The following is a 57,671-nucleotide window of genomic DNA, read 5'->3' on the forward strand; positions in this document are numbered from 1 at the left end:
CCAGAACCGTTACCGCCAGAACCACTGCCACCAGAGTCATTGCCACCAGAACCGTTACCGCCAGAACCACTGCCACCAGAGTCATTGCCACCAGAACCGTTACCGCCAGAACCACTGCCACCGGAACCATTACCGCCGGAACCACTGCCGCTAGAACCGTTGCCACCAGAACCGTTATCGCCGGAACCGTTGCCGCCATCGCCACCAGAACCGTTACCGCCGGAACCGTTGCCGCCATCGCCACCAGAACCGTTTTCACCAGAACCGTTTTCACCAGAGCCGCTGCCACCGGAACCACTATCGTCCTGAGAACCGTTATTTCCTGGAGGTTTATTATTATCCTTTGAGTTTCCTTCTGCAAAATGATCGCTATTTTGTACAATAGCGTTTGTTAATGGTTGGAAGTTTTCAGTTGCAGCATTACCGATATTTAAACCGCTAAAAAAAGATAGAGAGAGTGTTGATGCTAAAATGAAGATTTTCGTCATGGTTTTCCTCCTAAGAAATGAATGTTCCATCTAAAATACATCCCTTTGTAATATTTCTTAGGAAAAAGAGTTTTATGCAAAAAAAACTATATATAGAAAAAGGTGGTATATTTGTCAAAGCAGAAAAGAGTTAATGTAGATTTCCTACAAATAATAGAGGTGGAGAATTTACATTCATAACGGTAGAGGAAGTGGCAGTAGATGAAAGAGTATATAGCGTTTGATATTGGCGGTACGCAAATTAAGTATGGCATTATTTCAGAAGCAGGGAGAGTATTAAAGCGTAAAACAGTTGCAACAGAAATTCACTTAGGCGGAGAACAAATTATTCAAAAACTCATTCTTTTATCAAAAAAATTAATGAATGAACATACTATTGCCGGAATTGGTATTAGCACTGCGGGAATTGTTGATATTAATAAGGGAATTGTGACGGGAGGCGCGGATCATATTCCGGGATATAGTACTATTCCTATTATTGATAGATTGCAAGAGATATTAAAAGTTCCAGTATCGATTGACAATGATGTGAATTGTGCAGCGTTTGGAGAAAAGTGGAATGGTAGTGTAAGAGAGAAAGAGAACTTTATTATGCTCACCATTGGAACAGGAGTTGGGGGAGCAATTTTTATAGATGGAGAATTGTACCGAGGACATTCATTTAGTGCTGGTGAATGGGGGAATATGCTAATAGAAGGAAAAACGTTTGAAGAGGTTGCTTCGATTTCAGGATTAATTCGGCTTGTAAGAAAATATAAAGGCAAAGGCGAGTGGAATGGGAGAACAATTTTTGAGTTGTATGATAAAGGAGATAGAGAAGTTGCTCAAGCAGTTGGAATTTTCTTTAAACATTTGGCAATCGGAATTAGTAATCTTGCTTATATTTTTAATCCAGAAACAATTATTATTGGGGGAGGAATTACCGATAGAGGAAATGAGTTTTTAAAAGAAGTAAAAGAAGAGGTCAGTAAATACTTAAATCAAGAGATTTATAATAATTGTGAGATTGAACTTGCACAAAACGGTAATTGTGCAGGAATGATTGGTGCTATTTACCACTTATTACATCATCATAAGTAAATTATATGAATGTTTTCATATAACTGAGAATTTATCCTTTTTATCAATAGGTAAATAATGCTACAATATAAGAGAAGAATACAATATTTTCCGATATGGAAAATGCTTTGTAGAAAGGGAGAAACTTCATGCCTATTATTTTAGAAAAAGGTCAAAAGATCGATTTAACGAAAGGACAACCAAAAGTAGCAAAACTACAGGTTGGCTTAGGCTGGGATCCAATTGGGCAATCAGGTGGATTTCTGTCTTCATTATTTGGAAGTAAACCAAATATAGATTGTGATGCATCTGTTGTTATGTTAGAAGGAGATCGTTTTTTAAACAAAAATGATTTAGTTTACTTCGGAAACAAACTTTCTACTTGTGGTAGTATTATTCATTCAGGAGATAATTTAACAGGTGAAGGCGAAGGTGACGATGAAACAATCTTTGTAGAATTACATAAAGTCCCAAGTCGTATTAACCGTTTAGTATTCGTTGTAAATATTTATGACTGTGTAAACAGACGTCAAGACTTTGGTATGATTCGTAACGCTTATATTCGTATTCAAAATCCTCATACAGGTGAGGAATTAGCACGTTATAATTTATCAGAAAACTATGCTAGTAAAACAACTTTAATTGCAGGAGAAATGTATCGCTACGAAAATGAGTGGAAGTTTTCAGCAGTTGGAGAAGGCACGCAAGATAAAAACTTAAGTGAGATTGTATCACGTTATCAATAGGATAAACTAAGGAGGAATTTTTAAATGGCATCTATTTCTTTAAAAAAGGGACAAAAGGTAGATTTAACAAAAACAAATCCAGGTTTATCAAAGGTACTTGTAGGGCTTGGCTGGGATACAAATCGTTATGATGGACAAGCTGATTTCGATTTAGATGTTAGTATCTTTTTAGTAGGTGCGAACGGTAAAGTTTCAGGAGCAGAAGATTTCGTTTTCTATAATAATCCCAAAGGTGCGAATGGTGCTGTAGAGCATTTAGGAGATAACCGAACTGGTGAAGGCGAAGGCGATGATGAAGCGATTAAAATCGATTTAAAAAATGTTCCTGCTCACATCGAACGTATTTGTTTCACAATTACAATTTATGATGGAGAAGGCCGCAGCCAAAACTTTGGTCAAGTTTCTAACTCATTCGTACGTATTCTCGATGAAGAAAAGAATGCAGAGTTAATTCGTTACGATTTAGGAGAAGATTTCTCTATTGAAACAGCGGTAGTAGTAGGTGAATTATACCGCCATGCAGGTGATTGGAAGTTCAATGCAATCGGAAGTGGATTCCAAGGTGGATTAGCGTCTCTATGTAATAACTTTGGTTTAGATGTAGAGTAATAGATTCAATTTATATATCCATTGGTGAAATGCATGTTTACTGATGGGTATATTTTTAAAGATAAAAATATAGAGGTGAATATAAATGGCTATTCAGTTACAAAAAGGACAGAAGATTGATTTAGGTAAGACGAGTCCTGGTTTAACAAAAGCAGTAATTGGTCTTGGATGGGATATTAAATCTTATGATGGCGGAGACGATTTCGATTTAGATGCATCTGCTTTTTTATTAGATGCGAACGGGAAATGTACGAAGGAAACTGATTTTATCTTCTATAATAATTTAAAGTCTCCTTGTGGATCAGTTTTACATACTGGCGATAACAGAACAGGTGAAGGCGAAGGCGACGATGAGCAACTTGTTGTAGATTTGAAAAAGGTTCCAGCAGACGTTCATAAAATTGCTATTACAGTTACAATTTATGATGCGGAAGGCCGTAATCAAAACTTTGGACAAGTAGGAAACGCATTCGTTCGTTTAGCGAATGAAGAGACGAACGAAGAAGTTCTTCGTTTTGATTTAGGGGAAGACTTCTCTATCGAAACAGCAGTTGTCTTTTGTGAATTATACCGTCATAATGGACAGTGGAAGTTTAATGCAGTAGGAAGTGGATTCCAAGGTGGTTTAGGTGCGCTTGTAAGAGCGTATGGCTTGGATGCATAGAAAGGAAACGATATTCGTTTCCTTTTTTTGACCTTTCTATAAATCTAGCAAAGAATAGGGGATAAAGGTAAGATGAGTATTTTGCAAGGAATCCTTGATACGTATGCTCAGTTTTTCGACTTGGACATGTGGATTAAAGTGTTGCAAGATCCAGTATCTTGGGGATTAATTGGTACACTTGTTGTACTTGAAGGGTTGTTATCTGCTGATAACGCACTTGTGTTAGCGGTAATGGTAAAACACCTTCCTGAAGAGAAACGTAAAAAAGCATTATTCTATGGACTTATTGGAGCTTATATATTCCGCTTTATTGCAATTGGAATCGGAATGTTCTTGATTAAATTATGGTGGGTAAAACTTCTTGGTGCACTTTACCTTGCTTGGTTATCAGTAAAATACTTTATTGATAAGCGTAAAGGTGCAGGTGAAGAAGAGGAAGCTCATGGTATGAACCAAAACAGTATTTTCTTCAGAATGTTCGGTGTCTTCTGGGGAACAGTTGCAATGGTCGAATTAATGGATATCGCATTCTCTGTAGATAGTGTACTTGCTGCATTTGGTGTATCTAATGAAGTTTGGATTTTATTATTAGGCGGAATGCTAGGTATTTTAATGATGCGTGGTATTGCCGGTGTATTCTTGAAATTATTAGAGCGTATTCCAGAGCTTGAAACGACAGCATACATTTTAATCTTAATTATTGCATCGAAAATGTTACTGTCTTTAATCGAGATTGAGATTAGTCATACACTATTCTTTATTATTTTAGTTGTAGCATTTGGAGCAACATTTATAATTCACTACATGAAGAATTCTGGACAAGCTAAAGAAGAAGTTGCAGCTACTAAAGAAGATAATAAATAATTGAAATGGGTTTGCTCGTTTTGCGAGCGCCCATTTTTTATAACAAAAAATAGTTTATAATAGAAGAAGGACTTAGAAAAAACGTAACTGTTTTTGGAGGTGAACTGTTGTGTTTTCACGTTTTACACTTCAACCATATGCATTAAAAGATGAATCAGATTTAAAGCAATTTGAAACGCTTTTAGAAAAACGTCCACAATATGAACTGACAGAGAATGAGATGAAATTTAGTTATATAGCATGTCGAATCCTTGGCGTTCCTAATGATGTAGATGAATATTTTAATGAACTGTTTGATTATAGTGAAGCGAAAGGAATCGAAGTTTTACACGAACAAAATTTAAACAAAGTGATTGATTCGGAAAAGCTTCGTCATATTCAAGAAGTGTTCGGATTACATCAAGAAGCACCAAATGGTCTGACAGTAAATAGGTTAGTTGCACACTTATCTGGGAAACAACTTTTACCGAAAGTAGACAATCCTGATTTACAGCATTACATACATACGACGTTTATTTCACTATTGAAATTATATGAGAAACAACATAATCAGTCGTTAAAGACAGAAGGCTTCCGTCGTTTCTTAATCGACATAATTAAACTAAGCGAAAATTATGTAGCGAAGTGGTTTTCTACGATTAATTATAAGAAACAGATGCCGCGTATCGTTTGGTATGGTGATGCACAGGAAAGCCGTATATATTTCTTATACTTTCTTATTATGCTCGGTTGTGATGTGCTTTATTATCACCCAGAAGGAAAAGATGGATTTGAGAATGTTGATGAAGAGGGAAGGACCTTTATTGTGTCTCATCCAGGCCGTATTTCTCTTGAACCATTTCCAGATCGCCGCCGCGAGCGTGTGGCAACAGTAGCGTATCAAGCTTCAAAAGAAATTGAGCAAGTACTTCACCACGATAATTCACTGCTGTACAAGCCGTGGCAATTCCGTTCCTATACGCCTGTAGCTCGTACACTAAAAACAACATATGATGAGCTCTTTTTAATTACGAAAGAAAAGGCGTTTGTACGCCCGACATTCTTTGTTGAAAATAAACATATTTATATCCCTTCTTTATTTGCGAAAATATCAGGCGTTTCAAAGAATGATAAAGAGTATTTTCAACGATTAAAGGCTGTTACATCATTTGATAACAGTATACTAGTTAATACATTCCCATTTACGAAAGAGCAAAAAGCAAACTTCCAATATCATTATCGAGATGCATTAGACCGTGGGGGGAAATTACATCCTGATCTAATTATGAATAGCCATTGGTGGCCGCATAAGCGTTTACCGGAAGGTTTACAACATGGGATTGCAGAAGCGATTATCCATACGTGTGAAAGTGAAATGTGCAAACCAATTGCGAAAGAGACAAAACAAGATGTAGCGCTATATGTTTTCGCGCAACTTTCTCAAATACCACCGAATATTTTAGAACAGCTTGAGAAATTTGATTATTCACAAGATGTGCCGAAAATTGTTATATTTAATAATGAGAAGAGTGGAGAGTTAACTCGTTCTGATGCTGTTTTATTACTATTTTTAAATCAAATTGGAGTAGATGTATTCCATTTCAATCCAACGGGAAGAAACGATATTGAACCGTATATTGAAGCGGGGGCATTTGATTCCCATTGGCTTGAAGAGGTTAATTTCGATCTTGAGTTTCATGGTTCATCAGCCTATAAAAATTTATCACAAACAATAAAAGGACTATTTCGTCCATTTTTATAAGGAAAGGGAGAATACCATATGAATAACCCAGTCGTACTAGATCCGAAAACAGAATTAAATGAGCAAACAGCACAAGATGTTCGCTTGCAACTTAGACAAGATGCGGATGTACAACGTATTTATAATGCGGTAGATATTAAAGATCAATTAGAATTAATTGAACTTGGAAAAGAACCTTCTATGGAAATTTCACGTTTTGCTGATCAAATTTTACATACAATGTCATTATCAAAGATAGAAGATTCTGGTGAATTATTAAAACAGCTTGGTAAAATTATGGACAGATTTGATAGCAAAGACTTTGCGGAAGAGAAAAGTGGTTTCTTCTCACGTATGTTCAAAAAAGCGGATAAAATGATTGAACAAATCTTTAGCAAGTATCAAACGATGGGCCGTGAAATTGATAAAGTGTATGTGGAAATTACGAAGTACCAAGATGAGATGAAAAAATCAATTGGTACGTTAGATGGCTTGTATGAGCAAAACTTAAAATATTATTTAGACTTAGAGAAGTACGTAGTAGCAGGAGAAATGCTATTAGAGCGTTTAAATACAGAATTAGTTCCGATGTATGAAGAGCGTGTGCGTAATAATGATCAATTAGCAGGTATTGAATTAGAGTCGCTTAAAAACTCGGTTGAAATTTTAGAGCAACGTATTGATGATTTAGAAAAAGCGCGTATGGTTGCACTACTTACAGCACCACAAATTCGTATGATTCAACGTGGTAATAATAAATTAATTGGTAAAATTAATACAGCATTTATTACAACGATTCCGATCTTTAAAAATGGTATCATTCAAGCGGTAAATGCGAAGCGTCAAAAGCTTGTTGCAGATTCTATGGCTGAACTGGATCGCCGTACAAATGAATTACTTAAGAAAAATGCACAAAATATCGCAACGCAAAGTGTAGAAGTAGCGAGATTATCAGGTTCTTCTAGTATTAAGATGGAAACACTTGAGGAAACTTGGAACATTATTTCAAGAGGTATGCAAGAAACACAACAAATTGAAGAACAAAACAAACGTGAGCGTGAAGAAAGCCGCAAGCGTATGGCTACATTAACTGAAAACATTAAAAAAGAATTACAAGGATAAAGTGAAACTTTAATCAGTGGGGTTTTGTTCATCCCACCGATTATTAGCCTTCACCAATTGGACATTTATGGGCAGTTAATCTACCACCTAACTTCTTTGCTCAAACTGAATTTTGAGGTGGGAGTTTTACTGCACGGAAAATAGTAGGGTAAATGAAAAGGCAATGAGGAATAGTCCTCATTGCCTTTTAGTTTCTCTTCACTAATTTAATAATCTCATTCACAATAAGTGGAATGATACTTAATAAGAGAACAAATCCCCAATCTCGCATCGTTAATGCATGTACACCGAATATATTTGCAAGGGGCGGGATGGAGATGATACAAACTTGCATAAGAACACCGATAAGAAGGGAGAAGACTAAATATTTATTGGTAAAGATCCCAATTGAAAAAATTGATTTCGTTCTTGAACGCAAGTTAAATGAATGAACGAGCTGAGAAAAACTAAGAACGACAAATGCCATCGTTTGAGCGTGTAATAGAGCATCGTCATCAATTCGTTCTGGGAAAAGAGGGAATAAATTTGTATCTCCAGTATAGAATTTTGCTCCAGCGATAAAAGCTATTAGCGTTAACAGTCCAATGATAACCCCATTGAAAATCAGAAAAGGAATGCTACCACTAAATAAACTTTCTTTCGCATGTCGTGGTTTTTCCTTCATCACATCTGGATCTTCAGGATCAACCCCAAGTGATAATGCAGGAAGTGTATCTGTAATTAAATTCACCCACAAAATGTGAATAGGTCGTAGAGGTGTTGCCCAGCCAAGTAAAATGGCTAAAAATAAAGCGATAATTTCTCCGAAGTTACAAGAGAGTAGGAAGAGGATTGATTTTTTTATGTTACGATAAATATTTCTACCTTCCTCAACAGCCTTCACAATAGATGAGAAATTATCATCTGTTAACACGACATCTGCTGCCCCTTTTGCAACGTCTGTTCCTGTAATGCCCATCGCTACGCCAACATCCGCTTGCTTTAAAGATGGAGCGTCATTGACACCATCACCAGTCATAGAAACGATATTTCCCTTTGCACGCAATGCCTTTACAATTTTTACTTTATGTTCTGGAGAGACTCTGGCGAATACATTTAAATGATTAATTTTGCTTGCTAGCTCTGTATCTGAAATGTTATCTAATTCAGTTCCGATCATAATTTCAGATATTTCTTCAGCAATACCAAGTTCTTTGGCAATTGCAAAGGCGGTATCTTTATGGTCACCAGTAATCATAACTGTGCGAATACCGGCTTTTTTACATTCTTTAATTGAATCTTTCACTTCAGTTCGCGGTGGATCAATCATACCGACAAGACCAATAAAGATGAGGTTTTCTTCAAGATGATTTATATCCACATCGTTTGAATCGTATTGTTTAAATGCGAATGAAAGTACTCTTAAAGCTTCTTGAGACATTGATCCGGCAGCTTCTAATATTTGATTTTTATCAGAATCAGTTAAAATCTCGATTTTGCCGTTTTTAAAAATATGGGTACATCGAGGTAAGAGCTTATCAATAGCGCCTTTCGTCATGCTATAGTAGCTTTCATCGTATGTATGCACGGTTGACATCATTTTACGATCTGAATCGAAAGGTACTTCGTTAACACGTTCATGTATTTTTTCTAAATAATCTTTTTGCATGTTAAAAGTGGTTCCAGCAACGAGAAGTGCAATTTCAGTCGGGTCTCCCGTTTGTGATTCTTTATTATAAGACGCATCATTACATAGCACCATATTTTCTAACAATAGACGTTGCACATCATTATTTACATTTAAACTTTCTAAGCGATCGTATGTGTTATCACTATAAAAGTGAGTAACGGTCATTTTATTTTGCGTTAACGTACCTGTTTTATCTGAACAAATAATTGTGACAGAACCGAGGGCCTCAACAGCTGGTAGTTTGCGAATGATAACGTTTTGTTTAATCATACGTTGCACACCAATTGCAAGAACGATGGAAACGATAGCTGGCAAGCCTTCTGGAATAGCTGCAACGGCTAAACTAATAGCAGTCATAAACATTTCTAACGTATCCCGGCCTTGTAAAAAACCGATGAGGAACATAATGATACAAATAGCTACAGCGACAAAGCCTAAATATTTTCCGACTTGTGCTAAGCTTTTTTGAAGTGGTGTCATATCATCGTCTGCTTCATGTAAAAGGGTAGCAATCTTACCAATTTGTGAGTTCATTCCAGTTTCAACAGCAACACCGACGCCTCTTCCGTATGTTACAAGAGTAGACATAAAGGCCATGTTTTTTTGATCGCCGAGTGGTACTTGTTCATCACTTTGCATGGAAGGGTGGTAGATTGCATCTTTATCAACAGGGACAGATTCACCAGTTAGAGCAGATTCTTCAACTTTTAAATTTGCGGTTTCAATAAGGCGTAAATCGCATGGGATATATCGTCCGGCATCGAGCATAACGATATCCCCTGGAACGACGTGTTCAGATGGAATTTCTTTTAGTTCACCATGTCTCTTGACGATAGCTTTAGGTGTTGCCATCTTTTTTAGTGCCTCTAAAGCTTGTTCTGCTTTAGATTCTTGGACAACACCGATAACAGCATTTAAAACTACAACAAGCGCGATAATACTGGCATCCGCCCATTCACCTACAAAGGCAGAAATAAGGGCAGCAATAATAAGGACATATACGAGGACGTCATTAATTTGGGCGAAAATACGCTGCCATAAAGTGCGTTTTTGTTTTGTAGCTAATTCATTAGAACCGTATTGCTTTAAACGTTCACTTACAATTTCATCTGTTAAACCGTGTTGTTCGTTTGTTTCTAGGTCAATTAATGTTTGATCTTTCGTCTTACTGTACCAATTGCTCATAAGTAAGCACCTCCAGTAAAAACAGTTAGCAATGGTAGTGTTGCTATTATTTGTGAGTAGTATGTATGGAGAAAAATCTAAGGTGAGGTTCTACTTCTATTGTACAATATTTTACAGTTGGTTGAGGGAAAGAGAAGAGTTGTCATGAATTTGTTGGAAATAAAAAAGAGCCTCATATAAGAGAGGCTTTTTTACTTTTTAATTAATGTACCTAATTCTTCTGTAATAGCTTGCATTTCACTAATGCTGAATGTTTCACGTTTCATAACATGATCATAAATGTCACGTAAATCTTCGTACATTTCTTCGTTAAAACTAGCAGCTCTCATCGCTCCAGCATTAACCATACGTAATTTTTCTTTAATAGCTTCGACCATATATTCAACGTTTTCTTCTGACTTTACGGATAAATCCACCGAAGTGTCCCCCTTTAAAATAACATAAGGCTATCTTAACATTTTTTATCATTTTCGTTAATGAATCTTTTCAATCCCATTAAATTAGTAGGGATTTCCTTTATATTTAATAATTGGTTGTTTATACTATAAGTATATATTAAGAAATGCACCAAGAAGGGAAGAAACAAAAGTATGGTTCAAGTATTGTTTGTTTGTCTTGGGAACATTTGCCGTTCTCCGATGGCAGAAGCGATTTTTCGAAATCTTGTCGTAAAAGAGGGACTTGAAGAGAAAATTGTCATTGATTCTGCAGGAACTGGAGATTGGCATGTTGGCCATCCGCCACATAAAGGAACACAAAAAATTTTAAAAGAAAATGCAGTCACTTTTGAAGGAATTAAAGCAAGGCAAGTAGAAAAAGAAGACTTAACAAAGTTTGATTATATTATTGCCATGGACAACAAGAATATAGCAGATTTAAAAAGTTTAGGTAAAACTGGAGGCTATATTGGTAGGCTGTCCGACTTTGTTCCAGACGGTGGCTGGACAGACGTTCCTGACCCTTACTATACAGGGAATTTCCAAGAAGTATATGACCTTGTAACAGAAGGGTGTGCAAAGCTATTAGCTTTCATTCGAAATGAACAAGGAATATGAGGAAGCTTAGAAAGAAATACTTTCTAACATAAGAAATGAAAGGGTGAAGGAATATGGCAAAGAAAAATAATATTGCTCGAAACATTGCGATTGGTGTAGCGGCAGGTGTAGCTGTATCCATGTTAAAGAAAGAAAACCGTGAAAAAGTAAAAAATACAGCAGAAAAAGCAAAAACAAAGATGATTGAAATTGGTGAAAATGCAAAGATCAAAGAAAAAGTGCAAACTGTTACAGATAAAGGACGCGAACTTGCTGATTTCAATGTGGTAAAAGCGAAAGTAGCAGAAATTAAAAAATTAACGCCATCTGTTGTAGAGACGTTAAAAGAAACGAAAGAAATTTTTAGTAAGAAAAAAGTTGAGCCAGAAGAAAAGCCAGAAACGATTGAAATTCAAGCTGTATCTCCAAAGGTAGATGAGCTGAAAGCAGAAGAAGAGCCAGTAGTTGCTGAAGATGGTGGTATGAAAGAAGCGCGTGAATTATTTATGAAAGACTCAAATGCAGTGGAAAAAAAAACTGAAGCGTACATTGAGTTAAAGCAAGATAAAGAAGAGAAGAAAAGCGTTTAAACATATATGAGAAAAATTTTAGAAAAGGTGAGAAGAAATCGTACTTATTCGTTTGGTAAAGATTTATATGACCGGACGATGCGCGATGATGTAGCGGGCTTGGCAGCACAGCTCGCTTATTTCTTCTTGCTTGCAATTTTTCCTGGGCTCGTTTTCTTAATTACGCTTCTTGGATTTATTCCCATTCAAACAGAGGATGTGCTTAGTTTATTAGAGGTTTATGTACCAGATGATGCAATGAACTTAATTGAGGTAAATGTAGATAAAGTTGTAAACCAGCAAAATGGTGGTTTATTATCATTTGGTTTATTATCCATGTTATGGTTTGCCTCAAATGGTGTTAATGCGGTTATGAATGCTTTTAACCGCGCTTATGACGTGAAGGAAACACGTTCTTTTATTACAACAAGAGCGTTATCAATTGTGTTTACATTAGCTATTATTTTTATGATTGTCTTTGCGTTAATTGTTCCGGTATTCGGACAAGTTATTGGAGCAGCAGTGTTTAAAGCACTCGGTTTATCAGATAGTTTTTCTTTCGTGTGGAGCATTACACGATTAGTAGCGAGTTTCTTCGTGCTATTTGCTTTGTTTAGTTTCTTATATACATTTGCCCCAGATCGAAAGTTAAAAAGAAGAGAAGTTATTTCAGGGGCGTTATTTGCTACTGTAGGATGGATTGTGGTATCGTACTCATTTGCTTATTATGTAGATAAGTTTGCGAATTACGCCAATACATATGGTGGTCTCGGTGGTATCATTATTTTAATGTTATGGTTTTACTTAACTGGATGGGTAATTTTACTTGGCGGTGAAATTAATGGTTTACTCCACCATTATAGAACCGGTGACAATAATTCCCGTAATGAATAATGAGCTCTTGTTCCATAATAAAAAGGAACAGGGGGGATATTTCATGAGTAATAATAAAAAGAACCATAATAATAAAAGTAATAATAAACAAAAGAGCAGTTCGCATCCAAAGCATAAAACGAGTAGCAGTGCGAACGGTCATAATAGCTATCATTAAAAAAAACGGGTCCTCTATGAGGGACCCGTTTTATTTGCTGCCTTTTAATAATCGTAAGCCATTCAAAATGACAAGAATCGTACTTCCTTCATGGCCAATAACACCGAATGGAAGAGCTAAAAATTGCAAGAAGTTTGAACAAATTAGCATGGCAATAACGGCTAGCGAAAAGATTACGTTTTGCTTCACAATACGGTTCATTCGTTTTGATAAACGAATTGCTTGGGAAAGACGAGATAGTTCGTTCTTCATCAGTACAACATCCGCAGTTTCTAAAGCTACATCTGTTCCTTCTCCCATTGCGACACCAATGCTAGCAGTAGCTAGTGCAGGTGCATCATTTATACCGTCTCCGACCATTGCTACTGTACCGTATTTTTCTTTTAACTTTTTAATCGTTTCAACTTTTGTTTCTGGTAAACATGATGCGTAATATTCCTTTATATTACTTTCAGAGGCAATTGCTTTTGCCGTTTCTTCATTATCTCCAGTAATCATAATTGCTTCGACACCAATGCTTTGTAATTCACGAATAGCAGCTATTGTTTCTTGGCGAAGCGTATCTTTTAAAGCGATAAGTCCAAGAATGCCTCCCTCATCACTAATATAAACGACAGTTTTACCTTCCTTTTCAAGTGAGGCAGAAATACCATTATGAAATGTTTTTGTTTCTTCACCGATAAAATCAGCTTTACCTATTTTATAAGCGTTGTTTTCGAATATTCCTTTTAGCCCAAAACCAGTTACATCTTCAACCTTTTCAGGTTTTTTTAATGTAATGTCGTACGCATGTTGTGCATATTTAACAATAGATGCAGCCAAAGGATGTGTAGAGTGACTTTCAATGGATGCTGTAATAGAAAGTACTTCTTTTTCTGTCATATTTTCTCGAACATATACATCTGTTACGGTAGGTTTTCCTTCTGTTAATGTTCCTGTTTTATCAAAGGCGATTGCTTTTACTGAAGCGAGGCGTTCTAAATGTATGCCACCTTTAAAGAGAATTCCATTTCTTGCTCCGTTAGAAATTGCAGATAACGTTGCTGGTGTAATGGCAGCAACGAGTGCACAAGGAGATGCGACTACAAGTAAGATCATAGCGCGATAAAACGTTTCATTCCAGCTCCAGTCAAGTAAGAAATGAGGAACGAACATCATAAGCGCAACAACGAGTAGTACACCTTTTACGTATGTTCCTTCAAACTTTTCGATGAATAGTTGTGATGGCGATTTTTCACTTTGTGCACTTTGGACGAGACGGATAATTTTTTGGAATAATGTTTGATCGCTTGGCTTCGTAATTTTAACTTCGATAGCACCACGTAAATTTACAGTACCTGCAAATACTTCATCGCCATGTCTTTTCTCATTTGGAATAGGTTCTCCCGTGATTGCTGCTTCATCAATATTTGTTTCACCGTTATGAATCGTACCGTCAGCGGGAACACGTTCACCTGGTTTAATTAAAATAATGTCGTTAATTTGTAACTCTCCAACAGGAACACGTTCCTCCGTTCCGTTGGAAATGCGTAATGCTTCTTCGGGTTGTAAGTCAAGAAGAGCGGAAATTTCTTTTTGGCTCTTACTTAATGTATAAGATTCCATAGCACCGCTGAGCGCAAAGATAAAGATTAAGATAGCCCCTTCTGCCCAGTAGCCAATAATTGCAGCACCAATAGCTGCAAAGAGCATTAGCATTTCAACATTTAGCTCTTTTTCTTCAATCGTATCTTCAATGCCTTCTTTCGCTTTTGCATATCCACCAACTATATAAGCAAGGATATAGCAAGTAATACCTACATTCATTACATCGTTCTTTGTGAATAACCAGCCAACTAAAATAAAAATACCAGATGCTACTGCAAATACAAGTTCATAATGTTTTTTTAATGTGTCCCATAAAGAGGGATGAGAAATTGTTTCTTTTGACTGTAACGTTTTTACTTCTGAGTTCATTACTACCCGCTCCTTCCGCATTCTTATTGAGAAAAATAATCAAAATCGAAACCCCTATAAAACGACGAAAGCTGCCATCCATAATGGATAGCAGCATTTCTGTTGAATCTGTTTTTAATAGTTCTTATGTTGTAATTATTCTATAGTATATCATATGTTTTTATGAGATGGTACGGTTTTGTTTCAAGTATAAACGGAAAACTTGTGTTTTCGCAACTCCTCTGGTATATATGAATATTGTTCATAAAAAGATCGGAAAGGAAGACAACAAGTGAAGACAGAGAAAATTTTTACCCATCCGATTGGCGTATTTATTGCTGCAATAGTAGCAACTTTTTTATGGGGAAGCGCATTTCCTTTTATTAAATTAAGTTATGTTGAACTTGGAATTCAACCACAAGAAGTTGGAGAGCAAATATTATTTGCCGGTTATCGTTTCTTTTTATCTGGAGTCATGCTCTTATTATTCTTTAAAGTGTTAGGAAAAGATATGAGCTTCAAAAAAGGAACAGGGAAACAGTTAATACAAATTGGTTTATTCCAAACGTTTCTTCAATATATCTGTTTTTACATTGGAATGAGTTATAGTTCAGGAATTGAAGGAGCTATCATTTCAGGAACATCATCATTCTTTCAAATTTTACTCGCCCATTTTTTATATAAAGATGATGCTCTCAATATGCGAAAATTAATTGGGGTATCTATTGGTTTTTGTGGCGTCATTTTAGTAAATGTGCCGAGTGATGGTAGCTTATCATTTCATTTTGGGATCGGAAGCTTATTACTTCTTAGTGCAGCAATGCTGTATTCATATGGAAACATATTAGCAAAAGAAGGTAGTAAAACATTAGATATTGGTTATATGACAGCATACCAAATGATTTTTGGTTCTACAGGATTATTATGTATAGGGGCTTTACAAGTTGGAGTCATGCCATTTACATTTAGTCTACATGCACTACTTATGCTAATTTATTTATCTTTCTTATCTGCAGCTGGTTTTTGCATTTGGAATACAATTATGAAGTATAACAAGGTTGGAAAAGTATCTATGTATATGTTCTTTATACCCGTATTTGGTGTGTTATTATCGAGCATGATTTTAGGTGAAGCAATTCATTCATTTGTGCTACTCGGTTTAGCATGTGTAGCCGCGGGAATCATTGTGGTAAATAGGACACCAGCTAAGCAAAAAATGGAGCAAGAAAAACAAGTAGCATAGAGAGCAGAAAAGCGATTACAATGGAAGAACACTACTGTTCTTCTTTTTTTATAGAAAAAGGATAATAGACTAAGTGTAACGAAAAAAGATACAAAAAGCATTTATTGAGGAGAAAATATTATGAATCTACTTTACGTGGTGTTAATTGGGCAAACATTTCTTTTTTTTATTGGTGCAATTTATGCAATGGGGCAGACAAAAAGAACGAAAGATAATATGCCGTTACCTTTAGCAATTCGTCTTATTCTTAGTTTTTCTTTAACAGGTAGTGCAATTTGCATATGGTTACAAGATCCATCTGTAGAGTATAGTACGTGGGTTGCACTTGGTATGACTTTATCAACTGTGGGAGATTTGTTTATGGCTGGGCTGATTCCAATTGGTCATCGATTAATTGGAGGGATGGTTACTTTCGCTGTTGCTCATTGTTTTTATGTAAAAGCATTTTTGCAAACAGGAATTTCATGGAATGGTTTTTGGATTGGCTTACTCGTATATGGGCTCTTTCTAATTGTAGGATGGTTCTTCTTTATCCGAAATGATAAACAGGATAAGTTGTTTACGATAGGAGCTCTAATTTACGGATTGTGGGTTGGAGGAATGGCTTGCTTTGCATTCGCCTTATATTATGAAAATACAGGGATATGGTGGATACCAGCGTTTGGTGGCTTACTGTTTGTAATTTCTGATTTCATTATTGGCGTGACAGATATCGGAGGGCGTAAATTGAAGTATGAGCCACTTTGGATTTGGTTTACATATGTAGCTGCTCAAATGTGTATTATATATGTGGGATTATAAAAAGATACTCTCAAAATAGTGGATAGACTATTTTGAGAGTATCTTTTTTGCTTGTTAATTTGATCAGTATTTTTATTTTAAAATTTCTAATATTGTAATTTTATAATTCGGAATTTTGTAGAAAATCATCGGTCGTATTATTTATAATAAAAGTAAAAAGATGATGAGTTGGTGAAATGATGCAAAAGAAAAAACGTTGGCGTGAATTCTTTGGAACTATTGCAATTGCATGTTTATTGGTGTTTTTGGCGAAATTTTTTGTGTTTTTTCCGACGACTGTAAAAGGAGCATCTATGAGGCCAACGTTGCAAGATGGAGATAAGGTGATTGTTAATAAGTTAGCAAAACAATTTGAAAGCTATGGGAGAGAAGATATTATTGTTGTGAAAACAGATAATTTTTATGTCAAAAGAGTGATTGGATTGCCTGGAGATATAATTGAGATGAGAAATGATCAATTATATGTAAATTCTGAAGTGAAAGATGAAGAGTATTTGGATAGTAATAAAAAACAAGCAGAAAAAAAACTTATGAATTTAACAGAGGACTTTGGACCGATTACAGTTCCTAAAAATAAGATTTTTGTTATGGGAGATAATCGCTTAATAAGTAAAGATAGTAGAAATGGTTTAGGTTTTATTGATAGAGAAGATGTGTTAGGAAAGTTAGCAGGCATTTATTATCCGTTTGAACATATGAAAATAATAAAGTAAAAAAAACCAAGCAAATTTTAGTTTGCTTGGTTTTTTTGTTAAACAGTAGGAGATTCGTTTGATACAAAGATATCTTCATGTTTCTTTGTAGTACTTAAAACAAATTTATGTTGTAGTAATTGTAGTTTAAATAACGCCAAAGGATCATGATATGTTTCTGGATTGCTTCTTAGCGTCGCTAATGTTTGCTCGTCTTCCTGTATCTCAAGTTGAGCTGCATCTACATTTTGTTTCAATATATTAAGTGGATCTTTGAAGAACATCATGATATCACGTTCTAATGCACCTTCAAATACTTCAAATTGAAGGAAGAATTGTTTGGAAATTGTGTGAGCAATTTCTGTATAGTCTTCTGTTTCAATATATTGTTTATATTTGTTGGCGAGCATAGATTGGTTTTTTTGCATATTACCAAATAATTTTCCGGCACTTTTTAAGAAAAACTGTGTCGGTGTAAAGCGTAATAAAATATTGATGTTCGTTACTGTAATTCGATTTGTCATTCGTGCAACATCTCGATTCCAATCATCTAATAATTTGAAATCGCAAGGAAGTTTCATACGTTCTTCTTTATATAATTTATTAAACGTTTCACTCATTTCATCTAAATAAGCTTGAGCTTGAATAAATTCATTATGTGCTGTTTCAATCCATTCTTGAATAGACCCAGTAAATTTAGGAAGAAGTACCTGTTGTACATGCTTTTGAACACGTTCATTCATTGCAGCATTTAATTCTTCATGAACTAGTTTGAAATCACTATCTTCTTGAACAAGATCAGAGCAACTCTGTAATAATTCAGGAATTTGAGAATGTATATCTCGTGTAATTTCTTCTTTCGTTAAAAGATAGGATTCGGTAATAGAGCGAATTTTATCTTTTTCAAGAGCAGTAAGGTTATTAATAAATCCAGTAAGTTTCACCGAGATGTGTTTATTCCAGCGTACGGATTTTACTAATGTATTTTCTAATTCCACACGTTCATTTATGAGATAAGCAATTGTCTTTTGTGTAAACCATATTAGCTTTTCTATACGTTCTTTTTCTATATCGCGTTTTGCAAGATTAGAGAGAATAGATTCTGTTACATCTCCAAGTTGCTGGCTACTCTCTTGCGAAGGAGAGTATGGGAAGAATTGTGCATCTGGAAAATGTACTTTAAGTTTACTAATTAGTTTTTCATTAGTAGTCGTATTATTTGTGTGTAATACGAAGTGAATTTGTAAGTTTGGTACTTGTTCACGTAAATAAATTAATGTATCAATTTCTTTACTATGCAATGGTGAAGAAGAATTTAATACGTAAACAAGACTATCTGCTGCTTGTAAGTATTCAAAGTATGCATTGTTTTTATCCAATTGCTCTTGAATGGATGGTGTAAGAAGAAATGTAAACTTATTTTTTCTTAAAAACCTACTTGGTAGCTTAATTTCTATACATTTTTTCTCAAGTTCTGACTGAGCAGATGTAGCCGTTATTTGATGGAATTCATCAAGGTTAGGGATATTTCGTATATCTAACTCGGTAAATTCTGTTATTTCAGTTTGACTAGCGTCTTTAAATAGAATAGGAGTTGTTAAAGTTTCAGTTAAGATGTTCTCTCCCAATATTGAATTAACAAATGATGTTTTATCATGGTCACTAGTTCCAGCTATTAGTAGTGGTGTGACATTTAAATCACATAGTTCATGGACTAGTAGCGTAAATTGATGACTTAAATCTACATCATTTTTCTCAGCCCATACAGCGATTGTTTCGAATAAATGAGAAACTGTTTCCATATTTACATCTGCTTCAGCTGATGTATTAGAAAGTAAGGATCCAGCACTTTTTACGAGTAATGATTCTAAAGTTGTAGGTGAGACTTCATTCCATGCTAACACTGCTGCAGAGACAACTAGAGAATCTTTTGCTTTCGTTAAACTAAACCAATTTGTTAATAAATTTGGTACAAGTCCGTTTAATTCATGCATAAAATGATTTCCGGTAATTAATGCAAAGTATGTTTCTTGATAGCGAGTAGAAATTTCATTCCAATCGTCATTATTGTCTGTTTCAATATGCAAGAATAAATGATTAATACTTTGAATCCAAGGAAGGTATAAGGATTCATGTTGATAGCTATTCCAAAGAGCAATAACAAGCTCTTTAAATTGAGCTTGATCAACAGCATATAGAGCTTTTAAAGACTCATAGAAATATTCAGGCTTAATATTTTTTGTAAATCCTTTGTTTATGTAATTTATTAACGTATCAAACCAGTGTAAAGATTGTGTTCGAATACCTTCTTGAACAGCTAGTTCGATAGCGTTGTTCCAATCTTCTTGTTTTTCATAGAAAGAACGTGCAATTGCAGTAATATTTGGATAATCCGGTTGGAATGCAACAGCTTCACTAATCGTCTTAAAAGCGAGTCCTAAACGATCTTGTTCGATATAAAGAGAAAGAAGTTGTAAGGAAACCTCCATCGTAAGAGTTGTATCTTCCGTTTGAATAGATTGATAAATTTCTTCTGCCTTTGGTAAGAATCCTAGTTCAAAATAAGCATCTGCAATATTTTTTGTCGCCCAAAGTGCAAGAGCATTATTTACTTTTTCCCATTTAAATATAGCTGCTTCAAAATCTTTATTTTGATAATAAAATTCACCTTGAGCAAATCGAATATTAGAAATGTTGGAGAATTCATTTTTAGATTCATTTATATATGCTTCACCGAGTACTTCCGATGCAGGAGTAGAAGTTTCTTCTGTTAAAAATGTTTTATAGTAAACTTTTTGAATAAATTGATTTTCAATGGTCATGTTCGTTCCCCCCTGTATAATTTAGAAAAATGATGTCGTATGTAAAAGGGTGTATGTTCTTTTAATAGGTAGAAGTTGCATTATATAGACCAAACTATGTTTTTGCTAGATATATCATTTTTCTTGAGAGTTAAACCGTTGCGAAAAGTAACTTTCCTTTATTGTAACAAAAAAACACGCATATGAATTTTTATTTTTTATCGGGTTATTTGCGGGCAGTAAGAATCTAATCTCAAAATTGTTGAATGTAAGTAAGTTATGTGGGAGTCGGGATGTCTGTAGAAGCAAGATTGGCATAGGTTAATAATTAGTAGAGGATGAACAAAACTCCCACTGATTAAAGTTTCACTTTATCTCTGTTAAAGGAAAGAATAGAAGTAGAGTTCATTATAAAAACAATGTATAGTGAATATGTATACCATGTTTGCCTTAAAGATAGAAAGGGTACAATGTGGAATAACGATCGTGCATAGGATGTGTCTTCCGAATGGAACAACATATTGGCGAGTTAATCGCGCATTATGGCTATTTTGGAATTGTTATAGCTTTGGCTGGTGGTATTGTCGGATTACCGATACCAGACGAGTTTTTATTGACCTTTGTTGGTTATAATGTTTCAAAAGGAGTTATGTCAGGAACTGCTGCTTTTTTAAGTGGGATGGCTGGTGCGATGTTAGGGATCACGTTAAGCTACATATTAGGTTTAAAACTTGGGCTCCCTGTTTTAAAGAAATATGGGCCGAAAATTAGAATTAAAGAACATCACATTGAAAAAACACATATTTTATTTGAAAAATATGGGCCATTTCTTTTAATGATTGGTTATTTTATACCGGGAGTACGTCATTTAACGGCATATTTTGCTGGGGTATCAAATTTGACACTTTGGCGTTTTTGTTTGTACGCTTACGGTGGTGCGCTCATTTGGATAAGTGTTTTTATTGGGCTTGGCTGGAAGTTAGGCGAGAAGTGGCGCTTCGTTGAGTATAGTTTACATCATTATGGAATATGGATTTTATTAATTTCAGCAGTTGTTACATGTGTTGTATGGTTGTACATAAAGAAAAAGAAAAACCGCTAATAGCGGTTTTTTTAGCTGAAAGCAATAAATAATACACCAGCTGTAATAAAGACTACACCAACACCGGTCATAAAGTTTAACTTTTCACCGAGGATAATCATAGCGAGAATGATAGAAAATACGACGCTTAATTTATCGACAGGAGCTACTTGTGAAACCTTTCCTGTTTTGAGGGCAAGAAAATAAAATAGCCATGACGAAGCACCTGCAATCCCACTTAATGTGATAAATAGCAGTGCTTTTTTATTTAGCAGTACGTCGCCGATATTTTGAAATTTACCTTGTATGATAATAACGCCTATCATAAATAATGCCATAATAATAGATCGAATTGTTGTTGCAACGTTTGCATCGATTCCGTCTAAACCAAACTTTCCAAAAATAGATACAAGGGCAGCAGCAATTGCTGATAATAGTGCAAATAAGAGCCACGAACTCATAGTAAAATTCCTCCAATCTTACAGTATTATACATGAAAATGATTCTCATGTATAAAGTTGAAGCAATTGAGCTTTATAGGAAGTGCGACTTCAACTTAACTTCTTGCTCCACCTGAATTTTAAGGTGGGAGTTTTACTGCCTGCAAATAGTGGGCTAAATAACGAAATAATCCCCACCTTATATTTTTAATAAGGTGGGGATTATTATACTACTCTGCAATTTCCTCATATAAAAAGTACGTTACATTATAAATATGTTCTACTTCATCGTCTGTCATAAACAGTAATTCGTCACGCTCAATCCCTTTTTTCTTTTCAATAAACTCAATCATGTTTTTGCGTTCTTCTCTCTTCATCAATTTTATTTCTCCTCTCAATCTGTTTTAATACAGTTTATTTAAGTTACTGCTATTATATAACAGAATCTTTGGAAAGTTCCACCTATTTTATTATTTTTTTTAAAAGAACTTTTCGACAAAACAAGCCCACCTAAGGGGGGGCTTGTTTTATTTTATAGTCGTAAAAACTCAGGCTCCGTCGTACCCGCACCATCAATGTAATAAATTGTGTCGGGATTGATTTTGATCAATACGTAATTAGGGTCTTCAGGACCGAGTAACCAACGTTTTAAGCTATTATTCCAAAACTTGTTTTTTAATGTTGAGTCTTCCTCGATTGAAGCTAACCCTTCAACTTCAATATAATCTTCATCTAATTTTTTTCCTTCTCGTCCGAGTAGTACATGTACATTTGGATTTTTTTCGATATCTGTTATCTTTTTTGATTTTCGATCTGTTGCAACATATAGTACAAAATCTTCATGGAAAAACATCATAAAGGCGCTATGAGGTTTCTCGTTACGTACTGTAGATAATACACCAGTACGTTGTCCTTGAATAATAGTTGCAATTTTCTCTTTTAAGTGCATATTCTTTACCTCTTTTCCTAATTTATATTTTCTCTGTTTAAACAAGATAATTTAAATATCTTTCATACTGTTTTCTTTAAGTCGATTTTTTAAACGTAATCGTGATGAAATCGGACAAGTTAGGAGAAGAATAATAATAATATTGAGGAGAAATACATACGATGGAAGGATGAAAAGCATGTTTAATAAAATATTTCTTATAGTAGCACTTATAGGTGTACCACTATCTGTACTTGGCAAAACACTTCATTGGCCAGAAACAATTATGTTCGCTGTGTATTGTATTACGATTATCGCATTAGCTGGTTTTATGGGGAGAGCAACAGAGAGTTTAGCAATTGTTTCTGGTCCTAGAATAGGCGGATTATTAAATGCTACTTTCGGTAATGCTGTTGAACTTATCATTTCAATTTTTGCACTTCAAGCAGGGTTAATTGAAGTGGTGTTAGCTTCTTTAACCGGTTCTGTACTTGGAAATTTATTATTGGTAGGAGGGTTATCTTTCTTTGTTGGAGGTCTTAAATACAAAAGACAAAGTTTTAATGTATATGATGCAAGGCATAATTCAGCTTTATTAATATTTGCTGTTGTTGTGGCCTTTGTTATTCCAGAGATTTTTTCAATGAAGATGGACGCTGGCAAGACGTATCAATTAAGTATAGGTGTTTCTATTATTATGATTATCATGTACCTTGCTGCATTACTATTTAAGTTAGTTACGCACCGTGGTGTATATCAACATAAAAGTGACGAAGTAGCGCATGAAGAAGAGCCAGAGTGGTCGAAAGGGAAGGCGCTCCTTATTTTAGCGATAGCAACACTGGCAGTAGCTTATGTGTCAGAGACACTCGTACATACTTTTGAAACTGTTGCAAAGTCATTTGGCTGGTCAGAGTTATTTATAGGGGTTATTATCGTTGCAATTGTTGGGAATGCAGCGGAACATGCGTCTGCAATTATTATGGCTTATAAAAATAAAGTAAATATTGCAGTCGAAATTGCAATAGGCTCTACATTACAAATCGCCATGTTTGTTGCTCCTGTATTAGTATTGCTATCTATGTTCTTCGCGCAAAGGATGCCTTTAGTATTTACCATACCAGAACTTGTGTCTATGATTACAGCTGTTTTCTTAACGATTGCGATTTCAAATGATGGAGATACAAACTGGTTTGAAGGTGGCACTTTACTAGCGGCGTATGTCATTATGGGAATTGGTTTTTATTTATTATGAAAAATAGGCATAACAATTGCGCTCAGAGAAAACAATAAACGAAGTAGTATATATACCTACATAGGAAGGAGCCAGACAGGTGAAACGAGTATACAGCATATGTCTTTCAACTATGGTCTCGTTTATTTTATTATTTCCTAACATGAGTTTTGCAAAGACAACAGTAGGAACAAAAATGCCTTCATCTGTTTTAAATATTTCTAAAGACAATACATTTCCAAATGATGCGCAAGATTTACCGCGTTTACAGCCGAGTAAGTTTGCTCAAGAATTATTAAAAACAGCAAATATTAAAATTGAAAATCCGGACTTAATTCGAATGTTTAATGAAACGACAATTTCGAATGCGCCGCTTGCGGTAGGGTACCGAGCAAAGATTTATTTAGGGCAATGGGCTTTACATTATGAATCGATTGATACATCGGTTAATTGGGAATATAAACAAGTAAATCGCAATGTTTACGATAATCGCGGAGGAGACCGTTTATATCCACTTCGCTATAAGCAAGAAACACAAAAGACGGTTGAAGGCGATTTAACAGCAGATATGAAAGATGCTGCAGATGTGAAAAAAATGATGCTTCTCAAAGCACTTGAAAAAGTACAATTGCCGCTTTCATTTAAAACGACTATTGGTTATGGTACAGGGCATGAGCGTGTGTATAATATTAGTCCGAGTCAACTTGGATATTTATATGCTTATACACCAGCAGTAAATGAAAAAGGAAAAGTAACATTTGGAGAAGTATACCTTGTATTAAAAGGAAATCAAAAAAGGCTTGTTGTAAAAAATATTACTTCTCAAGGAATCGGTGCTGCTATCCCAATTCATGATTATTTGTATTTTAAATTCATTTCTTCTTCTCATTCGCAATAATATAAAAAACGTCAGCTTATAAGCTGACGTTTTTTTATAATGTAATATTTGCTGTTTTTGATAAGAAATCTTCTGTCGGATAGTAGCTGTTTTTTACAAGAACATTTGGTCCAAGACATTTTACTGCAGGACAGTGACAGCTTAATGATTTTGCTGTTTTTGAAGCGCTCCATTTTTCATACGCTTCTTGTAATGTGTTTGTTTGTATGTTTCCTAGAAGTGGAACATCACCAAAATCAGTAACGATAATATTGCCATCAAAAATATTTACATTTAAGCGTGAACGACCATCTGGATCGTTACGAACAGTTACATTTTTGCTCTCTTGTAACTTTTTAAATGTGGCAATGTCTCGCTCGTCATCGCTACAAGCATAGAAAGGTAAAGTTCCAAATAACATCCATACATTTTCATCGCGAATTTCTAGTAAATGCTCAATCGCATCACGAATTTCAGCTTTTGTTAAAATCTCTAGATTACTCGCGAAGTCACTTGGATACATTGGATGAACTTCATGACGTTTACAGCCCATCTCTTCGACGATTTGGCGGTGAATATGTTCAATATGTGGTAGAGTTCTTTTGTTTAGCATTGTTTCGGCAGATACAAGTACACCTGCATCTGATAGAGCCTTACTATTTGTAATCATTCTTTCGAATAATTTTGCACGTTGTTCGTAAGTAGGTTTACGCTCCATCATTGCAAATCCGCCTTCAACGAAGTCATCAATTGTTCCCCAGTTATGAGAGATATGCAATACGTCTAAATAAGGAATAATCTGTTCGTAACGTGCTAAATCTATAGTTAAGTTAGAGTTGATTTGAGTGCGAACGCCTCGTTCATGGGCATATTTTAAGAGTGGTGTTACATAGTTGTCGACGGATTTTTTTGAAAGCATAGGTTCGCCGCCAGTAATACTTAAAGAACGTAAATGAGGAATCTCATCTAATCGTTTTAATAAAAGATCCATCGGAAGCGGATTCGGGTCTTTCGGCTGTAACGTGTAACCAACAGCGCAATGCTCACAGCGCATATTGCATAACGTCGTCGTTGTAAACTCAACATTTGTTAATAGTAGTTTGCCGTACTCTTCAAGGTCCATATACGCTTCCCATGGATCGTAAGAAGGAGTAATCGGCTTCATTTTTTGTGATATCATCATATGAAATACTCCTTTGACTATTGAAATAACAATTTGTCCATTCTCTATAATAGAAGAATATGTGCTTTTTATAAAGTGAAACTTTTTAGCATGAAAAGAGAGAGGGCTTACATTATAGTGGATGACTGTGACAAAATTGATGAAATTTCATGCCCATAGCAATCGTTTTTGCGGTATAATAAAAGCAACTCGAATTAAAAGGAGAGTGCCTTCATGGGAAAAGCAATTCAAGATAAAGATACACAATTAGTATATTTAAAAGAACGTTTAAATATGTTCATTGAAGTAATTGATACAATTGAACCCGAAGAAGTAGAATTAGAAGATGTAGATCGTCTTCTTGCAATGTTAGATGAATTAGAATTAAAATGTGAGCAATTTAAAAAAGACGAATAATATATTAAAAAGGCTACCAATTCCAATTTGGTAGCCTTTTTCTGTTCGGGTAATAGAAGGACGATAGAAAAAGAGGTATAATCAAGTTGTGAAAAATTTCATTTATGCTCTAATAGCGTGAAATAAATAGCTAAAGAGCATAACAATTGAATTTTCAGCTCATAACGTTTTGGTAGCGTTCACAATTGAGGGGGAAGTAACAATGGAAAAGCTTCAAGAAAGCATGTATCAACTAATTGTTGAAACGTCAACGAACTTACCGAAAGATGTTCGTCGTGCGATTCAACAAGCGAAAGAGCGAGAAAATGCAGGGACTCGTTCTGCGATGGCACTTGGCACAATTACAAATAATATTAAAATGGCTGATGATAACATCTCGCCGATTTGCCAAGATACAGGGATGCCAACGTTTAAAATTTATACACCAGTTGGTGTGAATCAATTAAAGTTGAAGGAAGCTATCTATAATGCGCTTGAGCGGGCGACAAAAGATGGTAAACTTCGTCCCAATTCTGTTGATTCTCTTTTTGGAGATAATAGTGGAAATAATTTAGGACCAGGTACGCCGGTGATTAAGTTTGAACAATGGGAAAAAGATTATATTGATGCACGTTTAATCCTAAAAGGTGGTGGCTGTGAGAATAAAAATATTCAATATAGCTTACCGTGTGAACTAGAAGGACTTGGACGAGCTGGCCGTGATTTAGAAGGGATTCGTAAATGCCTTCTTCATGCAGTATATCAAGCACAAGGGCAAGGATGTAGCGCTGGTGTAATTGGTGTTGGTATCGGGGGAGACCGCACATCAGGTTATGAATTAGCAAAAAATCAATTATTCCGTACATTAGATGATGTCAATCCAGTACCAGAGTTACAACATCTTGAAGAGTACGTATTAGAAAATGCGAACAAGCTTGGCATTGGTACGATGGGATTTGGCGGAGAAACAACTTTACTTGGTTGTAAAATTGGCGTCTATAATCGTTTGCCAGCTAGTTTCTATGTATCTGTTGCGTATAATTGCTGGGCATATCGTCGCCTTGGTGTGAAAATCCATCCTGAAACAGGAGACATTATGGATTGGCTATATCAAGAAGGGGAAGATACACTTCAGCATGAAGTACAAGAAAAAACAGAGCAACGTGAGATTGTATTAGAAGCACCAATTACAGAAGAGCAAATTCGTGAACTTCGCGTTGGTGATGTTGTAACAATTAATGGCATGATGTATACAGGTCGTGACGCAATCCATAAGCATTTAATGGATAATGATTGTCCAGTAGATTTAAATGGACAAATTATTTACCACTGTGGTCCAGTTGTTGTGAAAGATGACAATGACAATTGGCAAATTAAAGCGGCAGGTCCAACGACAAGTATTCGTGAAGAACCGTACCAAGGCGATATTATGAAGAAATTCGGTATTCGCGCTGTCATTGGAAAAGGCGGTATGGGTGCGAAAACATTAGCGGCTTTAGAAGAACATGGCGGTGTATATTTAAACGCAATCGGTGGTGCAGCGCAATATTATGCTGAATGTATTAAAGAAGTGAAAGATGTTGATTTCTTACAATTTGGTATTCCAGAAGCAATGTGGCATTTACGTATCGACGGGTTTAAAGCAGTTGTAACGATGGACTCTCATGGTAATAGCTTACATGCAGATGTTGATAAAACATCACTTGAAAAATTAGCTAGCTTTAAAGAGCCAGTATTTAAGTAAATAAAAAATGCATCTCGAATGATTCGAGATGCATTTTTTTGGTATATATAGAAAAACATGTTCAGCATGAAAGAATGCGTTGCAACAGAAACTACAAGTACGATTATATATGGAAAGGAGACTATTTATGAAATATAAATGGTTATATATCGGTCTCATTTTTTCAATTATGATGGCACTTGTTCCAGTTTCAGCACTGGCTTATACAAATACTCCACATAACTGGGGAATCCCGCGTCCTAAAAATGAAACAGTACCAGATGCAGGAAAGTTATATACAGATTTACTACAAAAAAATGGCGGGTTTTATTTAGGAGATACGAAGAAAAAAGATATTTATTTGACATTTGATAATGGATATGAGAATGGATACACAGGGAAAATATTAGATGTATTAAAAGAGAAAAAAGTACCAGCAACTTTCTTTGTAACGGGACATTACATTAAAACACAAAAAGATTTATTGTTAAGAATGAAGGATGAAGGACACATTATTGGAAACCATTCTTGGAGTCATCCTGATTTTACAGCGGTAAATGATGAGAAACTTCGTGAAGAATTAACGAGTGTAACAGAAGAAATTAAAAAAGTAACTGGGCAAAAAGAAGTGAAATATGTACGTCCTCCGCGCGGTGTATTTAGTGAAAGAACGTTAGCTCTTACGAAAGAAATGGGCTATTATAATGTATTTTGGTCACTTGCATTTTTGGATTGGAAAGTGGATCAGCAAAGAGGATGGCAATATGCGCATAATAATGTTATGACGATGATTCATCCAGGATCTATTTTATTACTTCATGCAATATCAAAAGATAATGCAGAAGCACTTGCGAAAATCATTGATGATTTGCGCGAGAAAGGGTATCATTTTAAAAGTCTAGATGACTTAGTAAAAGGCAATCAACCGTAAGCATGTATGCTTACGGTTTTCTCATGCTATAATGATGTGTAAAAAGGATGGGGAAACGTATGTGGAGCGAGCATGTTACGTTAGAGTATCCGTATCATTTTGAAGAAGTATTAAAACGTTTATCTTTTGATCCTCTTAACGTCATTCAATTAGATGAGAAAGTTATTTATATCCCGCTTTGTATCGACGAGGAACAGGTTGTTGTTCGCTTACAAGGGATTGGTACTGTTCAAAATCCACAGTTTTGGATTTCTAGTCAGACAGGAGATCCAGAGAAAGTCATGAAACGAATGAGAGCCATTTTTCATTGGAATGAACCGCTTCAAGATATACAAAATCATTTTTTAAACACATCATTACGTCCACTATTTGAAACATATGCTTATACTCCAATTATTTTAGAATTTGATTATTTTGCTTGTCTGCTTCGCTGTATCATTCACCAACAAATAAATTTGAAATTTGCTACTGTGTTAACAGAACAATTTGTGAAACGGTATGGAACAGAGAAGAACGGTGTATTCTTTTTCCCCACTCCGGAAATAGTAGCAAATATTTCAATAGAAGAATTGAGAGAGCAGAAGTTTAGTCAGCGAAAGGCTGAATATATAGTAGGATTAGGTCGAAGTATTGTCAGTGGTACATTAAATTTAGCGAGTATAGAAAATGGGACGGAAGAAGACATTTCAGCACAATTGTTGCCAATTAGGGGAATTGGTGCATGGACAGTGCAAAACTTTTTAATGTTTGGGCTTGGACGGAAAAATATGTTCCCGAAAGCGGACATTGGGATTCAGCGTGCAGTGCAAGGTATATTTCAATTAGATGATAAACCTGATGATGCATTTTTAGAAAAATTGAAACAAGAGTGTGAACCATACTGCAGTTATGCAGCGTTATATTTATGGAAAAGTATAGAGTAGAGGTGTAATAATGATACAAAAGCAACATGAGAGTAAGTTGGAAGTTGGTCAAACGTTTCCTGTGACAATTAAACGTCTTGGGATTAACGGAGAAGGCGTTGGTTATTTTAAGAGACAAGTTGTTTTCATTCCAGGGGCATTACCAGGAGAAGAAGTTGTTGCAGAAACAACGAAAATTCAGCGTGGCTTCGCTGAAGCGAAAGTGAAAAAAGTTCGTAAAGCTTCACCGCATCGTGTGAAAGCACCGTGTCCAGTATATGAGGAGTGTGGCGGTTGTCAGCTGCAACATTTAGATTATAAAGAACAATTGAATCAAAAGCGTGATATCGTTGTACAAGCATTTGAGAAGTACATGAAAAATAGTATGGAAGAGAAAATTCGTCCAACGCTTGGCATGGAAAATCCATGGCATTATCGTAATAAGAGTCAATTACAAGTGGGGCGTAAAGACGAAAAGGTTATTACAGGGCTATATAAACAAAACTCACATCAGTTAATTGATATCGCTCACTGTATGATTCAACATAAAGCAACGAATGAAGCGACAAAAGTTGTAAGACGTATTTTAGAAAAATTAAATGTTTCTATTTACAATGAGAAAAAACAAAAAGGTTTAGTACGCACAATTGTAACACGTACTGCAGTTCAAACAGGTGAAGTACAAGTTACACTTATTACAACAAAAGAAGAATTACCAAATAAAGAACAATTTATTGCAGAAGTACAAAAACAGATGCCAGCGGTTAAATCAATTATGCAAAATGTAAACTGGCGTAAAACATCTGTTATTTTTGGCGACAAAACATTTAAATTAGCTGGAAAAGAAGTAATTCAAGAAACACTTGGTGATTTATCATTTGAATTATCAGCACGTGCGTTCTTCCAGTTGAATCCAGAGCAAACCGTTGTTTTATATAATGAAGCAAAAAAAGCCGCTGCGTTAACAGGCGATGAGAAAATTGTAGATGCGTATTGTGGCGTTGGTACAATCGGTCTTTGGCTTGCAAATGATGCAGCGGAAGTACGTGGTATGGATGTAATTCCAGAAGCGATTGCAGATGCAAGAAAAAATGCAAAGCGTCACGGATTTACAAATACGAAATATGAAGCAGGTAAAGCTGAACAATGGTTACCGAAATGGGTAAAAGAAGGATGGCGTCCAGATGTAATTGTTGTCGACCCACCACGTACAGGTTGCGATGATAAATTACTGGAAACAATTTTAAAAGTGAAGCCGAAACAAGTTGTGTACGTGTCTTGTAATCCTTCTTCATTAGCACGTGATGTACAAGCATTAATGAAGAGCTATGAAGTGGAGTATGTGCAACCAGTTGATATGTTCCCGCATACAGCTCACGTAGAAAATGTAGTGAAGCTTGTTAGAAAGTAAAGTTTATTAATATTCCCTCATGGTATGAGGGAATATTTTCTATGAAGGAGAATATTATGCATAATTATAAATTAACGATTCAGTACGATGGTGCACGTTTTAAAGGATGGCAACGTCTCGGTAATAACGATAATACAATTCAAGGAAAAATCGAAAGTGTCATATCTGAAATGGTCGGAAAAGAAATTGAAATTATTGGTTGTAGTAGAACAGACGCTGGTGTACATGCTTTGAATCAAGTTGCTAACTTTCAAAGTGATGAGAAGTTAGTGGAACATAAAGTGAAAAAATATTTAAATCAATATTTACCTAATGATATTAGCATTACGAATGTGGAAGAAGTACATGATCGTTTCCATGCTCGTTACAATTCTAAAGCAAAAACATATCTGTATAAAATTTGGAATGAAGAGCATACAAATCCATTTATGCGTAAATACAGCATGCATGTGAATAAAAAATTAAATGTGAAAAGCATGAAAGCAGCTGCGAAACATTTAATTGGTTCACATGACTTTACTGCTTTTTCAAATGCGAAATCAAAGAAAAAATCTATGGTTCGAGAAGTATATACACTTGATGTGATGGAAGAGGCAGGGTTTGTACAAATTAGAGTAAGTGGTAACGGCTTCCTTCATAATATGGTAAGAAAAATTGTCGGGGCATTAATTGAAGTTGGATTAGGACAATTAGATGCTGAAGCAATTCCAAACATTTTAGAGGAAAAGCAGCGCAATCAAATTAATTGTCTTGCTGAGGCAAGTGGGTTGTATTTAGAGAATGTTGAGTTTTAATGGCAAATAAAAAAATCGGGCTAAGTAGCTCGATTTTTTTTGTATTACGAAGATTTCTCGTTTTTTATACGTAGCTTCAAATTCCAAAAAGCAGCAAGCATAATAGCTGCAAAGGAGCCACTAATTGTTGCTAATAGCTTTGCATAAGGAAAGCTACTCATATCACCATTAATGAATAACATTATACATAGAACAGCAGGGAGAAGGTATAAGTAGTGTAATAACTTTAATTTTTTATCATTACTCATATATATAGCCCTTTCTAGCATGTTATATGTTTATTATAACATATTTTACCAAGTTATTTTTTGCACTTGGAGACATGTTTATTTCATATGTGTAAATGCAGTTTTTTAATTCGATATTGTAAGTTTTGCCTACTTAATCCTAAAAATTTTGCAGCTTGTGAGATGTTGCCATGATGTTCTTTAAGAATTTGGTTAATGTAGTTCTTTTCCATTTTTTCTATTGTGTGTTTTAAAGTTTTAGGTGCATCAGTATTGTGATTAGTTAGTGCATGTTGCATATTGAATTCTGTTTTTATTCGTTCACGAAAGCGAGTAGGCATATGAAACGCTGTAATGATGGTTTCATCTTCTATCAAGTTCATGGAACCTTCAATTATATGTTCCAACTCCCGTACGTTTCCAGGCCAATCGTATGCATAGAAAAATTCTCTTACATTTACATCTACATCGGTTACATTGAGCCCAAATTGAGTATTATATTTTTCAATAAAGTGCTGAACAAGATCTGGAATATCTTCTTTTCTTTCACGTAAAGGCGGAAGACATAAAGTAACGACGCTTAATCGATAATATAAGTCTTCTCTTAATCGATTATGTGCGATGGCTTCGAAAGGATCTTCATTGATAGTTGCTATAATACGAACATCAATTTCTTTTTCGTGTGTGCCTCCGATTCTTCGTATTGTTTTTTCTTGTATAGCTCGTAGTAACTTCGCTTGAAGTGCTGGACTTAATGAGTTGATTTCATCTAATAACAAAGTTCCTCCGTTCGCTTCTTCGAATAAGCCTGATTTATCTATTGCTCCTGTAAAGGCACCTCGATTTGTGCCAAATAGTAGGCTTTCCATTAAGGTATCAGGTATAGCGGCACAGTTTTGTGAAATAAAGGGTTTGGTTGAACGCTGACTTTCATTATGGATGCTTTGTGCAAATAGTTCTTTACCAGTGCCTGTTTCCCCTACGAGAAGTATGGAGGAAGATGTACGAATTACTCTTTTTCCTTCTGTAATGATTGATTGAATGGCTTCAGAATCACCAATTATGTGATCAAAGGTAAATTTAGTGCTTTGTTTTCGAGAAGGACTTATTTTTATCGTTTGTTTTAAGTTACTAATTTCTTTTGATATTTCAATAGCGCCTTTAATTTTTCCATTTTCTATTATAGGGAAAGTATCGTTAATCGTTGTAATTTCTTGTCCTTTATTGTTAAAATACGTTTGTTTTATATTTTTCTTTGTTTTTCCAAATTTTAATGCCTCTATAAGAGTACTATTTTTATTTTCTTCAAATGCAAATATTTCTAAAGGACTTTTATATAATACATCTAAGCGATCCATTGATTCAATTTCCATCATTTTGCGGTTATAGACAATCGTTTTACTTTCCTCATTAATAATATGAATCCCGATATCGAGTTCATTGAGTAAAGTTTCATATAGCATATTCATTTCAATAATTTGTTTGAAATTAATTTCTTCTGTATGCATGTAACATCTTCTCCTCATTTCACCCTATGAAGACTGACTTTTTATAATTTTATTAAAATTCTTATAAAATCGCAAAAAATTTTTGCTATTTTTCGTTTAAAACTTTTTAAATGATCGAAAAATTTTGCGGTTGTGCACATTTTTTTGTATGAAACTCTCATTTAATACATGAATTAGAGACTTGGTACGTATTTTGCATAAATAATATTCGAAATCTCTAGAGGGGAGAATATGACTTTTTACAGGATATACAACGTTTTGGTGTCAATTAATAAGAGGGAGGAATTTATAAAGTGAAGACAGTTATAGAAGGTGTGTATAGTCCTTGTTATGGAAAAGTAGAGAAGTTATTTGTGACGGAAAGTTCTTACGTATACGAGTGGGAGAAATTAGCATTAATTGAAACAATAGATAAACAGAAAGTAGAAATTAAGATAGGGATCAGTGGTTATATTGAATCATTAGAAGTAGTAGAAGGACAAGCTATTGCTGATCAAAAATTATTAATAACAGTAAGGGATGACCTTTTAGTAACAGGCAGTGATTAATGTAAGTGACGTGTATTTTTGCTCTTTTAAATCATTATTTTTACACTGAATACTTTTAAAAACGCTTACATTAAATGGGTTGGCAAAGTGAAAAGGGGGGATTTATATGATGGATCAAAACCAAGGATTAAAAAGAGAATTGAAAAGTAGGCACATATTTATGATTGCACTCGGTGGAGTTATTGGTACAGGACTTTTTTTAGGGTCAGGTTATACGATTCATGAGGCTGGACCTGGAGGAGCAATTGTAGCGTATCTTGTCGGTGGATTTGTAATGTATTTAACGATGCTCTGTCTTGGAGAATTAGCTGTTGCGATGCCTGACGCAGGGTCTTATCAAACGTATGCGACAAAGCATATTTCCCCTGCAGCAGGTTATGTAGTGGGATGGATGTCGTGGTTAAACTGGTCTGCTACGATAGGTATTGAATTAATTGCAGTTAGTATTTTGATGAAACGTTGGTTTCCTGATGTACCGTCATGGATTTGGTGTGTAGCGTTTGCGGTGCTTCTCTTTGCTATCAATGCATTATCTTCAAGAAGTTTTGCAGAAGTTGAATTTTGGTTTGCAAGTATTAAAGTAATTACAATCATTGCATTTATTATTTTGGGCGGGGCAGCAATGTTTGGTTTTCTAGATATGAAAGGAAATGAACCAGCACCAATGTTCTCTAGTTTTACTGATTATGGTGGATTGTTTCCAAATGGATTATCCGCTATTTTAATTACGATGATTGCTGTTAATTTTTCCTTCCAAGGAACAGAACTAGTCGGTATTGCAGCAGGTGAGAGTGAAAATCCAGAAAAAACAATCCCAAAGGCAATTAATAATACAGTTTGGCGTATACTCGTGTTCTTTGTATTATCTATTTTCATTCTTGCAGGATTATTCCCATGGCAGCAAGCAGGAGTGATAGAAAGTCCATTCGTAGTTGTATTTGATAAAATTGGTATTCCTTATGCAGCTGATATTATAAACTTCGTTATTATTACAGCGGTACTATCCGTTGCGAATTCAGGATTATATGCAACTTCTCGTATGCTATGGTCTATGTCTAATCAAGGAATGATTAGTCCGATTTTTGGTAAGTTATCTAAAAACGGTGTTCCTATTTATGCATTGATTGTAAGCACAATTGTAGGTTGTCTCTCATTATTATCAGGTATTTATGCGGAAGATACAGTTTATTTATGGCTGCTTTCTATCGCTGGATTTGGAGCGATACTAGTTTGGGCATCTATTGCTCTATCTAACTTATTAGCTAGAAGGTCATACATAAAGCAGGGCGGGGATGTCAAAGACCTGAAATTTAAAACACCGCTGTATCCATTCGTACCACTGCTTGCGTTAGTATTAAATGTAACAGTAATCGTTGGCATGGCCTTTATTCCAGAACAAAGAATGGCATTGTATTGTGGTATTCCATTTATGATTGTTTGTTTACTGTTTTATCGTGCTACAAGAAATAAGGGAAGTAATGTAGAGCATATTGAAAAGACAAATATAACGGAAGTAGAGAGTTTATAATAGTGATCAATTAGGAGACTGTAAAATTGTAAACAGTCTCTTTTTTTGTGAAAATAAAGCTGGAAACATACTATGTATGCAAAGGGGAATTAGCGATGAATCGAGAAATTTCGCAGTTGTTAAAACAAATAGATTCAAGGAAAGAGGAATTGTTAGAACTTACAAAAACATTAATTCGTTTTGAAACACCAGCACCGCCAGCGAGAAATACAAATGAAGCGCAAGAATTTGTTGCAGAGTTTTTAAGAAAACGAAATTTTAGTATTAATAAATGGGATGTATATCCGAATGATCCGAACGTTGTTGGGGTAAAAAAAGGAATAAAAAGTGACTCATATAAAAGTCTTATTATTAATGGGCATATGGATGTAGCTGAAGTGTCAGCAGATGAGGCGTGGGAAACAGATCCATTTGATCCATTTATAAAAGATGGCTGGTTAGTTGGACGTGGCGCAGCAGATATGAAAGGTGGGCTGGCTGGAGCGCTATTTGCCATTCAACTTTTACAAGAAGCTGGTATTGAATTACCTGGAGATTTAATCTTTCAATCAGTAATAGGGGAAGAAGTTGGAGAGGCAGGAACACTTCAATGCTGCAGGCGAGGTTACGATGCTGATTTTGCAGTCGTAGTGGATACGAGTGATTTGCATATGCAAGGGCAAGGTGGTGTCATTACTGGATGGATTACAGTGAAAAGTCCGCAAACGTTTCATGATGCAACGCGCAGACAAATGATCCATGCTGGAGGACGTTTATTTGGAGCGAGTGCGATTGAAAAAATGATGAAAATTGTGCAGAGCTTACAAGAATTAGAGCGTCACTGGGCAGTCATGAAAACATATGAAGGCTATCCATCTGGAACAACAACAATTAATCCAGCTGTTATTGAGGGGGGAAGGCATGCGGCGTTTATTGCGGATGAGTGCCAGTTATGGATAACAGTGCACTTCTATCCGAACGAAACACATGAACAAATAATAAAAGAAATTGAAGAATATATTGGAAAGGTAGCAGCTGCCGATCCATGGTTAAGTGAAAATCCGCCACAATTTAAGTGGGGCGGAGAATCAATGATTGTAGATCGTGGTGAAATTTTCCCTTCATTAGAAGTAGATAGGGAACATGCAGCTGTAAAAAAACTTAGCTCAGTACACGAGTCTATTTTATCAAAAAATGCAATTTTAGATATGTCTGCAACGGTAACTGATGGCGGTTGGTTTAGTGAGTTTCATATTCCAGCGATTATATATGGACCAGGTACATTAGAAGAAGCACATTCTGTAAATGAGAAAGTTGAAATTGAACAGTTAATTGAATTTACAAAAGTAATAACAGCATTTATATATGAATGGTGCCACACGAAAAAATAGATTTGTATAGTAAAATCATACGAGTATGTATACTTGTACGATTTTTTAGTGAACTATTTCAGAGGTGAAAATAAACAACTGAAATAGTTCTTTATTTTGCTATGTCTTTCGTTTTATTTCAAGTAATTTCTCTTTTGCTAATTCAACGGCGATCGCATCATCTAAATAGCCAATTGGAAAGAGATAGTCGGGAATAATATCTGTCGATAAAATGAAATAAAGTAATGCGCTTCCAAGAACTGCACGTTCTTCTTTTGAAATGGTTTCATTGCAAAATTGTTGATACATATCTGTTAATTGTTCAATAAAAGGACCAGCACTATCAATTTGCTCTAATTTGCTTGCGAAACTGTCATGAATACGTTTTTCGCCTTCTGTTGTCTGGGCATAGCGTTCGTAATTTTCGAGTTCTTGTTTTACGCGAGTTGTAGTGTAATCGAAATCGAATAAGTTAGAGGATTGCAGCGTTTGCTGAATGGTATCAAGAGATGTGTACATATCTGTTTTTTCTTTATTAATGTGAGGAGAATCAGGGTACATTTCATCAAATAACAATTGGGGTGGAACTTGAAGACATTCTGCAAATTTTTGTAGATGTTTTTGTTTTGGCGGTTGTTTACCATTAATAATTCTTGAGACTGTTGCAGGATCAATATTTGTAAGTATTCCTAGTTGGCGCATAGATAAGGCGCGTTCTTTTAAAAGTTTTTTTATTAATTTGCCAAGCCGATCATTCGGGTTTTCATTAGCCATAGTGTAGGCACTCCTTTTTTAGTGTTGAAAAAATATTGAGCATTTATTACAAGTATATGAAACAGACAGGCACAGTTGCTCAACATTTTCATAATATGCATTGAAAAGTGAGAAAAAGGGGTGACTATTTATGAGTACGGTAGGCTTATTTTCAATTTTTTTAATCGGGATCGCTTCTAATTTAGATAATGCAGGTGTTGGAATTGCATATGGCATTCGTAAAATTCGTATTTCGTGGTTTAACAATTTTATCATCGCATTCTTTGGATTTTTATTTACTTTACTAGCTGGATTTTTTGGAAACTGGATTGCGTTATTTATTTCAGAGTTTACAGCAAATCTGATTGGAGCAATCGTTTTAGGGATAATCGGTGTGTTTATTTTATGTCAGCCTTTCTTGGGCCAAAAAAATACTGCAGGTTCTAAAGATGATAATGTACTTATGGGAATTTTACGTGATCCGGAAAAAGCAGATTTTGATGGTTCTAAAACAATTAGTTTCTCAGAAGCAATTGTTTTAGGAGTTGCGTTGTCTATTAATAATATTGCAGGTGGATTTGATGCAGGGGTAACAAATTTAAATCTTTGGCTTACAGCGACTATTTCTGGGGTGTTTAGTTTTATTTGTATTAGTGGTTTTGCGTATGTAGGAAAACGATTTTTAGCAGAATACTTAGGGAAATGGGCGACAGTTATCGCAGGAGTGTTATTAATTCTTATTGGGATCGATCAGTTGTTGTAAGGAGAGTAGAAAACAAGGTTCGAGTATTTCCTTGGAAATACAGCAAGAGATTGCATATATTGACGTAATTTTCTCCATACTAATACGGATTTCTTTTAAGAAAGGGGGATTTGTATGGGACGCGGGAAAGCATTTGATCATAAGAAAAAAGGGCATGATCATCAACCACCTAAAGGTGCGTTCATTCATAAAGATGTAAATGAACATACTTTGGAAGAGGAAGAGCTACCAGTAAATATTGAGGCGTATAAAAATAGTTTAAAAAAACATTAAAAGCACCTACATAGGTGCTTTTTTACCGTATATCTTCAATTAATTGTTCGGATTCTTCATGCATACTGTACTCACTTAATACTTGAATGCAAAGCCACTTTAATTCCTCAATCGTATGCTCAAGTTCTTCAGGAAGCACATGATAAATGTCTTCAAGTCCCATCCCGAAATGAATAAGTTCAAGTACTTGATCATCGATGTTCCGATCCATTAATAATTCAAGTACTTCTAAATTGAATATGTATCGGTGAGCTTCGTCGAGTGAAACAACTTTTAACTTCAAGCTTTCTACAATACTCAATATAAAAAGAAGGATTGTTTTTTCAAGAACAGGTTGTTTTCCCATTTGAAATATTAGTTTCATCTTTCACACCTCCACATATAGCGCTAGGTTGTACTATATTATTCAGGAGGGGGGAACAAATATGCATGATATAGAGAAACTTTCAGCACTGTTTTTGTAAGAGGATTGATAACTGACAAAAGTGAGGTTTTGGCGAAATAAAAAATCCTGCTAGTATAGCAGGATAACTCGCGATTAAAAAATGCTCCAACCTTCTTGAGCAGAAAGAAGTTCAAGGATTTTAAAACCGGCAATACTATTTCCGTTTGCATCTAAAGCTGGTCCGAAAATACCGATTCCCATGTCTCCTTTTACGCAGCCAAAAATACCACCGGCTACACCACTTTTTGCAGGAATACCAACACGAATTGCAAATTCACCAGATTCGTTATACATACCACATGTGACCATAAATGTTTTGCAAATTTTTGTAATATGCTTAGGGATAATTTGTTTTTTCTTATATGGATCATATCCATCCATTGCAAAAATTAAGCCGATACGTGCTAAATCGATGCAGTTTACTTCAACTGCGCATTGACGAGTATATAAATCCATAAGTTCTTCAATATCACAATCGATAATTCCGTTTTGTTTCATATAATAACAAAGTGAACGGTTTAGGTAAGCTGTCTCTAGTTCTGAATCGGCAACTTTAGAGGAATAATTAATAGTAGGATTATCTGTTATTTCACGTACAAAATGAAGAATACGTTCCATTTTTTCCTCGTTATCTTTTCCTGCTAACATGCTTGTAATAGCTAAAGCTCCTGCATTTATCATTGGATTAAGGGGTTTGGACGGACTTGTCGTTTCTAACTTAATAATAGAATTAAATGGGTCACCCGTTGGCTCCATTCCAACTTTAGAAAATACATATTCTTCACCACGGTCTAAAAGGGCAAGGGCAAGTGTAATTACTTTGGAAATACTTTGAAGAGTAAATAGTGTTTGTGAGTTGCCTGCATGGATATATTCTGTTTCTTTATGGAAAATGGCAATCCCTAAATCGTCTGGATTTGCATTTCCTAGTTCGGGGATATAAGTAGCAAGTTTTCCTTTTTTCGTATATGGTTTTACTTGTTCTAACAACTGTTGTAAGTTGTTTGTTTCAATGCACTGCATAGTACCAACGCTCCTATTTTGAATTAACTAAGTTTACTTTTCCCGATATGCTCGGAAATAAATAATAACATGAAAAAGTGGAATGATAAAACGAAAGTTCAATGTGCTATAATAGGTCTTTCGTTTCGAGTATTCTGTATTTTAAAAAGGAGAATTTTCCTTTTATATAACAGTTTGGAAATAGGAGATTTATCCATAAAAAGTTCAGAAATAAAAACTACACATCTATACAACTATATGTTATTATGGTTATGTAATAGAAAGCGTTTTCTAAAGCGTACTTATAATGATAACGATTTCATAAATTTAATTAGGGGGAATTAAAATGTTGCAGTTTTTACAACGTATTGGTAAAGCTTTAATGCTTCCGATCGCAGTACTACCAGCAGCAGGATTATTGCTTCGTTTAGGGCAACCAGATGTATTTGATATTCCTGTTATGGCACAGGCCGGCGCAGCAGTTTTTGATAACTTAGCACTTATTTTTGCAATTGGTATTGCAATCGGTCTTTCAGTGGATGGTAGTGGTGCAGCAGGTCTTGCAGGTGCAATTGGTTATCTTGTTATGAAAAATAGTATTGATGCACTTAGCAAAGGGTATTCAACTGCTGAATTACAAGGTAAATTAAGTAAAGTCCAAGATTTAATAGGTAATAGCGCAAATGTAGATCCATCTAAGCTTGCGGATACAATGACACAAGTATCTAAGGCTGCTGAATTATCGACTAAAGTAGATATGAAAGTCTTAGGTGGTATTATTGTTGGTGTTATAGCAGGACTTCTTTATAATAAATTCCATAAGATTAAACTTCCAGAATGGTTAGGTTTCTTTGCTGGAAAACGTTTCGTTCCAATTGTTACATCAGTTGTGATGCTGATATTAGGAATTCTATTTGCACAAATTTGGCCAACAATTCAAAATGGTATTGATGCATTAGCTCATGGAATTGTTAATTTAGGTGCAATTGGTTCAGGATTATTTGGTTTATTAAACCGTTTATTAATCCCAATTGGTTTACACCACGTAATGAACACATACTTCTGGTTTGTATTTGGGGACTTTACAAATGCAGCAGGTAATGTTGTTAATGGTGATATTGCTCGTTTCCTTGCAGGTGACAAAACAGCAGGTATGTTTATGACTGGTTTCTTCCCAGTTATGATGTTCGGTTTACCAGCAGCATGTTTCGCAATGATTGCAGCTGCTAAACCAGAAAAGCGTAAAGCAGTTACTGGTATGTTAGCTGGTCTAGCATTAACTTCATTCTTAACTGGTATTACAGAGCCTATTGAATTCTCATTCATGTTCTTATCACCAGTATTATATGGTATTCATGCTGTACTAACAGGTCTTTCTTTATTCATTACAACATCGCTTGGCATTCATGATGGTTTCTCATTTAGTGCCGGTGCAATCGATTACGCTTTAAACTTCGGTATTGCAACAAAACCAGTCTTACTAGCAGGTATCGGTTTAATTTACGCAGCAATTTATTTCATAGTATTCTACTTCTTAATTAAGAAGTTCGATTTAAAAACTCCTGGTCGTGAAGATGACGATGAGTTAGTTGAAGATGGTGAGGCACCAGTTGCAGGTTCAATCGGTGAAACTTACGTAGCAGCTTTAGGCGGAAAAGAAAACTTAACAGTTATTGATAACTGTGCAACACGTCTACGCTTACAAGTAAAAGATGCTGGTCAAGTAAATGAAGCAGCATTAAAACGTGCTGGTGCAAAAGGTGTTATGAAATTAAGTAATACAAGTGTACAAGTTATCGTAGGTACAAATGTTGAATCTGTTGCCGATGATATGAAAAAACACGTATAAATAATGAGATAAGAGGATGTCCAAAAAGATTGATAAAATCAATTTTTTAGAGGATATCCTCTTTTTTTTGTTAATAATTTAACGGGAATCTTACTTTTGTAAATTTTCTTTTTCTTTTTTGTACATATAGGTTGGTAATATGTGCAGTGCGTGATAAAGTAGGGATGATATAGAATGGATTATCCATAATCTACTAAAATAAATCTTTAATAGAGGAATTAAATTATTGGTGAGTAAGGGGAAAAAAGCAATTATGGATCAGGAGAAAAATAATGCGAATGGGAAAGTACGTCGGCCGATTGTATACATAAAAAGAACAATCATTCTCGTCTTACTATTATCACTTGTATATTTTATGTATACAAAAATTGTTGCGCATAATAAGAAAGAAGAAACTTTAAAAGCGGCAGCAGAAATGAAGAAACAAGAAGAGCTAAAAAAGAAAGAAGAAAAAAAGAAACAAGAAGTACAGAAGCAAAAACAAAAAGAGCAGGAAGAACAAGTGAAGCAAGCGCAAGCTGTGGAGAAGCTTCCCGAGGGACCACCTCAAGAAATTAATGAAAACGCTCAATTGGACCAGTATTTACAAAACGCAGGATTTAGCGGGACAGCTGTTATTGTAAAGAATGGAAAAGTTCTTTTGAATAAAGGGTACGGTATGGCAAATAAAGAACAGAAAGTACCGAATAATTCAGAGACGACTTTTTATATTGGTTCTATTTCAAAGGCATTTGTAGCAACTGCTATTATGCAGTTGAAAGATCAAAATAAATTACAAGTAGAAGATACTGTTGCAAAGTATATTCCAAATTTTCCTCAAGGTAATAGTATTCAGCTAAAACATCTATTAACACATACATCAGGGATTCCCGAATATGAGCAGGGAAAAGAAGATATTTCTCATGAAGAACTGATAAAGCGGATAGGAAATCAAAAGCGTATTGGTGGTCCAGGAGAGAAATGGAAGTATTCTGACTCGAACTACTCTATACTTGCATACATTGCCGAGAAGGTAAGTGGACAGTCGCTCGAAGAATATATTAAACAACATATTTTTGCTATTGCGGGTATGAAACATTCTGGTTTTGGCACAGCGTTAGAACAAACAAGATTCCCATCAACGGGTTATAAAATAGTAAATAATAATATGACAACATCTAATATTCCGAGCATGTCACAACTATATGGTTGTGGTGATATATACACAAGTGCGCATGATTTATATTTATTTAACGAAGCACTATTCTCTGGTAAATTAATTTCAAAAGAGAGTTACGATCAAATGTTTACGGGTGGAAAAAAGGATTACGGGTTTGGATGGTACGTAGACCCAGGAAGCTATTCGAATCACGGTGTAATGCCAGGATGGAATTGCTTAAACGGATTTAGTAAAAATGGTAGTGTATATGTTGTTTTATTATCTAACATTCAAAATAACATTAAATCATTTGGTAAAGTGAATAACGATATTTATTCGATATTGCGGAATATTGAAGTGTAAGAAACTATCCTTTTGGATAGTTTTTTTTATGCCTTGAACCAAATATTTCTTTTAGAAAATGTATGTCTTACCTATCACAAAAATATCTATTTTGTATACATTAAGATGTATGGATGTGAAATTTTATAATCTAAAAATAATAGGAGGAGAAGTGTATGTGTCTGTTCAGAAAATATTGGAATAAATTATCGAGATTGTTTAATAGGCAATTAGATTATTTTTTAGATAATAAGTTATTACCTGCTGTGGAAAGACTTTTATTTTCACAAAACTTCGCGAGATTTATTCAAAGAAACTCTAAGCAAGCTACTGAAGAAGTTATTGAATCAAGTAGATTTCAATCTATTATTTGTAACATTTTAAAAGAATGTACTACATCACCTTTTAAAGAAATTGCAGAGCAGTATTTAGGTAAAAACGTAGAAATTACTGTGACAGTGGGACAGTTAACAGGCGTTATTGTAGCAGTTGGTGATGACTTCTTAACATTGCAAGAAGGAATAGGAACAGAAGTTTTATTACCATTTACAAGTATTATATCAATTAAAGAAGCGTAAGAAAGGAGCGTTATATATGTTATTTACTGATGAATTACGTAACCATGTTGGGGAACTAGTGCAAGTTGTGACAGCTGTAGAAATCATTGCAGGCGTTCTTTTATCTGTGACGGATGGGGCAGTAATTGTTCGTACTTCTCCTTCTTATGGACCACCAGAAGATGTAGTTGTGCGTATTCCTATTATTGCTTATGTTCGCTTGGAAGGGTAAGAGTGATACAAGTATGAGAGTGTCAGTTGTTATTCCAGTGCATAATGAAGCAAGTACTTTATCAAAAGTTTTAGTAGAAGTAAGAAAGCTCGAACCATATGAAATTATCATAGTAGATAATGGATCGACAGATGGTACGAAAGAAATAGCGCTACAGCATAATTGCCGTGTGATTTATTATAGATATTCCCTTGGTAATGATGTGGGACGGGCAATTGGTGCTAGAGAAGCAAAAGGTGAAATTGTTTTATTTTTAGATGGTGATATCGTCATGAAAAGTGAAGAATTATACAATTTTATTAAAGGAATACAGCAAGGACATGAGATTGTTTTAAATAATTTAACATGGTCCGTTTATTTGAAGATGAGACCGCATTATACGACGGTTGGAAAATATATGTTAAATCGTTATTTGAACAAGAAGGAGTTTGTTGTAGGATCTTTAATTGCAATACCACATGCGATAAGTCGTAAAGTGATTGAAAAACTGGGGTGGTGGAATTTAGCAGATCCGGCATTATTTCAAGCGATGGCGATGTCTAGAGGAGTAGATATTTCTGATATGGCTTCAGTTGATGTCATTTACACAAATAAAGTTCGTCCTGTCCATACGGGCACATCACCTGGCTCTCCTTATCCGAAAGCGACTAGTCGTATTATGGGTGATCATTTGCGTGCTTTACAATACGTAATCGAAACATACGGTAATCGCGGTGGTTTTTCAGAGGACAATAGAGATAGAGCGTTTGTAGGAAAGTATAAACCAGTTTTATTACAAAAGAAAAAAGCGAAATATAGTGCCATTATCCCGGTATCAGAAGAAAAAATAACTATAAGGTCTGTTATACAAGAAGTGAAAGAAGCAGGTGTAGATGAAATTATAGTTGTCGCAAATGGAGCAGATGTTGAGACTGTTAAACAGGCAAAGCTAGAGAATGTTATTGTAGTTGAATTTACGAAGGCGCTTGGACATAATGTAGCACGAGCAATAGGGGCTATGCATGCTACGGCAGATATTTGTTTATTCGTTGATGGTGATTTTGTTATTCCAGCAAAAAAACTCACTCCATTTTTACATGCTGTTGAAGATGGAAATGACGTGGTGTTAAATGATTTACAATGCTTATTAGATATGTTTCATCCAGCAGATCCAATTAGTATGGGAAAATACTTTTTGAATTTGGTAGCGAAAAGACCAGATTTATGGAATAACTCACTAACTGCTGTACCACATGCCATTCATAAGAAGGTAATAGAGAAAATAGGATATGACTCCCTTATCATTCCGCCATTAGCACAAGTGAAAGCTATTTTAGAAGGATTCTCTATTACAACAGTAGAGTTAGTAGATGTTATAAAAACAAATCGAGTACGTCCAGAGCAACACGAATTTGTAAATGGGCGTATTTCAGCGTTTGATCGTATTTTCGGTGATCAACTTGAGGCGGTTACGTATTTATTACAACGTACGGATGAACGTGGTGGCTTTACTGATGGAGATAGAGATAGAGATATCATTCAACAATTGAGAAGGGAAGAAGAGAATACAAATGAATAGTAGTAAAGTAGCTATTATTGGGTTAGGGTATGTTGGCCTTCCTTTAGCGGTACATTTTGCAGAAAGAGGGCATACAGTACTTGGATTAGATAAAGATATTAGAAAAATAGACTCAATTATAAAAGGAGAAAGTTATATTCCAGATGTTTCTTCTAAAGAGTTACAAAGTTTATTGACGAAAAAAAAATTAACAGTAAACACACCGGATCAAGGCATTGCTGATTTTCAAAGTAGTGATTATGTTATTGTCACTGTCCCGACTCCAATTAATGAACAAAGAGAACCAGATTTAAGTGCCCTCATTTCAGCTTCGCATTATATACAACAAAACCTTCAAAAAGGACAAACCTTCATTTTTGAAAGCTCCACATATCCAGGCACACTTGAAGAAGTCATCATACCTATTATTTCTCAAAATAGTAACAAGGTAGGGGAAGATTTCTATATCGGATATTCCCCTGAGAGAATTGATCCAGCAAATAGTCAATATTCAGTTCAAGCTATTCCAAAAGTTATTAGTGGACAAACAGAAAAGTGTAGACAAAAGGTACAGGATTTATATAGTACCATTTTTGACGAAGTTGTACCTGTTAGCTCTCCGAAAGTAGCAGAGATGTGCAAGCTATTTGAAAATATTCAGCGCTTAGTTAACATTTCTTTAGTAAATGAACTAAACACACTATGTGAAAGTTTAGGCATTGATTTTTATGAGGCCATTGAAGCGGCATCTACAAAACCATTTGGGTTTACTCCATATTGGCCAGGGCCAGGGATAGGGGGACACTGTATTCCAGTAGACCCTTTATATTTTCAATGGAGAATAAAAAAGAATGGGGCAATTAGTCAATTAATTGAGGCAGCACATATAATTAATGAAGAAATGCCAGAGAAAATGGTCCGGAAAGTAAAAAGTGTGGTGCAATCACCTGCAACGGTGTTAATTGTAGGGATTGCGTATAAAAAAGATGTAAATGATTTGAGAGAATCACCAGCGTTACCGATTATTCAATTATTAAGAAATCAAGGATACGAGATAGAATATCATGATCCTTATATTTCTTTCGCGGAAATTGGAGATAAGGTGTATCAATCTGTTTCTTTAGATAAAGAAAAAGTTAAAAAAGCGGATTGTATTTTAATTTTAACGGATCATTCTAATATTGATTGGAAGCTTTTTAAAGGAATGGACCGAGTAATAGATACACGCGGGATTGTAAAGAAGGTGAGTAAATGAGTAAGAAATGTTTAATTACAGGTGGGGCCGGATTTATCGGGTCGCATTTAGCTGAAGAGTTGATGAGAAGAGGTTATGAGGTCACTGTTGTGGATAACTTTTATAAAGGTAAAAATAAGTACCATGAAGAGTTAATGAAAAAAATCCGTGTTATTCCAATAAGTGTGTTAGATAAAAATTCTATTTATGAATTAGTAGATCAGCATGATGTCGTGTTTCATTTAGCAGCAATTTTAGGTGTGAAAACAACAATGGAAAAAAGTATAGAGCTCATAGAAACGAATTTTGATGGGACGAGAAATATTTTACAAGCAGCGTTAAAAGGAAAGAAGAAAGTAGTTTTTGCTTCTACTTCAGAAGTATATGGTAAGGCCAAGCCACCTTTCTCTGAAGAGGGAGATCGATTATACGGGGCAACTTCTAAAATTCGTTGGAGTTATGCGGTTTGTAAAACTTTGGAAGAGACATTATGTTTAGGATACGCATTAGAAGGTTTACCGGTAACGATTGTTCGATATTTTAATATTTATGGTCCAAGAGCGAAAGATGGTCCGTATGCAGGGGTAATCCCGCGATTTATTAGTGCGGCTTTGCAAGGAGAAGACATTCTCGTATATGGAGATGGAAAGCAGACACGTTGTTTTACGTATGTGAGTGATGCGGTAGAAGCAACAATTCGGGCAATGGATGAGAAGGTAAATGGTGAGATTATTAATATAGGTTCTGAGAATGAACAGAGTATAAAAGAAGTAGCAGAAGTAATTAAAAAATTAACGAATTCTTCTTCGAAGATTGTACAAGTGCCTTTTGAAGAAGTATATCCTCATGGTTTTGAAGAAATTCCAAATAGAAGACCAGATGTAACAAAATTAAAAAAGCTTGTACAATTTCAGGCGAAAGTAACGTGGGAAAACGGATTGAAGGAAACAATTAAGTGGTTTCGTGAACAAAACAATGGCTAAGTCATTATCTGTTATTATTCCTGCATGTAATGAGGTCGATACGATTTCAGACGTTATTCAATCGGTAAGACCATTAAATCCAGTAGAAATTATTGTAGTAGCAAACGGTTGTAATGATGGAACAGAAGATGTTGCAGATCGTTTAGGGTGTAAAGTAATCAAACATACAGAGCTACTAGGGAACGATGTTGGACGTGCAGTCGGCGCAAAACATGCGATAGGTGATGTATTACTATTTATAGATGGTGATTTTGCTATTCAAACTTCAAAATTAAAATTATTCCTTAATCCGATTTTATACGATCAGGCAGATGTAGTTTTAAATAATTTGGATGCATTATTTTTAAAAAGGCAAAAACCTACTTCTATTACAGTATGGCGCCAAATATTAAATGCAATGTTAGAGCGTGAAGAATTAAAAATTAATTCTTTATTAGATGTACCTCATGCGCTGACGAAAGAAGTCGTTCAAAGCATCGGATATGAATGTTTTGTTAATCCTATTGTGGCTCATTTACGCCTACTTCAAAGTAAATGGAGAATTAGTCGTCATTGCGCCATTGACGTTATTACGCCAAATAAATTTCGTCCATTCCAGCATGCTGCATATGGAACAAATCTTTCCCAATCTGAAAAAAGAATGATAGGTGATCATATAGAAGCAGTAGCGGCACGGATATTAAGCAGTGATGAGCGCGGAGGATATTATGATGGAAATAGGAAAAGGGATAGTGTCTATCATACTTTAAGTTTTGAAGAGTTTTATCAAGGATGGGGCGTCACATCTAATTTGTATAAAGGAAAGCAACTATCTGTTGTTATTCCCGTACAAGATGAAGAGAAAACAATTGGAAACGTTATAGAAGAGCTTCGCAAAATTGAACCCTTCGAAATTATCGTTGTCGTAAATGGTTCGTCAGATAAAACGAAAAAAATTGCAAAAGACAAAGGGGCAACGACAATTGTATATAAAGAAGCACTCGGAAATGATGTAGGGCGCTCACTTGGAACTTATTTTGCCAAAGGAGAAATTGTGTTATTTATAGACGGCGATTTTATTATTCCAGCGAGTGAGCTATATCCTTTTGCAAAAGCTATAGCAGATGGAAAGGACGTCGCATTAAATGATTTAAATCACTATTTAGATTTAAGAGTACCACTTCATCTTGTAACTGCATTTAAGTATGCACTAAATTTAGCTTGTGATAGAAAGGATTTAGGGGTAGGCTCACTTATTGCGGTACCTAATGCATTTAGCCAAAAGTGTTTGAAAGCAATTGGGTATAAATCTTTATTGTCACCTTGTGTAGCACAAGTGAAGGCTCTTCTGTCTGGATTTGAAATTGCATGTGTATATCGTGTTGAGGTTGATAAGATGAACCGTATTCGTCCCAGTGAACATTTCGCAAAAATAGGTCACCCTCCAGCTGTACTTCGAATTATAGGTGATCATATAGAGGGACTAGAGCAAATAATTTCATTAACAGACAATCGTGGCGGATTCTATGATGGCAATAGAAAAAGAGATGCTTTATAGAAGTAACAAAAAAAGTGTACAACATGTGTACACTTTTTTGTTCTGTTATAAAAACTATAACAGATTAGGAGATAAGAGTATTACAGCTCTACAATGGGTATTGTTCTTATATTACAAAATAGGACTCGTATATAAGGATACCAAAAAAATACAATTAAGGAAAGGGTTAATTTTAAAGACTTTTAAATGAAGTTAACACTATATATATAGTAGTTTGCTCAATATTTCACAAACATGTCACAACTATTTCGTTCACTTTCGTAAAAAAGTAGTATTCTAAGTGTGTAAGCTGTTATATAAAAAATCTTAGTCCTGTACTAATCAAAAATGGAGGAGATTAGGATGACTCAAGTATTAGAAAATGTTAAAAACGCATGGGAAAACTTTAAAGGTGAAAAATGGAAAGCAGAGATTGATGTTCGCGATTTCATTTTAAATAATGTAAACGTTTTCGAAGGAGACGAATCTTTCTTAGCAGAAGCAACTGAAGCAACGAAACAACTTTGGGATCAAGTAATGGATTTAACAACGAAAGAACGTGAAAACGGTGGCGTTCTTGATATGGATACAAAAATTGTTTCTTCTATTACATCACATGCCCCTGGATACTTAAATAAAGATATTGAAAAAGTAGTCGGTTTCCAAACTGATAAACCATTTAAACGTTCTTTACAACCATATGGTGGTATTCGTATGGCAGAACAAGCTTGTGAATCTTATGGATACGAAATGGATAAAGAACTTAGTCGTATTTTTAGAGATTGGAGAAAAACTCATAACCAAGGTGTATTTGATGCATACACACCAGAAATGAGAAATGCACGTAAATCAGGTGTTATTACGGGTCTTCCAGATGCATACGGACGTGGACGTATTATCGGTGACTATCGCCGAGTAGCGTTATATGGTATTGATCATTTAATTGAAGCGAAAAAAGCTGATTTAAATTTAACTGGCGGTGTAATGAGCGAAGATACAATGCGTTTACGCGAAGAGTTATCTGAGCAAATGCGTGCACTTCAAGAGTTAAAAGAAATGGCCGCTTCTCATGGCTTCGATATTTCTAAGCCAGCAACAAACACGCAAGAAGCATTCCAATGGTTATACTTCGCATACCTTGCAGCGATTAAAGAGCAAAACGGGGCTGCAATGAGTCTTGGGCGTACTTCTACATTCTTAGATATTTACATTGAAAGAGATTTAGCAAATGGTACTTTAACAGAAGAAGAAGTACAAGAAATTGTAGATCACTTCATTATGAAATTACGTCTTGTGAAATTCGCAAGAACACCTGATTATAATGAATTATTCTCTGGTGACCCAACTTGGGTAACTGAATCTATCGGTGGTATGGCATTAGATGGTCGTCCATTAGTAACAAAGAACTCATTCCGTTTCTTGCATACATTAGATAATTTAGGACCAGCTCCAGAACCAAACTTAACTGTTCTTTGGTCTAAACAATTACCAGAGAACTTTAAAAACTACTGTGCGAAAATGTCTATTAAAACATCAGCAATTCAATATGAAAATGATGACATTATGCGCCCTGAATACGGCGATGATTACGGTATTGCATGTTGCGTATCTGCAATGAGAATCGGTAAACAAATGCAGTTCTTCGGAGCTCGTGCAAACTTAGCGAAAGCATTATTATATGCGATTAACGGTGGTAAAGATGAAAAATCTAAAGCACAAGTTGGTCCTGAGTACGCACCAATTACTTCTGAAGTATTAAATTATGAAGAAGTTATGCATAAGTTTGATATGACAATGGAATGGTTGGCGGGTCTATATTTAAACACATTAAATGTTATCCATTACATGCATGATAAATATAGCTATGAACGTATTGAAATGGCACTTCATGATACAAACGTTCTTCGTACAATGGCAACAGGTATTGCTGGTCTATCTGTAGTAGCAGATTCATTAAGTGCAATTAAATACGCAAAAGTAAAACCAATTCGTGATGAAAATGGTATTGCAGTTGACTTCGAGATTGAAGGAGATTTCCCTAAATACGGTAACAATGATGATCGTGTAGATGAGATTGCTGTAAATCTTGTAAAAACATTTATGAATAAACTTCGTAAACATAAAACATACAGAAATTCTGTTCATACAATGTCAATCTTAACAATCACATCTAACGTTGTATACGGTAAGAAAACTGGTAATACTCCAGATGGCCGCCGTACTGGAGAACCATTTGCACCAGGTGCGAACCCAATGCATGGACGTGATACAAAAGGTGCATTAGCTTCATTATTATCTGTGGCTAAATTACCATATGAAGATGCACAAGATGGTATTTCTAATACATTCTCTATTATTCCGAAAGCACTTGGTAAAGAAGATGATGTACAAGTACGTAACTTAGTATCAATGCTTGATGGCTATGCAGTAAAAGAAGGCCACCACTTAAATATTAACGTATTTAACCGTGAAACATTAATGGATGCAATGGAACATCCTGAGAAATATCCACAATTAACAATTCGCGTATCTGGTTACGCTGTAAACTTTATTAAATTAACTCGTGAACAACAAATTGATGTAATTAACCGTACAATGCATGAAAGCATGTAAATGAAAAAAGTGTCCCTTCGCTCTTAATATATAGCGAAGGGAGGCTGTTTCAATAAAGGAGGAAGTAACATGGTAAAAGGAAGAATACATTCTGTAGAGTCTTGTGGTACTGTTGATGGCCCAGGGATTCGTTATGTCATATTTACACAAGGGTGTTTATTACGTTGTCAATATTGTCATAATGCTGATACGTGGGAAATCGGTAAAGGTAAAGAAATAACAGTTGAAGAAGTGATGCAGGATTTGACATGTTACCTTCCATTTATTGAAGCTTCCGGAGGCGGTATAACAGTTAGCGGTGGAGAGCCATTATTACAGCTAGACTTTTTAATTGAGTTGTTTAAAAAGTGTAAAGAGGCTGGTATCCATACAACAATCGACTCTTCTGGTGGTTGTTATTCTGAGGAACCAGAATTCCAAAATAAGCTAGATATTTTAATGGATTATACAGATTTAGTTTTATTGGATCTGAAACATATCAATTCCAAAAAGCATCGTAAATTAACAGGGAAACCAAACGAACATATTTTACAATTTGCTCGTTATTTATCGGATAAGAATAAACCGATTTGGGTACGACACGTATTAGTTCCTGGTGTTACGGATAATGAAGAGGATCTACAAAAACTATCTAGCTTTATTCAAAGTCTGTCTAATGTTCAAAAAGTTGAAGTGTTACCATATCATAAGCTTGGTGTATATAAATGGGAGGCGCTTGGACACAAGTATCCACTCGCAAATGTAGAACCACCTACTGAGAAAAATGTAGAACATGCTAAATATATTTTACAAGCGGTCTAATCCAAATATTGGATTAGGCTTTTTGCTTTCTTTACAATAAAATCTAGAGTATATATTGATAAAAGAGTATACTGAAAATAGAATATCCATAATTTTGTACGGAATAAATGGAGAAATTTACATAATTGTAAAGGGAAATCAAAATAGTAAAAAGAATTAAGAAGTAAAAGAGTGAGTATCATGGAATAGAGAACATTTGTAAGTTATTGCGAAAGCTCTTATAGGAAAGTATAATGTAAAGATATGAGCACAGATAGGATTAAGGGGTCAATCTTATATGCTTTGCATATCCACGACAGGTACATAGCTGAAAGGGAATTATTAGAATCTGTTTATGTAATTTTTAAGGAAAATGTTTTTCCTATTGTCGTATATGCAATATGGAGAAACAAAAAGCTAGGAGTGGATTTGTTTGATAAAAAACCCCAAGGTTTTAATATTAACTGCACATTACGGTAATGGTCATGTGCAAGTAGCAAAAACATTAGAACAAACATTTCGCCAAAAAGGAATTGAAGATGTTATTGTATGCGACTTGTTTGGAGAATCACATCCATTTATAACTGACATTACAAAATATCTATATTTAAAAAGTTATACAATAGGAAAAGAATTATATCGTTTGTTTTATTACGGGGTAGAAAAAATTTATGATAAGAAAATAGCATCTTGGTATGCGAACTTTGGAAGAAAACGTTTGAAAACACTGTTACAGGTGGAGAAACCAGATATTGTAATTAATACATTTCCAATTATCGCTGTACCAGAATTGAAGAAACAAACAGGTATTTCAATTCCTGTCTATAACGTATTAACGGATTTTTGCGTGCACAAAATATGGATTCATCGAGAGGTAGATCGTTATTTTGTTGCAACGGATCATGTGAAAGAATTGATGGTTGATATCGGTGTACCTGCGGAACAAATTGTTGAAACAGGAATTCCAATTCGGAGTAGTTTTGAGTTAAAGGTAAATCCAGAAATCATATATAATAAATATCAGTTATGTAAGAATAAAAAGATTTTACTAATTGTAGCAGGTGCTCATGGGGTATTAGGAAATGTAAAAGAACTATGCCAATCATTTATGTCAGTGCCTAATTTACAAGTAGTTGTCGTTTGTGGGAAAAATGAAGCTTTAAAACAGGATTTATTAAGTTTACAGAAGCAAAATTCCGATGCATTAAAAGTGTTTGGGTATGTTGAAAATATTGATGAATTATTCCGTGTTACTTCTTGTATGATTACGAAGCCAGGCGGAATAACATTAAGTGAAGCAGCAGCGTTGCAAGTACCTGTCATTTTATATAAGCCTGTTCCAGGACAAGAAAATGAAAATGCGATGTACTTTGAAAGAAAGGGAGCAGCAGTTGTCATTCGCGATGATAGTGAGGTTTTTGCAAAAACAGAGGCATTATTACAAGATGATGTGAAGCTTCTTCAAATGAAAGAAGCAATGAAAAGCATCTATCTTCCAGAGCCAGCTGGCCATATTGTAGATGCAATTTTGGCGGAAAATCATGCAGAACCGCGTCATATACCTATTAAATCACCTGCTCTTGCACAATCTTTTACTTAATATGAAACCCTCTTTGTATATGTAAAGAGGGTTCTTTATTATTTTTAAAGAAAATTTAGTGAGTTATCCACAAAAGGATTGCGCTTTCATTAAACAGTAAAGTCGGAATATTAACAACTATATCCACATTGTCCACAATTTTTAGAAAAATATCCACAATTAAAACAGCTGATATATGCTTTAATATAGAAAAATATTAAATGTTTTTGAAAATTACTAACAATTTCATCGGTTTTGTGGATAAAGTTGTCCACAGCAAAAAAGTCCCTTATGTATAAGGGGCTTTTTTGCTTACTTCTATCAGTCGAGAAAATTATGTAATGAAAATGAATAATTAGGGGGGAAACTTCTAATTATTCATTTTCACTTTAAATGCTTTTCGAGCGATATCCTGCTGCACGATCTGCTTTTTGAAATTCGCGTTGATAGAGAACTTCTTGTGTACTAGATAATGTGTTTTTTGCTTTATCACGTTTCTTTTTATCCATTACAAATCACCTCGTGTCTTAAAGTTACTATTTATCGTTTCCAAAGACATGAGGGGATATACGCATATGGAAAATGTTAACGATTGATTATCATTTCAGAAAATTTAGATTACGCTTCTTTTAATTGATGAGCATCTTGGAAGGTTGTATCTCGCATTGTAGCAAGTGTGTATTGATCTTTTGGAATTTCATATAAGTTATACACTTCTTCGTTTGCGTTAATTTCATCATATACGGCTTTTCTTGTTTCGTTTGCTAGATTCACATATTGCAGTTTTTCTGCAGCTTTAATAGAACGAATATTTATTTTACGAATACGCATGAAAATTGTTTCAATATCTAATTCATAGAAAAGTTCACTAAAAAATGAATCTTTTGCCAATTTGTTATAGCCTTTTCCATGATATGGTTTGCCAAGCCATGTCCCGAGAAATCCAGCTTTTTCTTGCACATCAAATAAAGTAATTGTTCCGATAGGGTTACCCCATTCATCTAAAATTGTGCGTGAAATTAATTCACCACGCTCTTCAGCTTCAATCGTTTGTTTCGTTAAGAATAAATATTCTTCATAAGAATAAGCCTTTTGACGCACAAAAGGGAAGACAGCTGGATCCACCATTAACTCGTATAGAACGTGGCTGTCGTGTAAGTCGCGTTTTTTCAACATACTAACTCCTCCTCACACGAGGGTAGCATGACGAAAAAACACCCCACCCTCGAAATTTTTATATCAATCTTTAAAAAATTTCGGGGTGGGAATCGAACCCACTAGAACCAGTTTCTAACGCTGGTGGCGCACCATTTGCCTTCCCCATTCATCAATTTGAAAATGATAATCACGACACAAATTGATTATGGTTTCATTCAGTTTATAATCGTATAATACTTTATCTAGTCAAAAAAATAAACTAGTTTTTTTTATTTTTTTTGTAAATTATTTTTCCATCAATCATAGTTAGTACAGGCTTGGCTAAATAATGGAAAGGATGATGAGTCCATAGCACGAGATCGGCGTCTTTTCCAACCTCGATGCTTCCAATTCTATCCTCTAAACGCAAATTTCGTGCTGGGAATATGGTGATTCCTTCTAGTGCTGTTTTCTCGTCTAACCCTTCTCTTACTGCAACAGCAGCGCAAACATTTAAATATTGAATGGGTGTATAAGGATGATCTGTTGTGATAGAAACTTCCACACCATTTTTTGATAATATATGGTAAGTATCCCATGTTTTATTTTTTAGTTCGATTTTAGAACGGCGTGTCAGAGTGGGACCAACTGAAACCTTCAAATTGTGTTTTGAAAGTTCTTCAACAATAAAGTGTCCTTCTGTGCAATGTTCAATGCGTAAATCGAGATTGAATTCTGTTGCAAAGCGTAGAGCAGAACTAATATCATCTGCTCGGTGAGCGTGGATACGTACGGGTATTTCCCGACGTAATGCTTTTAAAATAGGAAGCATTCGAAAATCAGCTTCGTGCCCGTAGTGTTGTGCTTCATAGAATGATTCCCGAAGTAACCCCATAATCCCCATACGTGTAATGGATTCTTTTGTTCCATTACTATGGACTTTTTTAGGATTTTCTCCAAAGGCAATCTTTAAACCAGCAGGTTCTTGAATAATCATATGATCAATACAAGTTCCAGCTGTTTTTATTACACAAGTAGTACCCCCGATAATATTTTGACTGCCAGGCATAACGTGAACGGTTGTAATTCCGTTTTGTACAGCGTCTTGAAAGGCAATATCGAAAGGATGGATTCCATCTAAAGAACGAATATGTGGTGTTGAAACTTCAGATGTTTCATTGGCATCATTTCCAGCCCAACCAGTACCTTCATCATAGAGACCAAGGTGAGTATGGACATCAATAAAGCCAGGTAAGAGATGGAGTGCTCGTGCATCTATAACGGTCATATCTTGAGTAGGTGGAATAAAAGGTTTGACCTCGGTAATTCGCTCTCCTGTAACGAGTACATCTCCTTGAAATTTTTGAGATGTAATAGGGTATACAATGGCTTGTTTGAGCAATATTTTCATAGGTACCTCATTTCTGTTACTTTATAATGCTAATGGAAGTTAAGGGAAAGTAACTGAAAGGTTATTTGTATGGTAATGCTTCGGATCCTAGAAAATGAAAGTTTTGAAAGAGCCCATGTAAAATTGTGTTTTAGAAGTACTACATTGTATGCGAAAGTATATTTTGTAATGCATGGTCTATTTCTGGAAATGTGTATTGGTATCCATGTTCAATTGCTTTAATGGGTAATACACGT

56 protein-coding genes and 2 pseudogenes (1 of these 58 running past the window's edge) are annotated in these 57,671 nt (G+C 35.1%); 40 read left to right on the forward strand and 18 right to left on the reverse strand.

Annotated features, from left to right (window positions below; translation table 11 throughout):
- A pseudogene (locus tag HFD78_RS29645) lies at positions 1–488 on the reverse strand (cell wall anchor protein); the annotation flags it as partial.
- Positions 489–689: 201 nt separating this feature from the next.
- Here HFD78_RS29645 and HFD78_RS24390 point away from each other — a divergent pair.
- From HFD78_RS24390 to HFD78_RS24420, 7 genes are all read left to right on the forward strand, one after another.
- Positions 690–1,568 carry an ROK family protein gene (locus HFD78_RS24390; RefSeq protein WP_000666107.1) on the forward strand — a complete coding sequence of 293 codons (879 nt, stop codon included), beginning with the start codon at positions 690–692 and terminating at the stop codon, positions 1,566–1,568.
- Between the two features lie 128 nt (positions 1,569–1,696).
- Positions 1,697–2,293 carry a TerD family protein gene (locus HFD78_RS24395; protein WP_001121578.1) on the forward strand — a complete coding sequence of 199 codons (597 nt, stop codon included), beginning with the start codon at positions 1,697–1,699 and terminating at the stop codon, positions 2,291–2,293.
- 24 nt (positions 2,294–2,317) lie between these two features.
- Positions 2,318–2,902, forward strand: a complete 585-nt coding sequence (locus tag HFD78_RS24400) for a TerD family protein (protein ID WP_000146720.1) — start codon at positions 2,318–2,320, stop codon at positions 2,900–2,902.
- 85 nt (positions 2,903–2,987) lie between these two features.
- Positions 2,988–3,566 carry a TerD family protein gene (locus tag HFD78_RS24405; protein ID WP_001007532.1) on the forward strand — a complete coding sequence of 193 codons (579 nt, stop codon included), beginning with the start codon at positions 2,988–2,990 and terminating at the stop codon, positions 3,564–3,566.
- Between the two features lie 72 nt (positions 3,567–3,638).
- On the forward strand, positions 3,639–4,430 hold the full coding sequence (locus HFD78_RS24410; RefSeq protein WP_000025688.1) for a TerC family protein: 792 nt from the start codon (positions 3,639–3,641) through the stop codon (positions 4,428–4,430).
- A gap of 109 nt (positions 4,431–4,539) precedes the next feature.
- Positions 4,540–6,171, forward strand: a complete 1,632-nt coding sequence (locus HFD78_RS24415; protein ID WP_000492865.1) for a YceG family protein — start codon at positions 4,540–4,542, stop codon at positions 6,169–6,171.
- Between the two features lie 18 nt (positions 6,172–6,189).
- Complete coding sequence (locus HFD78_RS24420; protein WP_001064409.1) at positions 6,190–7,272, forward strand: toxic anion resistance protein; 1,083 nt, start codon at positions 6,190–6,192, stop codon at positions 7,270–7,272.
- Positions 7,273–7,459: 187 nt separating this feature from the next.
- Here the strand turns inward: HFD78_RS24420 and HFD78_RS24425 are convergent, their stop codons facing one another.
- On the reverse strand, positions 7,460–10,126 hold the full coding sequence (locus tag HFD78_RS24425) for a cation-translocating P-type ATPase (RefSeq protein ID WP_000073692.1): 2,667 nt from the start codon (positions 10,124–10,126) through the stop codon (positions 7,460–7,462).
- Positions 10,127–10,317: 191 nt separating this feature from the next.
- Positions 10,318–10,542, reverse strand: coding sequence for a DUF1128 domain-containing protein (locus tag HFD78_RS24430; RefSeq protein ID WP_000366196.1), 225 nt, complete (start codon positions 10,540–10,542; stop codon positions 10,318–10,320).
- A 174-nt stretch (positions 10,543–10,716) separates the two neighbouring features.
- On the opposite strand from HFD78_RS24430, the gene HFD78_RS24435 reads away from it, so the two are divergent.
- The 3 genes from HFD78_RS24435 to HFD78_RS24445 are packed head-to-tail and all read left to right on the forward strand — an operon-like array spanning position 10,717 to position 12,623.
- Positions 10,717–11,181, forward strand: coding sequence for a low molecular weight protein-tyrosine-phosphatase (locus HFD78_RS24435; RefSeq protein WP_000250916.1), 465 nt, complete (start codon positions 10,717–10,719; stop codon positions 11,179–11,181).
- A gap of 53 nt (positions 11,182–11,234) precedes the next feature.
- Positions 11,235–11,750, forward strand: a complete 516-nt coding sequence (locus HFD78_RS24440; protein ID WP_001085388.1) for a DUF4075 domain-containing protein — start codon at positions 11,235–11,237, stop codon at positions 11,748–11,750.
- A gap of 6 nt (positions 11,751–11,756) precedes the next feature.
- Positions 11,757–12,623 carry a YihY/virulence factor BrkB family protein gene (locus tag HFD78_RS24445; protein WP_001226536.1) on the forward strand — a complete coding sequence of 289 codons (867 nt, stop codon included), beginning with the start codon at positions 11,757–11,759 and terminating at the stop codon, positions 12,621–12,623.
- Positions 12,624–12,810: 187 nt separating this feature from the next.
- Here the strand turns inward: HFD78_RS24445 and HFD78_RS24450 are convergent, their stop codons facing one another.
- Positions 12,811–14,736 (reverse strand): heavy metal translocating P-type ATPase, encoded by a 1,926-nt coding sequence (locus HFD78_RS24450; RefSeq protein WP_001083773.1) that lies wholly within the window; start codon positions 14,734–14,736, stop codon positions 12,811–12,813.
- A gap of 271 nt (positions 14,737–15,007) precedes the next feature.
- On the opposite strand from HFD78_RS24450, the gene HFD78_RS24455 reads away from it, so the two are divergent.
- The 3 genes from HFD78_RS24455 (at position 15,008) to lepB (ending at position 17,472) form a co-directional block, all read left to right on the forward strand.
- Positions 15,008–15,958 (forward strand): DMT family transporter, encoded by a 951-nt coding sequence (locus HFD78_RS24455; RefSeq protein WP_000845729.1) that lies wholly within the window; start codon positions 15,008–15,010, stop codon positions 15,956–15,958.
- 120 nt (positions 15,959–16,078) lie between these two features.
- Positions 16,079–16,759: a lysoplasmalogenase gene (locus HFD78_RS24460; RefSeq protein WP_001051084.1), complete on the forward strand. Its 681-nt coding sequence runs from the start codon at positions 16,079–16,081 to the stop codon at positions 16,757–16,759.
- Positions 16,760–16,935: 176 nt separating this feature from the next.
- A complete protein-coding gene (lepB, locus tag HFD78_RS24465) occupies positions 16,936–17,472 on the forward strand; it encodes a signal peptidase I (protein WP_000983302.1) in 537 nt (178 codons plus the stop codon).
- A gap of 38 nt (positions 17,473–17,510) precedes the next feature.
- Here the strand turns inward: lepB and HFD78_RS24470 are convergent, their stop codons facing one another.
- Positions 17,511–20,273 (reverse strand): tetratricopeptide repeat protein, encoded by a 2,763-nt coding sequence (locus tag HFD78_RS24470; RefSeq protein ID WP_000151409.1) that lies wholly within the window; start codon positions 20,271–20,273, stop codon positions 17,511–17,513.
- Between the two features lie 487 nt (positions 20,274–20,760).
- Here HFD78_RS24470 and HFD78_RS24475 point away from each other — a divergent pair, with 487 nt between their 5' ends.
- On the forward strand, positions 20,761–21,354 hold the full coding sequence (locus HFD78_RS24475; RefSeq protein ID WP_000434878.1) for a DedA family protein: 594 nt from the start codon (positions 20,761–20,763) through the stop codon (positions 21,352–21,354).
- A gap of 11 nt (positions 21,355–21,365) precedes the next feature.
- On the opposite strand, the gene HFD78_RS24480 is transcribed toward HFD78_RS24475, so the two are convergent.
- The 3 genes from HFD78_RS24480 to HFD78_RS24490 all read right to left on the reverse strand — a co-directional run bounded on the left by HFD78_RS24480 (position 21,366) and on the right by HFD78_RS24490 (position 22,722).
- The gene (locus HFD78_RS24480; protein ID WP_000100295.1) at positions 21,366–21,794 is read right to left on the reverse strand and encodes an EamA family transporter; all 429 of its coding nucleotides are present in this window, start codon (positions 21,792–21,794) and stop codon (positions 21,366–21,368) included.
- Between the two features lie 209 nt (positions 21,795–22,003).
- Positions 22,004–22,150 (reverse strand): BH0509 family protein, encoded by a 147-nt coding sequence (locus HFD78_RS24485; RefSeq protein ID WP_000817786.1) that lies wholly within the window; start codon positions 22,148–22,150, stop codon positions 22,004–22,006.
- Positions 22,151–22,305: 155 nt separating this feature from the next.
- A complete protein-coding gene (locus tag HFD78_RS24490) occupies positions 22,306–22,722 on the reverse strand; it encodes a pyridoxamine 5'-phosphate oxidase family protein (protein ID WP_000550211.1) in 417 nt (138 codons plus the stop codon).
- Between the two features lie 178 nt (positions 22,723–22,900).
- On the opposite strand from HFD78_RS24490, the gene cax reads away from it, so the two are divergent.
- The gene (gene cax / locus HFD78_RS24495; protein WP_000482134.1) at positions 22,901–23,956 is read left to right on the forward strand and encodes a calcium/proton exchanger; all 1,056 of its coding nucleotides are present in this window, start codon (positions 22,901–22,903) and stop codon (positions 23,954–23,956) included.
- A 79-nt stretch (positions 23,957–24,035) separates the two neighbouring features.
- Positions 24,036–24,833 carry a YfkD famly protein gene (locus HFD78_RS24500; protein WP_033667871.1) on the forward strand — a complete coding sequence of 266 codons (798 nt, stop codon included), beginning with the start codon at positions 24,036–24,038 and terminating at the stop codon, positions 24,831–24,833.
- Between the two features lie 34 nt (positions 24,834–24,867).
- Here the strand turns inward: HFD78_RS24500 and yfkAB are convergent, their stop codons facing one another.
- Entirely contained in the window at positions 24,868–25,995 is a 1,128-nt protein-coding gene (yfkAB, locus tag HFD78_RS24505; protein ID WP_000973550.1) for a radical SAM/CxCxxxxC motif protein YfkAB, read from the reverse strand.
- Between the two features lie 213 nt (positions 25,996–26,208).
- Between yfkAB and HFD78_RS24510 the strand changes: the two genes are divergently transcribed.
- The 6 genes from HFD78_RS24510 (at position 26,209) to truA (ending at position 32,131) form a co-directional block, all read left to right on the forward strand.
- Positions 26,209–26,391 (forward strand): SE1561 family protein, encoded by a 183-nt coding sequence (locus HFD78_RS24510; RefSeq protein ID WP_000513558.1) that lies wholly within the window; start codon positions 26,209–26,211, stop codon positions 26,389–26,391.
- 202 nt (positions 26,392–26,593) lie between these two features.
- Complete coding sequence (gene fumA, locus HFD78_RS24515; RefSeq protein ID WP_000413520.1) at positions 26,594–28,114, forward strand: class I fumarate hydratase; 1,521 nt, start codon at positions 26,594–26,596, stop codon at positions 28,112–28,114.
- Positions 28,115–28,241: 127 nt separating this feature from the next.
- Positions 28,242–29,024, forward strand: coding sequence for a delta-lactam-biosynthetic de-N-acetylase (gene pdaA / locus HFD78_RS24520; protein ID WP_000875956.1), 783 nt, complete (start codon positions 28,242–28,244; stop codon positions 29,022–29,024).
- A gap of 59 nt (positions 29,025–29,083) precedes the next feature.
- Positions 29,084–29,947 carry a DNA-3-methyladenine glycosylase family protein gene (locus HFD78_RS24525; protein WP_000269425.1) on the forward strand — a complete coding sequence of 288 codons (864 nt, stop codon included), beginning with the start codon at positions 29,084–29,086 and terminating at the stop codon, positions 29,945–29,947.
- A 10-nt stretch (positions 29,948–29,957) separates the two neighbouring features.
- Complete coding sequence (gene rlmD, locus HFD78_RS24530; protein WP_000615200.1) at positions 29,958–31,337, forward strand: 23S rRNA (uracil(1939)-C(5))-methyltransferase RlmD; 1,380 nt, start codon at positions 29,958–29,960, stop codon at positions 31,335–31,337.
- Positions 31,338–31,393: 56 nt separating this feature from the next.
- Entirely contained in the window at positions 31,394–32,131 is a 738-nt protein-coding gene (gene truA / locus HFD78_RS24535) for a tRNA pseudouridine(38-40) synthase TruA (RefSeq protein ID WP_000553117.1), read from the forward strand.
- Positions 32,132–32,175: 44 nt separating this feature from the next.
- On the opposite strand, the gene HFD78_RS24540 is transcribed toward truA, so the two are convergent.
- Both HFD78_RS24540 and HFD78_RS24545 read right to left on the reverse strand, forming a co-directional pair.
- The gene (locus HFD78_RS24540) at positions 32,176–32,379 is read right to left on the reverse strand and encodes a hypothetical protein (protein ID WP_000063853.1); all 204 of its coding nucleotides are present in this window, start codon (positions 32,377–32,379) and stop codon (positions 32,176–32,178) included.
- Positions 32,380–32,462: 83 nt separating this feature from the next.
- Positions 32,463–33,866 carry a sigma-54 interaction domain-containing protein gene (locus HFD78_RS24545; protein WP_000556689.1) on the reverse strand — a complete coding sequence of 468 codons (1,404 nt, stop codon included), beginning with the start codon at positions 33,864–33,866 and terminating at the stop codon, positions 32,463–32,465.
- Positions 33,867–34,159: 293 nt separating this feature from the next.
- On the opposite strand from HFD78_RS24545, the gene HFD78_RS24550 reads away from it, so the two are divergent.
- The 3 genes from HFD78_RS24550 to HFD78_RS24560 all read left to right on the forward strand — a co-directional run bounded on the left by HFD78_RS24550 (position 34,160) and on the right by HFD78_RS24560 (position 37,312).
- Positions 34,160–34,414 carry a biotin/lipoyl attachment domain-containing protein gene (locus HFD78_RS24550; protein WP_000859489.1) on the forward strand — a complete coding sequence of 85 codons (255 nt, stop codon included), beginning with the start codon at positions 34,160–34,162 and terminating at the stop codon, positions 34,412–34,414.
- Between the two features lie 106 nt (positions 34,415–34,520).
- Entirely contained in the window at positions 34,521–35,942 is a 1,422-nt protein-coding gene (locus HFD78_RS24555; protein WP_000969240.1) for an amino acid permease, read from the forward strand.
- 95 nt (positions 35,943–36,037) lie between these two features.
- Complete coding sequence (locus HFD78_RS24560; protein ID WP_001078357.1) at positions 36,038–37,312, forward strand: acetylornithine deacetylase; 1,275 nt, start codon at positions 36,038–36,040, stop codon at positions 37,310–37,312.
- 99 nt (positions 37,313–37,411) lie between these two features.
- On the opposite strand, the gene HFD78_RS24565 is transcribed toward HFD78_RS24560, so the two are convergent.
- Positions 37,412–38,065 (reverse strand): DUF1232 domain-containing protein, encoded by a 654-nt coding sequence (locus HFD78_RS24565; RefSeq protein WP_001262772.1) that lies wholly within the window; start codon positions 38,063–38,065, stop codon positions 37,412–37,414.
- Between the two features lie 130 nt (positions 38,066–38,195).
- Here HFD78_RS24565 and ytaF point away from each other — a divergent pair, with 130 nt between their 5' ends.
- Together ytaF and HFD78_RS24575 are read left to right on the forward strand one after the other, a co-directional pair.
- Positions 38,196–38,807, forward strand: coding sequence for a sporulation membrane protein YtaF (gene ytaF, locus HFD78_RS24570; protein ID WP_000108728.1), 612 nt, complete (start codon positions 38,196–38,198; stop codon positions 38,805–38,807).
- Positions 38,808–38,921: 114 nt separating this feature from the next.
- Entirely contained in the window at positions 38,922–39,080 is a 159-nt protein-coding gene (locus HFD78_RS24575) for a hypothetical protein (RefSeq protein ID WP_000532409.1), read from the forward strand.
- Positions 39,081–39,102: 22 nt separating this feature from the next.
- On the opposite strand, the gene HFD78_RS24580 is transcribed toward HFD78_RS24575, so the two are convergent.
- Positions 39,103–39,444, reverse strand: coding sequence for a DUF3969 family protein (locus tag HFD78_RS24580; RefSeq protein ID WP_000766604.1), 342 nt, complete (start codon positions 39,442–39,444; stop codon positions 39,103–39,105).
- Between the two features lie 174 nt (positions 39,445–39,618).
- Complete coding sequence (gene glsA, locus HFD78_RS24585; protein WP_001149850.1) at positions 39,619–40,548, reverse strand: glutaminase A; 930 nt, start codon at positions 40,546–40,548, stop codon at positions 39,619–39,621.
- 69 nt (positions 40,549–40,617) lie between these two features.
- Between glsA and HFD78_RS30005 the strand changes: the two are divergent.
- The 13 genes and pseudogenes from HFD78_RS30005 to HFD78_RS24645 all read left to right on the forward strand — a co-directional run bounded on the left by HFD78_RS30005 (position 40,618) and on the right by HFD78_RS24645 (position 54,908).
- Positions 40,618–40,732 (forward strand): annotated as a pseudogene (locus tag HFD78_RS30005) (transcriptional regulator).
- Between the two features lie 141 nt (positions 40,733–40,873).
- A complete protein-coding gene (gene nagE / locus HFD78_RS24590; protein ID WP_000938903.1) occupies positions 40,874–42,376 on the forward strand; it encodes an N-acetylglucosamine-specific PTS transporter subunit IIBC in 1,503 nt (500 codons plus the stop codon).
- A gap of 253 nt (positions 42,377–42,629) precedes the next feature.
- Complete coding sequence (locus HFD78_RS24595) at positions 42,630–43,877, forward strand: serine hydrolase domain-containing protein (protein ID WP_000371842.1); 1,248 nt, start codon at positions 42,630–42,632, stop codon at positions 43,875–43,877.
- Positions 43,878–44,032: 155 nt separating this feature from the next.
- Positions 44,033–44,434: an LSm family protein gene (locus HFD78_RS24600; RefSeq protein ID WP_000335548.1), complete on the forward strand. Its 402-nt coding sequence runs from the start codon at positions 44,033–44,035 to the stop codon at positions 44,432–44,434.
- A 16-nt stretch (positions 44,435–44,450) separates the two neighbouring features.
- The gene (locus HFD78_RS24605; RefSeq protein WP_000899469.1) at positions 44,451–44,645 is read left to right on the forward strand and encodes an LSm family protein; all 195 of its coding nucleotides are present in this window, start codon (positions 44,451–44,453) and stop codon (positions 44,643–44,645) included.
- A 13-nt stretch (positions 44,646–44,658) separates the two neighbouring features.
- Positions 44,659–46,203 carry a glycosyltransferase family 2 protein gene (locus HFD78_RS24610; protein ID WP_001266463.1) on the forward strand — a complete coding sequence of 515 codons (1,545 nt, stop codon included), beginning with the start codon at positions 44,659–44,661 and terminating at the stop codon, positions 46,201–46,203.
- A complete protein-coding gene (locus tag HFD78_RS24615) occupies positions 46,196–47,437 on the forward strand; it encodes a nucleotide sugar dehydrogenase (protein WP_001088933.1) in 1,242 nt (413 codons plus the stop codon). The genes HFD78_RS24610 and HFD78_RS24615 overlap by 8 nt, the downstream gene beginning before the upstream one ends.
- On the forward strand, positions 47,434–48,399 hold the full coding sequence (locus HFD78_RS24620; protein ID WP_000037016.1) for an NAD-dependent epimerase/dehydratase family protein: 966 nt from the start codon (positions 47,434–47,436) through the stop codon (positions 48,397–48,399). The genes HFD78_RS24615 and HFD78_RS24620 overlap by 4 nt, the downstream gene beginning before the upstream one ends.
- On the forward strand, positions 48,392–49,936 hold the full coding sequence (locus tag HFD78_RS24625; protein ID WP_033668239.1) for a glycosyltransferase family 2 protein: 1,545 nt from the start codon (positions 48,392–48,394) through the stop codon (positions 49,934–49,936). Before HFD78_RS24620 ends, HFD78_RS24625 begins: the two co-directional genes overlap by 8 nt.
- Complete coding sequence (locus HFD78_RS24630; RefSeq protein ID WP_033667872.1) at positions 49,905–50,126, forward strand: hypothetical protein; 222 nt, start codon at positions 49,905–49,907, stop codon at positions 50,124–50,126. The genes HFD78_RS24625 and HFD78_RS24630 overlap by 32 nt, the downstream gene beginning before the upstream one ends.
- A gap of 152 nt (positions 50,127–50,278) precedes the next feature.
- Positions 50,279–52,528: a formate C-acetyltransferase gene (gene pflB, locus HFD78_RS24635; RefSeq protein WP_000195464.1), complete on the forward strand. Its 2,250-nt coding sequence runs from the start codon at positions 50,279–50,281 to the stop codon at positions 52,526–52,528.
- A gap of 69 nt (positions 52,529–52,597) precedes the next feature.
- Entirely contained in the window at positions 52,598–53,329 is a 732-nt protein-coding gene (pflA, locus tag HFD78_RS24640; protein WP_000238457.1) for a pyruvate formate-lyase-activating protein, read from the forward strand.
- A 412-nt stretch (positions 53,330–53,741) separates the two neighbouring features.
- Complete coding sequence (locus HFD78_RS24645) at positions 53,742–54,908, forward strand: diglucosyl diacylglycerol synthase (RefSeq protein ID WP_000594688.1); 1,167 nt, start codon at positions 53,742–53,744, stop codon at positions 54,906–54,908.
- Between the two features lie 368 nt (positions 54,909–55,276).
- Here HFD78_RS24645 and HFD78_RS24650 read toward each other — a convergent pair whose 3' ends face one another.
- The 4 genes from HFD78_RS24650 to HFD78_RS24665 all read right to left on the reverse strand — a co-directional run.
- Entirely contained in the window at positions 55,277–55,396 is a 120-nt protein-coding gene (locus HFD78_RS24650) for a YfhE family protein (protein WP_000358482.1), read from the reverse strand.
- A gap of 109 nt (positions 55,397–55,505) precedes the next feature.
- A complete protein-coding gene (locus HFD78_RS24655; RefSeq protein ID WP_000914737.1) occupies positions 55,506–56,063 on the reverse strand; it encodes a GNAT family N-acetyltransferase in 558 nt (185 codons plus the stop codon).
- A gap of 241 nt (positions 56,064–56,304) precedes the next feature.
- Positions 56,305–57,435 (reverse strand): amidohydrolase, encoded by a 1,131-nt coding sequence (locus HFD78_RS24660; protein ID WP_000698314.1) that lies wholly within the window; start codon positions 57,433–57,435, stop codon positions 56,305–56,307.
- A gap of 139 nt (positions 57,436–57,574) precedes the next feature.
- A protein-coding gene (locus HFD78_RS24665; protein ID WP_000684380.1) for a TIGR01777 family oxidoreductase crosses the window boundary here: on the reverse strand, positions 57,575–57,671 show its final stretch. Its footprint extends 809 nt past the window's final position; only the last 97 of its 906 coding nucleotides appear in the window; its start codon lies beyond the right edge, outside the window; it ends in the stop codon at positions 57,575–57,577.

Origin of the sequence: Bacillus sp. EKM501B, assembly GCF_011800505.1 — a bacterium.
GTDB lineage: Bacteria > Bacillota > Bacilli > Bacillales > Bacillaceae_G > Bacillus_A > Bacillus_A cereus.

Coding starts and splice junctions, on each gene's coding strand:
- HFD78_RS24660 (WP_000698314.1), bottom strand. CDS start 57,435: ATGAAAATATTGCTCAAACAAGCCATTGTATACCCTATTACATCTCAA.
- cax (WP_000482134.1), top strand. CDS start 22,901: ATGTTTAATAAAATATTTCTTATAGTAGCACTTATAGGTGTACCACTA.
- HFD78_RS24425 (WP_000073692.1), bottom strand. CDS start 10,126: ATGAGCAATTGGTACAGTAAGACGAAAGATCAAACATTAATTGACCTA.
- HFD78_RS24440 (WP_001085388.1), top strand. CDS start 11,235: ATGGCAAAGAAAAATAATATTGCTCGAAACATTGCGATTGGTGTAGCG.
- HFD78_RS24560 (WP_001078357.1), top strand. CDS start 36,038: ATGAATCGAGAAATTTCGCAGTTGTTAAAACAAATAGATTCAAGGAAA.
- truA (WP_000553117.1), top strand. CDS start 31,394: ATGCATAATTATAAATTAACGATTCAGTACGATGGTGCACGTTTTAAA.
- HFD78_RS24555 (WP_000969240.1), top strand. CDS start 34,521: ATGATGGATCAAAACCAAGGATTAAAAAGAGAATTGAAAAGTAGGCAC.
- HFD78_RS24620 (WP_000037016.1), top strand. CDS start 47,434: ATGAGTAAGAAATGTTTAATTACAGGTGGGGCCGGATTTATCGGGTCG.
- pflB (WP_000195464.1), top strand. CDS start 50,279: ATGACTCAAGTATTAGAAAATGTTAAAAACGCATGGGAAAACTTTAAA.
- HFD78_RS24575 (WP_000532409.1), top strand. CDS start 38,922: ATGGGACGCGGGAAAGCATTTGATCATAAGAAAAAAGGGCATGATCAT.
- HFD78_RS24650 (WP_000358482.1), bottom strand. CDS start 55,396: ATGGATAAAAAGAAACGTGATAAAGCAAAAAACACATTATCTAGTACA.
- HFD78_RS24400 (WP_000146720.1), top strand. CDS start 2,318: ATGGCATCTATTTCTTTAAAAAAGGGACAAAAGGTAGATTTAACAAAA.
- HFD78_RS24435 (WP_000250916.1), top strand. CDS start 10,717: ATGGTTCAAGTATTGTTTGTTTGTCTTGGGAACATTTGCCGTTCTCCG.
- HFD78_RS24595 (WP_000371842.1), top strand. CDS start 42,630: ATGGATCAGGAGAAAAATAATGCGAATGGGAAAGTACGTCGGCCGATT.
- rlmD (WP_000615200.1), top strand. CDS start 29,958: ATGATACAAAAGCAACATGAGAGTAAGTTGGAAGTTGGTCAAACGTTT.
- HFD78_RS24420 (WP_001064409.1), top strand. CDS start 6,190: ATGAATAACCCAGTCGTACTAGATCCGAAAACAGAATTAAATGAGCAA.
- nagE (WP_000938903.1), top strand. CDS start 40,874: ATGTTGCAGTTTTTACAACGTATTGGTAAAGCTTTAATGCTTCCGATC.
- pdaA (WP_000875956.1), top strand. CDS start 28,242: ATGAAATATAAATGGTTATATATCGGTCTCATTTTTTCAATTATGATG.
- HFD78_RS24410 (WP_000025688.1), top strand. CDS start 3,639: ATGAGTATTTTGCAAGGAATCCTTGATACGTATGCTCAGTTTTTCGAC.
- pflA (WP_000238457.1), top strand. CDS start 52,598: ATGGTAAAAGGAAGAATACATTCTGTAGAGTCTTGTGGTACTGTTGAT.
- HFD78_RS24480 (WP_000100295.1), bottom strand. CDS start 21,794: ATGAGTTCGTGGCTCTTATTTGCACTATTATCAGCAATTGCTGCTGCC.
- HFD78_RS24630 (WP_033667872.1), top strand. CDS start 49,905: ATGATGGCAATAGAAAAAGAGATGCTTTATAGAAGTAACAAAAAAAGT.
- HFD78_RS24405 (WP_001007532.1), top strand. CDS start 2,988: ATGGCTATTCAGTTACAAAAAGGACAGAAGATTGATTTAGGTAAGACG.
- HFD78_RS24390 (WP_000666107.1), top strand. CDS start 690: ATGAAAGAGTATATAGCGTTTGATATTGGCGGTACGCAAATTAAGTAT.
- HFD78_RS24545 (WP_000556689.1), bottom strand. CDS start 33,866: ATGCATACAGAAGAAATTAATTTCAAACAAATTATTGAAATGAATATG.
- lepB (WP_000983302.1), top strand. CDS start 16,936: ATGATGCAAAAGAAAAAACGTTGGCGTGAATTCTTTGGAACTATTGCA.
- yfkAB (WP_000973550.1), bottom strand. CDS start 25,995: ATGATGATATCACAAAAAATGAAGCCGATTACTCCTTCTTACGATCCA.
- HFD78_RS24525 (WP_000269425.1), top strand. CDS start 29,084: ATGTGGAGCGAGCATGTTACGTTAGAGTATCCGTATCATTTTGAAGAA.
- HFD78_RS24450 (WP_001083773.1), bottom strand. CDS start 14,736: ATGAACTCAGAAGTAAAAACGTTACAGTCAAAAGAAACAATTTCTCAT.
- HFD78_RS24565 (WP_001262772.1), bottom strand. CDS start 38,065: ATGGCTAATGAAAACCCGAATGATCGGCTTGGCAAATTAATAAAAAAA.
- HFD78_RS24510 (WP_000513558.1), top strand. CDS start 26,209: ATGGGAAAAGCAATTCAAGATAAAGATACACAATTAGTATATTTAAAA.
- HFD78_RS24475 (WP_000434878.1), top strand. CDS start 20,761: ATGGAACAACATATTGGCGAGTTAATCGCGCATTATGGCTATTTTGGA.
- HFD78_RS24610 (WP_001266463.1), top strand. CDS start 44,659: ATGAGAGTGTCAGTTGTTATTCCAGTGCATAATGAAGCAAGTACTTTA.
- ytaF (WP_000108728.1), top strand. CDS start 38,196: ATGAGTACGGTAGGCTTATTTTCAATTTTTTTAATCGGGATCGCTTCT.
- HFD78_RS24615 (WP_001088933.1), top strand. CDS start 46,196: ATGAATAGTAGTAAAGTAGCTATTATTGGGTTAGGGTATGTTGGCCTT.
- HFD78_RS24580 (WP_000766604.1), bottom strand. CDS start 39,444: ATGAAACTAATATTTCAAATGGGAAAACAACCTGTTCTTGAAAAAACA.
- HFD78_RS24600 (WP_000335548.1), top strand. CDS start 44,033: ATGTGTCTGTTCAGAAAATATTGGAATAAATTATCGAGATTGTTTAAT.
- HFD78_RS24395 (WP_001121578.1), top strand. CDS start 1,697: ATGCCTATTATTTTAGAAAAAGGTCAAAAGATCGATTTAACGAAAGGA.
- HFD78_RS24445 (WP_001226536.1), top strand. CDS start 11,757: ATGAGAAAAATTTTAGAAAAGGTGAGAAGAAATCGTACTTATTCGTTT.
- HFD78_RS24605 (WP_000899469.1), top strand. CDS start 44,451: ATGTTATTTACTGATGAATTACGTAACCATGTTGGGGAACTAGTGCAA.
- HFD78_RS24540 (WP_000063853.1), bottom strand. CDS start 32,379: ATGAGTAATGATAAAAAATTAAAGTTATTACACTACTTATACCTTCTC.
- glsA (WP_001149850.1), bottom strand. CDS start 40,548: ATGCAGTGCATTGAAACAAACAACTTACAACAGTTGTTAGAACAAGTA.
- HFD78_RS24625 (WP_033668239.1), top strand. CDS start 48,392: ATGGCTAAGTCATTATCTGTTATTATTCCTGCATGTAATGAGGTCGAT.
- HFD78_RS24460 (WP_001051084.1), top strand. CDS start 16,079: ATGAATCTACTTTACGTGGTGTTAATTGGGCAAACATTTCTTTTTTTT.
- HFD78_RS24485 (WP_000817786.1), bottom strand. CDS start 22,150: ATGAAGAGAGAAGAACGCAAAAACATGATTGAGTTTATTGAAAAGAAA.
- HFD78_RS24490 (WP_000550211.1), bottom strand. CDS start 22,722: ATGCACTTAAAAGAGAAAATTGCAACTATTATTCAAGGACAACGTACT.
- HFD78_RS24470 (WP_000151409.1), bottom strand. CDS start 20,273: ATGACCATTGAAAATCAATTTATTCAAAAAGTTTACTATAAAACATTT.
- fumA (WP_000413520.1), top strand. CDS start 26,594: ATGGAAAAGCTTCAAGAAAGCATGTATCAACTAATTGTTGAAACGTCA.
- HFD78_RS24655 (WP_000914737.1), bottom strand. CDS start 56,063: ATGTTGAAAAAACGCGACTTACACGACAGCCACGTTCTATACGAGTTA.